61 protein-coding genes, 1 tRNA gene and 1 pseudogene (1 of these 63 only partly in view) are annotated in these 56,729 nt (G+C 33.7%); 42 read left to right on the forward strand and 21 right to left on the reverse strand.

Annotation, left to right across the window (positions count from 1 at the left end):
• From D1J36_RS09295 to D1J36_RS09330, 8 genes are all read left to right on the forward strand, one after another.
• A protein-coding gene (locus tag D1J36_RS09295; RefSeq protein WP_154136884.1) for a 2,3,4,5-tetrahydropyridine-2,6-dicarboxylate N-succinyltransferase crosses the window boundary here: on the forward strand, window positions 1-642 show its 3' portion. It extends 171 nt beyond the left edge of the window; only the last 642 of its 813 coding nucleotides appear in the window; the start codon falls outside the window, past its left edge; its stop codon occupies window positions 640-642.
• Window positions 643-647: 5 nt separating this feature from the next.
• A complete protein-coding gene (locus D1J36_RS09300) occupies window positions 648-1,823 on the forward strand; it encodes a glycosyltransferase family 87 protein (RefSeq protein ID WP_154136885.1) in 1,176 nt (391 codons plus the stop codon).
• 13 nt (window positions 1,824-1,836) lie between these two features.
• The gene (locus D1J36_RS09305; RefSeq protein WP_154136886.1) at window positions 1,837-2,766 is read left to right on the forward strand and encodes a glycosyltransferase; all 930 of its coding nucleotides are present in this window, start codon (window positions 1,837-1,839) and stop codon (window positions 2,764-2,766) included.
• A 5-nt stretch (window positions 2,767-2,771) separates the two neighbouring features.
• Complete coding sequence (locus tag D1J36_RS09310; protein WP_154136887.1) at window positions 2,772-3,545, forward strand: polysaccharide deacetylase family protein; 774 nt, start codon at window positions 2,772-2,774, stop codon at window positions 3,543-3,545.
• Window positions 3,546-3,550: 5 nt separating this feature from the next.
• A complete protein-coding gene (locus D1J36_RS09315; RefSeq protein ID WP_154136888.1) occupies window positions 3,551-4,645 on the forward strand; it encodes a glycosyltransferase family 4 protein in 1,095 nt (364 codons plus the stop codon).
• Window positions 4,646-4,737: 92 nt separating this feature from the next.
• Window positions 4,738-5,976, forward strand: a complete 1,239-nt coding sequence (purD, locus tag D1J36_RS09320) for a phosphoribosylamine--glycine ligase (RefSeq protein WP_154136889.1) — start codon at window positions 4,738-4,740, stop codon at window positions 5,974-5,976.
• Window positions 5,977-6,069: 93 nt separating this feature from the next.
• Window positions 6,070-7,599, forward strand: coding sequence for a glutamine-hydrolyzing GMP synthase (gene guaA / locus D1J36_RS09325; protein ID WP_154136890.1), 1,530 nt, complete (start codon window positions 6,070-6,072; stop codon window positions 7,597-7,599).
• 26 nt (window positions 7,600-7,625) lie between these two features.
• Window positions 7,626-8,507 (forward strand): mechanosensitive ion channel family protein, encoded by an 882-nt coding sequence (locus D1J36_RS09330; protein WP_014938775.1) that lies wholly within the window; start codon window positions 7,626-7,628, stop codon window positions 8,505-8,507.
• Between the two features lie 40 nt (window positions 8,508-8,547).
• On the opposite strand, the gene D1J36_RS09335 is transcribed toward D1J36_RS09330, so the two are convergent.
• The 4 genes from D1J36_RS09335 to D1J36_RS09350 all read right to left on the reverse strand — a co-directional run bounded on the left by D1J36_RS09335 (window position 8,548) and on the right by D1J36_RS09350 (window position 12,249).
• Window positions 8,548-9,786: a DUF1015 domain-containing protein gene (locus tag D1J36_RS09335; RefSeq protein ID WP_014938774.1), complete on the reverse strand. Its 1,239-nt coding sequence runs from the start codon at window positions 9,784-9,786 to the stop codon at window positions 8,548-8,550.
• Between the two features lies 1 nt (window position 9,787).
• Window positions 9,788-10,741 carry a D-2-hydroxyacid dehydrogenase gene (locus D1J36_RS09340; protein WP_154136891.1) on the reverse strand — a complete coding sequence of 318 codons (954 nt, stop codon included), beginning with the start codon at window positions 10,739-10,741 and terminating at the stop codon, window positions 9,788-9,790.
• Window positions 10,742-10,756: 15 nt separating this feature from the next.
• On the reverse strand, window positions 10,757-11,818 hold the full coding sequence (gene serC, locus D1J36_RS09345; RefSeq protein ID WP_154136892.1) for a 3-phosphoserine/phosphohydroxythreonine transaminase: 1,062 nt from the start codon (window positions 11,816-11,818) through the stop codon (window positions 10,757-10,759).
• 80 nt (window positions 11,819-11,898) lie between these two features.
• Entirely contained in the window at window positions 11,899-12,249 is a 351-nt protein-coding gene (locus tag D1J36_RS09350) for a 4Fe-4S binding protein (RefSeq protein ID WP_052911114.1), read from the reverse strand.
• Between the two features lie 56 nt (window positions 12,250-12,305).
• On the opposite strand from D1J36_RS09350, the gene D1J36_RS09355 reads away from it, so the two are divergent.
• Both D1J36_RS09355 and D1J36_RS09360 read left to right on the forward strand, forming a co-directional pair.
• A complete protein-coding gene (locus D1J36_RS09355) occupies window positions 12,306-13,340 on the forward strand; it encodes an acyl-CoA reductase (RefSeq protein ID WP_154136893.1) in 1,035 nt (344 codons plus the stop codon).
• Window positions 13,341-13,389: 49 nt separating this feature from the next.
• Window positions 13,390-14,082: pseudogene (locus tag D1J36_RS09360) on the forward strand (Bax inhibitor-1/YccA family protein).
• A gap of 72 nt (window positions 14,083-14,154) precedes the next feature.
• Here the strand turns inward: D1J36_RS09360 and D1J36_RS09365 are convergent.
• Together D1J36_RS09365 and blaRAD are read right to left on the reverse strand one after the other, a co-directional pair.
• Window positions 14,155-14,814, reverse strand: coding sequence for a hypothetical protein (locus D1J36_RS09365; RefSeq protein WP_154136894.1), 660 nt, complete (start codon window positions 14,812-14,814; stop codon window positions 14,155-14,157).
• A 371-nt stretch (window positions 14,815-15,185) separates the two neighbouring features.
• Window positions 15,186-15,962 (reverse strand): RAD family carbapenem-hydrolyzing class D beta-lactamase, encoded by a 777-nt coding sequence (blaRAD, locus tag D1J36_RS09370; protein WP_229578671.1) that lies wholly within the window; start codon window positions 15,960-15,962, stop codon window positions 15,186-15,188.
• Window positions 15,963-16,098: 136 nt separating this feature from the next.
• Here blaRAD and D1J36_RS09375 point away from each other — a divergent pair, with 136 nt between their 5' ends.
• Both D1J36_RS09375 and D1J36_RS09380 read left to right on the forward strand, forming a co-directional pair.
• On the forward strand, window positions 16,099-17,454 hold the full coding sequence (locus tag D1J36_RS09375) for a deoxyguanosinetriphosphate triphosphohydrolase (protein WP_154136895.1): 1,356 nt from the start codon (window positions 16,099-16,101) through the stop codon (window positions 17,452-17,454).
• Between the two features lie 56 nt (window positions 17,455-17,510).
• The gene (locus tag D1J36_RS09380) at window positions 17,511-17,810 is read left to right on the forward strand and encodes a DUF493 domain-containing protein (RefSeq protein WP_014938766.1); all 300 of its coding nucleotides are present in this window, start codon (window positions 17,511-17,513) and stop codon (window positions 17,808-17,810) included.
• 26 nt (window positions 17,811-17,836) lie between these two features.
• On the opposite strand, the gene D1J36_RS09385 is transcribed toward D1J36_RS09380, so the two are convergent.
• The gene (locus D1J36_RS09385) at window positions 17,837-18,547 is read right to left on the reverse strand and encodes a DUF4294 domain-containing protein (RefSeq protein ID WP_004919352.1); all 711 of its coding nucleotides are present in this window, start codon (window positions 18,545-18,547) and stop codon (window positions 17,837-17,839) included.
• Window positions 18,548-18,601: 54 nt separating this feature from the next.
• Here D1J36_RS09385 and D1J36_RS09390 point away from each other — a divergent pair, with 54 nt between their 5' ends.
• From D1J36_RS09390 to gcvT, 4 genes are all read left to right on the forward strand, one after another.
• Window positions 18,602-19,678 (forward strand): M42 family metallopeptidase, encoded by a 1,077-nt coding sequence (locus tag D1J36_RS09390; RefSeq protein WP_013446708.1) that lies wholly within the window; start codon window positions 18,602-18,604, stop codon window positions 19,676-19,678.
• Window positions 19,679-19,728: 50 nt separating this feature from the next.
• Window positions 19,729-20,421, forward strand: a complete 693-nt coding sequence (locus D1J36_RS09395; RefSeq protein ID WP_154136896.1) for a hypothetical protein — start codon at window positions 19,729-19,731, stop codon at window positions 20,419-20,421.
• Window positions 20,422-20,533: 112 nt separating this feature from the next.
• The gene (idi, locus tag D1J36_RS09400) at window positions 20,534-21,049 is read left to right on the forward strand and encodes an isopentenyl-diphosphate Delta-isomerase (protein ID WP_154136897.1); all 516 of its coding nucleotides are present in this window, start codon (window positions 20,534-20,536) and stop codon (window positions 21,047-21,049) included.
• Window positions 21,050-21,068: 19 nt separating this feature from the next.
• Window positions 21,069-22,148 (forward strand): glycine cleavage system aminomethyltransferase GcvT, encoded by a 1,080-nt coding sequence (gene gcvT, locus D1J36_RS09405; RefSeq protein ID WP_154136898.1) that lies wholly within the window; start codon window positions 21,069-21,071, stop codon window positions 22,146-22,148.
• 77 nt (window positions 22,149-22,225) lie between these two features.
• Here the strand turns inward: gcvT and gpmI are convergent, their stop codons facing one another.
• A complete protein-coding gene (gpmI, locus tag D1J36_RS09410) occupies window positions 22,226-23,755 on the reverse strand; it encodes a 2,3-bisphosphoglycerate-independent phosphoglycerate mutase (RefSeq protein ID WP_154136899.1) in 1,530 nt (509 codons plus the stop codon).
• A 187-nt stretch (window positions 23,756-23,942) separates the two neighbouring features.
• On the opposite strand from gpmI, the gene D1J36_RS09415 reads away from it, so the two are divergent.
• From D1J36_RS09415 to D1J36_RS09450, 8 genes are all read left to right on the forward strand, one after another.
• Window positions 23,943-26,903, forward strand: a complete 2,961-nt coding sequence (locus tag D1J36_RS09415) for a tetratricopeptide repeat protein (RefSeq protein WP_154136900.1) — start codon at window positions 23,943-23,945, stop codon at window positions 26,901-26,903.
• 30 nt (window positions 26,904-26,933) lie between these two features.
• Window positions 26,934-28,703 carry a TonB-dependent receptor gene (locus tag D1J36_RS09420; RefSeq protein WP_154136901.1) on the forward strand — a complete coding sequence of 590 codons (1,770 nt, stop codon included), beginning with the start codon at window positions 26,934-26,936 and terminating at the stop codon, window positions 28,701-28,703.
• Window positions 28,704-28,720: 17 nt separating this feature from the next.
• Window positions 28,721-28,792: transfer RNA gene (locus D1J36_RS09425), tRNA-Arg, on the forward strand.
• A 218-nt stretch (window positions 28,793-29,010) separates the two neighbouring features.
• Window positions 29,011-30,366, forward strand: a complete 1,356-nt coding sequence (locus D1J36_RS09430; RefSeq protein WP_154136902.1) for a tyrosine-type recombinase/integrase — start codon at window positions 29,011-29,013, stop codon at window positions 30,364-30,366.
• Between the two features lie 12 nt (window positions 30,367-30,378).
• Window positions 30,379-31,440: a Fic family protein gene (locus D1J36_RS09435; RefSeq protein WP_013446713.1), complete on the forward strand. Its 1,062-nt coding sequence runs from the start codon at window positions 30,379-30,381 to the stop codon at window positions 31,438-31,440.
• Window positions 31,441-31,592: 152 nt separating this feature from the next.
• Window positions 31,593-32,561, forward strand: coding sequence for a hypothetical protein (locus D1J36_RS09440; protein ID WP_154136903.1), 969 nt, complete (start codon window positions 31,593-31,595; stop codon window positions 32,559-32,561).
• A 140-nt stretch (window positions 32,562-32,701) separates the two neighbouring features.
• Window positions 32,702-32,989, forward strand: coding sequence for a helix-turn-helix domain-containing protein (locus D1J36_RS09445; RefSeq protein ID WP_013446715.1), 288 nt, complete (start codon window positions 32,702-32,704; stop codon window positions 32,987-32,989).
• Window positions 32,990-33,107: 118 nt separating this feature from the next.
• Window positions 33,108-33,725 (forward strand): antA/AntB antirepressor family protein, encoded by a 618-nt coding sequence (locus D1J36_RS09450; protein WP_154136904.1) that lies wholly within the window; start codon window positions 33,108-33,110, stop codon window positions 33,723-33,725.
• Here D1J36_RS09450 and D1J36_RS09455 read toward each other — a convergent pair.
• Window positions 33,706-33,993 (reverse strand): helix-turn-helix domain-containing protein, encoded by a 288-nt coding sequence (locus D1J36_RS09455; RefSeq protein WP_015345510.1) that lies wholly within the window; start codon window positions 33,991-33,993, stop codon window positions 33,706-33,708. The two genes, D1J36_RS09450 and D1J36_RS09455, sit on opposite strands and share 20 nt — an antisense overlap.
• Before the next feature lie 150 nt (window positions 33,994-34,143).
• Here D1J36_RS09455 and D1J36_RS09460 point away from each other — a divergent pair, with 150 nt between their 5' ends.
• The 10 genes from D1J36_RS09460 (at window position 34,144) to D1J36_RS09505 (ending at window position 40,522) form a co-directional block, all read left to right on the forward strand.
• Window positions 34,144-34,428 (forward strand): hypothetical protein, encoded by a 285-nt coding sequence (locus D1J36_RS09460; protein ID WP_252339392.1) that lies wholly within the window; start codon window positions 34,144-34,146, stop codon window positions 34,426-34,428.
• Between the two features lie 7 nt (window positions 34,429-34,435).
• Window positions 34,436-34,789, forward strand: coding sequence for a hypothetical protein (locus D1J36_RS09465; protein ID WP_154136905.1), 354 nt, complete (start codon window positions 34,436-34,438; stop codon window positions 34,787-34,789).
• 12 nt (window positions 34,790-34,801) lie between these two features.
• Window positions 34,802-35,332, forward strand: coding sequence for a hypothetical protein (locus D1J36_RS09470; protein ID WP_154136906.1), 531 nt, complete (start codon window positions 34,802-34,804; stop codon window positions 35,330-35,332).
• 133 nt (window positions 35,333-35,465) lie between these two features.
• Window positions 35,466-35,888 (forward strand): hypothetical protein, encoded by a 423-nt coding sequence (locus D1J36_RS09475; protein ID WP_013446722.1) that lies wholly within the window; start codon window positions 35,466-35,468, stop codon window positions 35,886-35,888.
• Between the two features lie 62 nt (window positions 35,889-35,950).
• Window positions 35,951-37,333: a hypothetical protein gene (locus D1J36_RS09480; RefSeq protein WP_252339393.1), complete on the forward strand. Its 1,383-nt coding sequence runs from the start codon at window positions 35,951-35,953 to the stop codon at window positions 37,331-37,333.
• A 442-nt stretch (window positions 37,334-37,775) separates the two neighbouring features.
• Complete coding sequence (locus tag D1J36_RS09485; RefSeq protein ID WP_154136908.1) at window positions 37,776-38,057, forward strand: hypothetical protein; 282 nt, start codon at window positions 37,776-37,778, stop codon at window positions 38,055-38,057.
• A 338-nt stretch (window positions 38,058-38,395) separates the two neighbouring features.
• Window positions 38,396-38,728: a type II toxin-antitoxin system RelE/ParE family toxin gene (locus tag D1J36_RS09490; RefSeq protein WP_052911093.1), complete on the forward strand. Its 333-nt coding sequence runs from the start codon at window positions 38,396-38,398 to the stop codon at window positions 38,726-38,728.
• Window positions 38,716-39,030, forward strand: a complete 315-nt coding sequence (locus tag D1J36_RS09495) for a helix-turn-helix domain-containing protein (protein WP_052911092.1) — start codon at window positions 38,716-38,718, stop codon at window positions 39,028-39,030. Before D1J36_RS09490 ends, D1J36_RS09495 begins: the two co-directional genes overlap by 13 nt.
• A gap of 311 nt (window positions 39,031-39,341) precedes the next feature.
• On the forward strand, window positions 39,342-40,166 hold the full coding sequence (locus D1J36_RS09500) for a CvfB family protein (protein WP_154136909.1): 825 nt from the start codon (window positions 39,342-39,344) through the stop codon (window positions 40,164-40,166).
• Between the two features lie 2 nt (window positions 40,167-40,168).
• Window positions 40,169-40,522 carry an arsenate reductase family protein gene (locus tag D1J36_RS09505; protein ID WP_221410652.1) on the forward strand — a complete coding sequence of 118 codons (354 nt, stop codon included), beginning with the start codon at window positions 40,169-40,171 and terminating at the stop codon, window positions 40,520-40,522.
• A 41-nt stretch (window positions 40,523-40,563) separates the two neighbouring features.
• Here D1J36_RS09505 and D1J36_RS09510 read toward each other — a convergent pair whose 3' ends face one another.
• Genes D1J36_RS09510 through D1J36_RS09520 form a run of 3 tightly spaced genes read right to left on the reverse strand, consistent with a single transcriptional unit; the run spans window position 40,564 to window position 43,512 of the window.
• Complete coding sequence (locus D1J36_RS09510; RefSeq protein WP_154136910.1) at window positions 40,564-41,169, reverse strand: hypothetical protein; 606 nt, start codon at window positions 41,167-41,169, stop codon at window positions 40,564-40,566.
• Between the two features lie 8 nt (window positions 41,170-41,177).
• On the reverse strand, window positions 41,178-41,825 hold the full coding sequence (locus D1J36_RS09515) for a lysoplasmalogenase (protein WP_154136911.1): 648 nt from the start codon (window positions 41,823-41,825) through the stop codon (window positions 41,178-41,180).
• A 10-nt stretch (window positions 41,826-41,835) separates the two neighbouring features.
• Complete coding sequence (locus tag D1J36_RS09520) at window positions 41,836-43,512, reverse strand: formate--tetrahydrofolate ligase (RefSeq protein ID WP_154136912.1); 1,677 nt, start codon at window positions 43,510-43,512, stop codon at window positions 41,836-41,838.
• A 253-nt stretch (window positions 43,513-43,765) separates the two neighbouring features.
• Here D1J36_RS09520 and rplS point away from each other — a divergent pair, with 253 nt between their 5' ends.
• Both rplS and era read left to right on the forward strand, forming a co-directional pair.
• On the forward strand, window positions 43,766-44,122 hold the full coding sequence (gene rplS, locus D1J36_RS09525; RefSeq protein ID WP_004919056.1) for a 50S ribosomal protein L19: 357 nt from the start codon (window positions 43,766-43,768) through the stop codon (window positions 44,120-44,122).
• 104 nt (window positions 44,123-44,226) lie between these two features.
• Window positions 44,227-45,102 carry a GTPase Era gene (gene era, locus D1J36_RS09530; RefSeq protein WP_154136913.1) on the forward strand — a complete coding sequence of 292 codons (876 nt, stop codon included), beginning with the start codon at window positions 44,227-44,229 and terminating at the stop codon, window positions 45,100-45,102.
• Between the two features lie 87 nt (window positions 45,103-45,189).
• On the opposite strand, the gene D1J36_RS09535 is transcribed toward era, so the two are convergent.
• From D1J36_RS09535 to D1J36_RS09550, 4 genes are all read right to left on the reverse strand, one after another.
• Window positions 45,190-45,438: a DUF6952 family protein gene (locus D1J36_RS09535; protein WP_154136914.1), complete on the reverse strand. Its 249-nt coding sequence runs from the start codon at window positions 45,436-45,438 to the stop codon at window positions 45,190-45,192.
• 3 nt (window positions 45,439-45,441) lie between these two features.
• Window positions 45,442-45,750 (reverse strand): thioredoxin family protein, encoded by a 309-nt coding sequence (locus tag D1J36_RS09540; RefSeq protein ID WP_014938864.1) that lies wholly within the window; start codon window positions 45,748-45,750, stop codon window positions 45,442-45,444.
• A 78-nt stretch (window positions 45,751-45,828) separates the two neighbouring features.
• Entirely contained in the window at window positions 45,829-46,461 is a 633-nt protein-coding gene (locus D1J36_RS09545; RefSeq protein WP_154136915.1) for a peroxiredoxin, read from the reverse strand.
• Between the two features lie 117 nt (window positions 46,462-46,578).
• Window positions 46,579-47,775 carry a pyridoxal phosphate-dependent aminotransferase gene (locus D1J36_RS09550; RefSeq protein ID WP_154136916.1) on the reverse strand — a complete coding sequence of 399 codons (1,197 nt, stop codon included), beginning with the start codon at window positions 47,773-47,775 and terminating at the stop codon, window positions 46,579-46,581.
• Window positions 47,776-47,898: 123 nt separating this feature from the next.
• Here D1J36_RS09550 and D1J36_RS09555 point away from each other — a divergent pair, with 123 nt between their 5' ends.
• From D1J36_RS09555 to rpsA, 5 genes are all read left to right on the forward strand, one after another.
• Entirely contained in the window at window positions 47,899-48,045 is a 147-nt protein-coding gene (locus D1J36_RS09555; protein WP_185147727.1) for a hypothetical protein, read from the forward strand.
• Between the two features lie 80 nt (window positions 48,046-48,125).
• A complete protein-coding gene (locus tag D1J36_RS09560) occupies window positions 48,126-48,269 on the forward strand; it encodes a hypothetical protein (protein WP_154136917.1) in 144 nt (47 codons plus the stop codon).
• A gap of 81 nt (window positions 48,270-48,350) precedes the next feature.
• The gene (locus D1J36_RS09565) at window positions 48,351-48,935 is read left to right on the forward strand and encodes a Crp/Fnr family transcriptional regulator (protein ID WP_154136918.1); all 585 of its coding nucleotides are present in this window, start codon (window positions 48,351-48,353) and stop codon (window positions 48,933-48,935) included.
• 58 nt (window positions 48,936-48,993) lie between these two features.
• A complete protein-coding gene (gene mnmE / locus D1J36_RS09570; RefSeq protein WP_154136919.1) occupies window positions 48,994-50,385 on the forward strand; it encodes a tRNA uridine-5-carboxymethylaminomethyl(34) synthesis GTPase MnmE in 1,392 nt (463 codons plus the stop codon).
• A 218-nt stretch (window positions 50,386-50,603) separates the two neighbouring features.
• Entirely contained in the window at window positions 50,604-52,385 is a 1,782-nt protein-coding gene (gene rpsA / locus D1J36_RS09575) for a 30S ribosomal protein S1 (RefSeq protein ID WP_154136920.1), read from the forward strand.
• A 269-nt stretch (window positions 52,386-52,654) separates the two neighbouring features.
• Here rpsA and D1J36_RS09580 read toward each other — a convergent pair whose 3' ends face one another.
• From D1J36_RS09580 to D1J36_RS09600, 5 genes are all read right to left on the reverse strand, one after another.
• A complete protein-coding gene (locus D1J36_RS09580; RefSeq protein ID WP_154136921.1) occupies window positions 52,655-53,851 on the reverse strand; it encodes an aminopeptidase C in 1,197 nt (398 codons plus the stop codon).
• Between the two features lie 24 nt (window positions 53,852-53,875).
• Window positions 53,876-54,727 (reverse strand): diacylglycerol/lipid kinase family protein, encoded by an 852-nt coding sequence (locus D1J36_RS09585; protein ID WP_154136922.1) that lies wholly within the window; start codon window positions 54,725-54,727, stop codon window positions 53,876-53,878.
• 34 nt (window positions 54,728-54,761) lie between these two features.
• A complete protein-coding gene (gene lipB, locus D1J36_RS09590) occupies window positions 54,762-55,484 on the reverse strand; it encodes a lipoyl(octanoyl) transferase LipB (RefSeq protein WP_154136923.1) in 723 nt (240 codons plus the stop codon).
• An 83-nt stretch (window positions 55,485-55,567) separates the two neighbouring features.
• Complete coding sequence (locus D1J36_RS09595) at window positions 55,568-55,948, reverse strand: c-type cytochrome (protein ID WP_154136924.1); 381 nt, start codon at window positions 55,946-55,948, stop codon at window positions 55,568-55,570.
• 5 nt (window positions 55,949-55,953) lie between these two features.
• Window positions 55,954-56,154, reverse strand: coding sequence for a hypothetical protein (locus tag D1J36_RS09600; protein WP_154136925.1), 201 nt, complete (start codon window positions 56,152-56,154; stop codon window positions 55,954-55,956).
• A 143-nt stretch (window positions 56,155-56,297) separates the two neighbouring features.
• Here D1J36_RS09600 and D1J36_RS09605 point away from each other — a divergent pair, with 143 nt between their 5' ends.
• Window positions 56,298-56,687 carry a hypothetical protein gene (locus D1J36_RS09605; RefSeq protein ID WP_154136926.1) on the forward strand — a complete coding sequence of 130 codons (390 nt, stop codon included), beginning with the start codon at window positions 56,298-56,300 and terminating at the stop codon, window positions 56,685-56,687.
• Window positions 56,688-56,729 lie beyond the last annotated feature (42 nt).

Here is a 56,729-nt window from a genome sequence, read left to right on the forward strand (position 1 = left end):
GTAGTAATGTATTTCCCTATTCAAAAGATGGAAACCATCGAAGTTGGACCTTTTGAGTTTCATGATAAAATGCCTTTGAAAAGAAACTACGCCGAAAAAGGGGTAAGAGTAGTGCCTCACGCGGTGGCTAGAGAAGGAGCTTATATAGCTTCTGGTGTTATTATGATGCCATCTTATGTAAATATTGGGGCGTATGTAGATAGTGGTACTATGGTAGATACTTGGGCTACAGTAGGCAGTTGTGCTCAAATAGGTAAAAATGTACATCTAAGTGGAGGAGTTGGTATTGGTGGTGTTTTAGAGCCATTACAAGCAGCACCTGTAATTATAGAAGACGATGTTTTTGTGGGATCTAGATGCATTGTAGTAGAAGGTGTACATGTGGAAAAAGAAGCGGTTTTAGGTGCTAATGTGGTACTAACAGGTTCTACTAAAATTATAGATGTAACAGGAGAGCAACCAATTGAATATAAAGGGAGAGTACCAGCTCGTTCAGTAGTAATTCCAGGAAGTCTTACTAAAAAATTCCCTGCAGGAGAGTATCAAGTACCTTGTGCTTTAATTATCGGTAAAAGAAAAGAATCAACAGATAAGAAAACCTCTCTTAATGATGCTTTGAGAGAGAATAATGTAGCGGTATAATCTTTATGTCTGTAAAAGTGAAATTGCTAAAATGGTTTTATAATCCAAAAGTGATTTTTGGGGTTTATTCCTTGGCGGCTATTTTTTCTGCACTTAGTAAATATTTTCACGGGAAAGAGGCTTATAATAATTATTTGTTATTCAAATATGTATTCTTCCATACAATAGATAAAAAGAATTTGTATGCACAATATCCTGAACTTTACTTTGATAGCAATCATTACGGAATATTCTTTAGTACGATAATAATGCCTTTTGCGTTGATGCCAGATGCATTAGGAATGGTCTTGTGGAATTTAGCAAATGTATGGCTGCTGATGTACGCATTCGCTAAGTTACCCATCTCTACTAATAAAAAAGCATTGTTAGCATGGTTGTGTTTACAGGAATATATTACAGCAGCAGTAAGTTTTCAATTTAATGTTGGGCTTACTGCCTTGCTTATATTATCAGCCATTTATGTTGATAATAAAAAGGAAATACATGCATCTGTAGCTATTTTGACTGGCTTTTTCGTGAAAATTTATGGGATTGCAGGGTTAGCGTTTTTCCCCTTTATATCAAATAAAAAGAAGTTTATCTTTTCCTCTTTAGGAATTTTTGTTCTCTTTTTAATTTTGCCTATGCTCCTATCAGATATGAACTTTGGGCTTCAATCTTACCTAGATTGGTATCAGTCTTTAAGTGAAAAAAATCTATCCAATCAGGTTTTGGGAAATAGACAAGATTTTTCTTTAATGGGAATTGTAAGGCGAGTTCTTGAAGACCCTAATATATCAAATTTGGTATTTTTGGTACCTGGAATTATTCTCTTTGCATTGCCATATATTAGATTTTCACAATACAAAGCCACGGCTTTCAGACTAATGATATTAGCTTCTACACTTTTGTTTATAGTTTTATTTAGTTCAGGTTCAGAATCACCTACTTATATTATTGCGGTCGCTGGAGTTATGATATGGTTTGTAATACAAAAAAAACAAACCTTTACCACAATAGCACTTATGCTTTTCGTAATGATACTGACTTGTTTTAGCTTTTCAGATTTATTTCCAAGGTCTATAAAAGAAGATTATGTTATTAAGTATTCTCTAAAAGCATTGCCTTGTTGTTTAGTTTGGTTTAGAATACTTTATGAATTATTGGTAAAAGATTTTAAAAAAGATTACTCATTAACTTAGATTATATCTATCTATGAAAACTATTTCTATTGTCATACCAGCACATAATGAGGAGAATAACATTAGACCTATATGTGCAGAGATAAAAAAAGTGATGGAAGGTATACCTGATTATGACTTTGAAATTATCTTTGTAAATGATGGGAGTAGAGATAGCACTCAACGAGTTCTAGAGGAAGTTTCTAAAGAAATAAAAGGAGTTAAATATATTGAATTTTCAAGGAATTTTGGACATCAATGTGCTGTAAAGGCAGGAATGGATTTTGCCAAAGGAAATGCCGTTGTTTCTATGGATGCGGATATGCAGCATCCTCCTAGATTGATTCCCGAAATGATAAAAAAATGGGAGAAAGGCTATGATATAGTTTATACCATAAGAGCCTATCCTAAAGAAATTTCTTTTTTCAAAAAAACAACTTCCAAATGGTTTTATAACTTTTTATCCAAAATATCGGATATTGATTTAACTAAAGGTGGTGGCTCTGATTTCAGATTGATGGACGCTTCCGTTATTGATATTATCCGAAATGTGAAGGAAGAAGACCTTTTCTTGAGAGGGTGGATGAATTGGGTCGGGTTTAAACAAACGGGAGTGAGTTTTGTTGCAGCTGAAAGATTATCAGGAGAGAGCAGCTACAATCTAAAGAAAATGATTAGTTTCGCATTTACAGGAATAACATCATTTAGTATAAAACCGCTTTATTTGGCGGCTTATTTAGGATTTTTCTTTTCCATATTGGCGGTATTCATTTATATACCTTATGTGGTGTATGCATTTTGGTCAGATACGGAAATTTCGGGTTGGGCATCTCTAATTATGACAATGGTCTTTTTTGGTGGAGTTCAGCTTATTATTCTTGGAATAATGGGGATTTATCTAGGGAAGATTTTTAAACAAGTTAAAGAACGCCCTAATTATATTATTAGAACAAAAAACTTTTAAACTAAATGGTTCTACTCTCGTTTGATATAGAAGAATTTGATATGCCCCTAGAATACCAAGGGGATATCCCTTTTGAGGAACAACTAAAAGTATCTCAAGAGGGACTAAAAAACATACTGGGAATATTAAGAAAACATCAAATAAAAGCGACTTTTTTTTCTACAGTAGTTTTCGCAGAAAATAGTCAGGATTTAATTCATCAGTTACTATCAGAAGGACACGAACTTGCCTCACACACTTGGTATCATTCAAAATTTGAAGATGCAGATTTAAAAAAATCAAAAGAACATCTTAGTTCTTTATTTAACACACAAGTGCTAGGACTAAGAATGCCTAGAATGCAACCTGTTAAAGAGAAAGAAGTAAGTAAAGCAGGGTATTTATACAACTCTTCTATCAATCCTACTTTTTTACCAGGGAGATACAATAATTTGCATATTTCTAAAACATACTTTAAAGAGAACAATGTTTGGCAAATACCAGCCTCTGTTTCTTTATTGAGAGTACCTTTATTTTGGCTTAGTTTTCATAATTTCCCAATATTTATATACAAACTACTGGCTAAATTTACTTTAAAAAGAGACGGCTATCTTAATATCTATTTCCATCCTTGGGAATTTTCTAATATTAGTAAAAAAAGTTACAAACTACCGTCCTATACTACCAAAAATACAGGAGAACTTATGGTAAAAAGATTTGATAATTTTGTATCTTGGCTAAAGAACAAGGGTGAAACATTTGTAACTTATAAAGAATTTTTAGCTGAAAAAACAAAATAATCATTATGAAAATAGCCTTCGATGCCAAAAGATTTTTTCATAATACCTCAGGGTTAGGGAACTACTCTAGAGATTTGGTAAGGATTTTGGCTTCAGAATTTTCGCAATATCAATACTATCTTTTAGCTGAAAAAATAAGTGAAAGAGGAAAAGATATTTTAACATTACCCAATGTTACTTTTAAAGAAATATCTAAAGGATTTTTAGCGAGGCAAAGGCAAATGGGAACTGATGCTCAGAATTTAAAAGCCGATATCTTTCACGGACTTTCTGGAGAGCTTCCTTTGATATGGAATGATAAAACAATTAAAAAAGTAGTAACTATTCATGATTTAATTTTCTTGCGTTACCCTCAATTTTATTCTTTCTTTGACAGAAAAATTCATTTTTGGAAATTTAAAAAAGCGGCTCAACAGGCAGATGTTATCATTGCCATTTCAGAGCAAACAAAAAGAGATATTATTAAATATCTAAATGTTTCGGAAAAGAAGATAAAAGTGGTTTATCAAGGCTGTCATAAAGCTTTTAAGAACCCACTAAGCCCCAGCGAACTTACTAAAATTGCTTTAAAGTATCAGTTACCAAAGCGTTTTCTACTAAATGTTGGCACGATAGAAGAACGGAAAAATTTACTTAATGTCATTAAGGCTTTAGACGGTACAGGTATCCCTTTAGTTGTAGTAGGTAGAAAAACAAAATATCAAAAAGAAGTTGATAAAGCACTAGCCCAAACCAAGGTAGAAGTCCATTTTTTAGAAAATGTATCTATGGAGGAACTAGCAGGGATTTATCAGTTGGCGGATATATTTATTTATCCCAGTTTTTTTGAAGGGTTTGGTATTCCTGTTATAGAGGCTTTATATTCAGGCACTCCTGTTATTACGAGTAATATAAGTAGTATGCCCGAAGCTGGTGGTCCAGATTCTACTTACATCAATCCGCAGAATATATCAGATATTAAATCCAAAATTCTATTTTTATGGAATAATGAAGCGGAAAGAAAACGCCGTTCAGAAAAAGGATTAGACTATGTGCAGAGGTTTAATGATAAAAATATAGCTACCGACTTAATGAAAGTCTATAAGGAGGTATTAAGTTAACTACAAGTTAAAATTAAAAAAGAATTTAAAATATTAAGTTCAAATTTGTATTTTTGTGCAAATCGTTACTTAAATAAAAAAAACAAAAAATAATGAGAATACTAATCGTTGGAAATGGAGGTAGAGAATCTGCTCTAGCTATGAAACTCAAAGATGATAAAAGAGTTACCCAAATGTATTTTGCTAAAGGCAATGCTACTACACAAGCCCTAGGTAAAACAGTACACGAGACAGATATTAAATACCTAAGAGATTTTGCTATCAAAGAAAAAATAGATTTAACCATTGTAGGACCAGAAGCTCCATTAGTAGACGGTTTAGTAGATGAGTTTAAAAAATTTGATTTAAAAGTTTTTGGTCCCAATCAAAAGGCAGCTAGTTTAGAAGGCAGTAAGGCATTTTCTAAAAAATTTATGCAAAAGCATGGAGTTAAAACAGCTGTTGCAAAAGTTTTTGATGCTTATGGAGAAGCCAAAGAATATTTGAAAAATAAAAATTATCCTTTAGTTATCAAAGCAAGTGGCTTAGCTGGAGGGAAAGGTGTAGTTATTTGTGAAGATTATGATGAAGCATTGGCTACCCTTGATGATTTTATGATTAGAAGAATCTACGGAGATGCAGGTATTAGAGTTGTGATAGAGGAGTATTTAAGAGGATTTGAGGCTTCTATTATCGCTTTCTCTAATGGTCAAGAACTTTTTCCTTGTATACCAGTGAAAGATTATAAGAAGGTAGGGAACGGAGATAAAGGAGCAAATACGGGAGGAATGGGTAGTGTGGCTCCAAGTCCAGAATTTACAGAAGCTCATATGGAAGACTTTAGGAAAAATATACTCAACCCAACTATGCAAGGGCTTAAGGCTGATGAACTTGAGTTTAAAGGGTTTATCTTCTTTGGTCTAATGGTAACAGCCGATGGTTGCTACTGTTTGGAATACAATATGAGATTAGGAGACCCTGAAACACAAGTGATTATGCCTTTATTAGAAAATAATCTTATTGATGTTATAGAAGATTGTTTAGAAGGTAAGGAAGTAGAGCTTAAATTTAAAGACGAAAAAGCCGTATGTTTGGTAATGTGTTCTGGAGGTTATCCTAGAAACATAGAAACAGGGTACGAAATTACAGGTTTAGATAAAGTGGAACACAGCCAAGTGCTATTTGCTGGAGCTACTAGACAAGGGGAAAGAGTAATTACTAACGGAGGGCGAGTGGTTAATTTTGTAGCCACAGCTCCAACTTATGAGGAAGCACGAAAGAAAGTTTATGCTGATGCCCATACAGTAAATTTTGATTATGCTTTTTATCGTGATGATATTGCTAAATTTTAATCAGATTATAATTATATAACCAAATATTAAAAAGTAATTATGTGAAATTTGTTAATAATTTCCATAGTTACTTTTTGTCTAAATAAACAATCTATGCAAAACGGAATTATCATATTAGACTTCGGTTCTCAGTACAACCAACTGATAGGAAGACGTATTAGAGAAATGGAAGTTTACTCTGAAGTGTTGCCTTACAATACACCTATTGAAGTCATATTAGAAAAGAACCCAAAAGGGATTATCTTATCTGGTGGACCTAGCTCTGTAAATGCGGAAAATGCCCATTTGGTAGACAAAGCTTTGTTTGAACAATCAATTCCTGTATTAGGAATCTGCTATGGTATGCAGTTAACGACTCATCTACTGGGAGGCACTGTTAAAAAAGGTATCAAAGGTGAATACGGCAAAGCTGAACTTAAAATACAACAATCGTCTAAATTATTTCAAGGAGTTTCGGAAGAATCTATCGTTTGGATGAGCCATTTTGATGAAGTAGAAGTCGTACCAGAAGGTTTTACCATTAACGCTAAAACAGAGGTAATTTCAGCTATTTCTAACGAAGATAAAGCCATTTATTGCGTTCAATTTCACCCAGAGGTTTCTCATACAGAAGAAGGTGTTAAAATGTTGGAAAACTTTGTCTTTAATATTTGTAAGGCAGAGAAAAACTGGAAACTTACTAGCTATATAGACCGTACTGTAGAAGAAATTAGACAAAAAGTTGGTAATCAAAAGGTGATATTAGGGTTATCTGGAGGTGTAGACTCTTCTGTAGCAGCGGTTTTAATCCATAAAGCTATTGGCTCTCAACTGACTTGTATTTTTGTAGATACAGGGCTTTTAAGAAAAAATGAAGCACAAAAAGTAATGGAGAATTATGGTTCTCATTTCAATCTTAACATTAAGCTGGTAGATGCTTCGGAGAGATTTTTATCAAAATTAAAAGGTGTTTCAGAGCCCGAACAAAAACGAAAAATCATCGGAAATGAGTTTGTAGCTGTTTTTGATGAAGAATCTCATAAAATAGAAGGTGCTAAGTTCTTAGCACAAGGAACGATTTATCCAGATGTGATAGAATCTCAATCGGTTAAAGGTCCATCTGCGGTTATAAAATCTCATCACAATGTAGGTGGTTTACCCGAAGATATGGAGTTTGAACTTTTAGAACCTTTGAGAGAGCTTTTCAAAGATGAAGTAAGAAAAGTAGGAGAGGAGTTAGGTATTCCGCATCATTTAGTCTATAGACATCCGTTCCCAGGACCAGGGCTAGGTATTAGGATTTTAGGTGAAGTAGATGCTGAAAAAGCTAAAATATTACAAGAGGCTGATGATATTTTTATAGAAGAACTTTATAAAAATGATTTATACGATAAAGTTTCTCAAGCATTTGTAGTATTACTTCCTGTGAAATCGGTAGGGGTAATGGGAGACGAAAGAACTTACGAATATACGGCTGTACTACGTTCTGCTAATACCATAGATTTTATGACGGCAACTTTTAGTAAATTCCCTTGGGAATTTTTGGAAAAGGTGTCTAATAGGATTATCAATGAAGTTAAAGGCATCAATAGAGTAGCTTATGATATCTCTAGTAAACCACCTGCAACCATAGAGTGGGAGTAAAATTTAAGTAAAAAAAAATAGATTATATGTTTTTAAATATTTTAGAACATTCATTCACTAAGAGTGTAGGTTCTGCGTGGGATAAAACTTATGAGAAATTAGAAGATTGGCAGTTGGCTATATTTTCTAATATCCCAAATTTTATTGTAGCTATTCTTGTTTTTACGGTATCTTTGTTTTTATCTAGGCTTATTTATAAACTCGTTATAAGTTTGCTTTACAAAACATCTCTGCAGGATTCTGCTAAGAATGTAATCGCTAGAATAGTTTCCGTAGGTGTTATTATGCTAGGTCTTATACTCGTTTTAGTTGTTCTCAACCTTAATGGAGTATTAAATACCATCTTAGCTGGTGCTGGAGTAATGGGATTAGCCGTTGGTTTAGCATTACAAGGTACATTATCTAATACTTTTTCTGGGATTGTACTTTCTTTAGTTAAAAATATTAGGATTGGAGATTGGGTGTCCTCAAATAATTTCTCTGGTCAAATTGTAGATATAGATTTTAGAATGACGACCATAAAAGATATAGATAATAATATTGTGTTGATACCTAATAAATTAGTGTTAGACTCTCCACTAAAAAATGCTTCTTTGACGTCTCAAAGAAGACTTATCCTAACCTGCGGTGTGGGGTATGAATCTGATTTAGATAAAGTTAAAGAAATTACTCTAGAAACAGTAAAAAAAACGGTTGAACACTTAGTAGAGGAAGAGGAAGTTGTTTTTCTCTATACATCGTTTGGAGATAGTGCCATCGATTTTGAATTGAGGTGTATGCTCAATGTTAGCTCTGGTTTGTTGGTAGCACAACAAAAAAGTAATCTTATTACTGCCCTAAAGAAAAGATTTGATGAGGAAGGCATCAATATACCTTTTCCTATTAGAACTTTCAAATTTGAACAATAAAGAAAAAAGCCTTACTTTTTAGAAAGTAAGGCTTCTTTTTTTATTTCATATCATACATCACCATTGCAGTCATCAGCTTAGGAGATATTAGAGTAGATTTTGGTGGCATTTTTTGATTTAAGTCGGAGATTTTAACTAAATCATTAAAACTCACAGGATAAACTCCAAAAGCAATTTGATACTCGTTTGAATCAACTTTATCTTTTAACTTTAATATCCCGTTAATATCAGAAGTTCCCTTTAGAAACTTAACTCTATCAGAAGTTTTAGAGTTTTCTATACCTAAAATTGGCTTTAGAATAAACTTTTCTAAAAGATAATGATCCATACTATCTAAGCCTTCTTCGGTAGGACGAAGTTCGTGCTTGATATGTAAACTATAAAACTTTCCATCTAAATACATACTGATATGGAATTTTTTAGAAGGAAAATACGGTACTTCTCCCTTTTCATAGATAAGGAAATCTTGCTCCAATCGTTCTAAAAAATCCTCCTTAGAAAATCCATTAAGGTCTTTTACCAATCTATTGTAATCGTGTATTTTTATAGATTGATTAGATACAATGAAACTATAAACGAAATTATACCCTTCTGTACCCAAGCTCTTTTTGTTTTTTTCTCTTTGTAATTTTGCATTCAATGCAGCAGAGCCAATTCTATGGTGTCCGTCGGCTATGTAGAAAGAATCTATTTGATCTATAACTTCTTTAAACTGTTGGAGTTTTAGACGATTATCTATTTTCCAAACTTTATGACAAATATTTTGGTCATCTTTGAAGTTTATAATAGGAATGTTTTTCTCCTCAAGGTTCATCAACATTTCTACCTTTGAATTCGCTGGATAAGTAAGGAGCACAGGTTCTGCTTGTAGTTCTACTTTACCAAGATATTCGGCTAACCTTTCTTTTTTATGTGTAATGGTAGCCTCGTGCTTTTTTATTTTACCATTCCAAAAATCCTCCACAGAAACCAATCCCAACAAACCTCTGAAAACAGTTTTATTAGGCATTATTTGCTCATATAAGTAGTAAGAAGCAGCATCTTGCATAAGATTATTCTTTGCTATTTCTTCGTAGTTATTTCTTACCTTTCTCAAATTCCTGTTCACATCTTTGGATTTACTGCATATATAGGGCTTTACCATATTGATGTAACTTCCCTCTACATTAGATTTTTCGGCTATTACATCGTCAGTATAGTTATCCAACGGGCGAGTGGGGAATATGTTGATGTACTCACTTCTTGGTCTTACTCCTTTAAATGGTTTGAATGTAGGCATTTTACGAATTAAAGTTTATAATTTGTTGGGCAAGTTCTGTTCCTATTCTTTCTTGAGCTTCAAGAGTGTTGCCTCCTAAATGAGGACTTAATGAAAGGCTAGGATTCATAAGTAAAGATAAAGAAGGCTCTGGTTCGTTCTCAAAAACATCTAGAGCAGCACCTGCTATTTTACCGTTTTCAATAAATTCTAGTAATGCTTCCTCATTAAGGACGCCACCTCTAGCCGTATTTACAATAAATACACCGTCTTTCATACGTTCATACTCAGCAGAATCTAGTATATATCCTTCTGTTTTAGGTGTGTTTATTGTAATGAAGTCAGACGAGGACAGTAACTTAGACAAATCGTTTGTAGTTTCTATTTCAAAATCAAGATTCCTCCCATCAAAAAAGTTGAGAGAAATAGTTTCTTTTCTAGCTTTTCTAGTGTAGGCTACGATATTCATTCCTAGGGCAATGCCTATTTTAGCCACTTCTTTACCAATACTTCCTAAACCGATAATTCCTAACGTTTTTCCTGAAAGCTCCACCGCTTTAGTGTAGGCTTTTTTCAAATCTTTAAACTTGGTATCTCCTTCTAGAGGCATCATTCGGTTAGATTCGTGTAAAAATCTCGCCAAAGAGAAGAAATGAGCAAATACCATCTCTGCCACAGATTTAGACGAAGCTAAAGGGGTATTGATGACTTTAATACCTTTGGATAAAGCATAATCTACATCTATATTATCCATTCCTACACCACCTCTACCTATTATTTTGAGGTTAGGGCAGGCATCTATTAAGTCTTTTCTTACTTTGGTGGCACTTCTTACAAGAAGTACATCTATATTATTTTCATTTATAAAGTTGGCTAATTGTTCTTGAGCCACACGATGCTCAACAAACTCTATCCCTGCATTTTTTAACATGGCAATCCCTGCATTGGACATACCATCGTTAGCTAATACTTTCATATTACTCATTTACTATTAGTCTAAAGATTTCATAACATCTACCAACACTTGTACACTTTCTAGCGGAAGTGCATTGTAAAGGCTGGCTCTATAACCACCAATGCTTCTATGTCCATTAAGTCCATTGATGCCTGCTTCTTTCCATAGAGCATCAAACTTTTCTTTTTTAGACTCATCAGTCAATTTAAAGCTTACATTCATCATAGAACGGTCTTCTGTAGAAGCAAAACCTTCAAACAGAGGGTTTCTATCTATTTCGTTATAGATAAGTTCGGCTTTAGCTTTATTTTTAGTTTCGGCAGCTGCAATTCCTCCGTTTTGTTCTAAATGTTGTAGCGTAAGCAATGAGGCATAAACGGCAAAAACAGGAGGTGTATTGAACATAGACTCCTTTTTGATGTGCAGAGAATAATCCAAATAAGAAGGAATATCTCTTTGTGTTCTTCCTAAAACATCTTTCTTTACAACCACTAATACTGTCCCCGCTGGTCCCATATTTTTTTGTGCTCCAGCATAGATTAAATCAAACTTAGAAAAGTCTAGTTGTCTAGAGAAAATATCCGAACTCATATCACACACCATTGGAACTTCCACTTGAGGAAACTCTTTCATTTGAGTACCATAAATGGTATTATTAGAAGTACAATGGAAATAATCAAAATCTTTTCCCACAGTATAGTTTTTAGGAATATAGCTGTATTGGTCGGCTTTTGATGAGGCTACAATTTCTATATTTCCTAATTTTTGTGCTTCTTTTATTGCCCCTGCAGCCCAGGTCCCCGTATCTAGGTAAGCGGCTTTACCAGTAGTGGTAAGCAAATTAAAAGGAACCATAACAAACTGCAAACTAGCACCTCCTTGTAAAAATAAGACTTCATAATCATCATTAAGATTCATTAGTCTTTTTACAATAGCTCTAGCTTCATCCATCACCGCTACAAAATCTTTGGAACGGTGAGAGATTTCTAATAAAGATAAGCCTAATCCGTTAAAATCAAGCACGGCTTCCGCTGATTTTTGAAAAACCTCTTGCGGGAGTATGCACGGACCAGCACTAAAATTATGTTTTTTATTCATTTTTATTTTCTATTAGATTATTTCTATTTAAAACTAAAACGCCCGCTATTTAGAGTTAATAGCGAGCGATATTGGGGTGTCTATTCACCGTGTAGAAATGCTTTCTTAGATAATAATTGTTCTTCTGTTTCTACATTATCTTCATCTGGGATACAACAATCTACAGGACATACAGCAGCACATTGTGGTTCTTCGTGGAAGCCTTTACATTCTGTACATTTGTCCGAAACTATAAAATAGACATCATCATTTACTGGCTCTTGTGGAGCATCTGCATCTATCGTAAGCCCAGAAGGCAATGTTACCATTCCTTTTAGTTCTGTTCCGTCAGAAGCACGCCAATCTACAGCTCCTTCATATATTGCATTATTAGGACATTCTGGCTCACAAGCCCCACAGTTAATGCATTCGTCAGTGATTATGATTGCCATTCTTAATAAATTTTTAAATTTGCACAAAGTTATCATATTTTTATACAAAATACCAAATGAATATCAGTATTAAAATTTCAGGTTTAGCTCAACTAGGACTTTTCATAAATCAATTTTTAGAAAAAACAGAAGAGTGTTATTCACAAGAAGAAGCTCTGTTTTCAGCGAAACTAAGCCGTGCAGAAATAGAAAATCCTTGGTTTACTCAAGACAGTTTACGGTTTGCATTAAAGCAATGGGCAGATTTATTAACCGAAGAAAACCTTAATAATTGGGTAAATAGCTATCCCGGAACCAAAGGCGGTAAAAAAGTAGGGTTGATTTTAGCAGGAAATATTCCTTTAGTTGGATTTCACGATGTTATCACAGTTGTACTTAGTGGGCATACCCCTGTTATTAAAATGTCTTCTAAGGATAAACAAATTTTACCTTTTCTTTTGGAAAAATGGGCTTCACTTTCTGAAGGTATAGAATATCAGTTGGTAGAAAAACTAGAGAATTACGACGCTGTAATTGCCACAGGAAGTAATAACACAGCGAGGTATCTAGAATATTACTTTAAAAGCAAACCAAATATTATTCGTAAAAATAGAACTTCGGTGGCGGTTCTTTCGGGGAAAGAAACAGATAAAGAATTACAACTTTTAGCCGAAGATATTTTTAGATATTTTGGTCTAGGTTGTCGCAATGTTACAAGGCTTTTCATTCCTCAAGATTTTAAATTAGAGCGTTTGTTTGAAAACTTTGTAGGGTTTCAGGATATTATCAATCATCACAAATACGCCAACAATTACGACTATAACCGAGCGGTTTATCTCCTAAATCAAGAAAATTTTTGGGATAATAATTTTGTGATGCTTAAAGAAGATACTCAACTTTTCAGTCCGCTTTCGGTAATTAACTTTAGCCGTTATGATAATCTTGCAGAGGTTGAGGCTTTCCTAAATGAAAACCACGAAAATATACAGTGCATTGTAAGTCATCTCTGTTTGAATAGAGGAGAAGTAGGCTTTGGTGAGGCTCAAACTCCTAGTTTGAATACTTATGCAGATGATATAGATACTATGGCTTTTCTAAGTGCCATAGACTAATGGGAATGAATTAAATTTGTTATATTTGTCAAAATTAAAAAACAATCTTATGGAATATTCTAATGATTTACTAGTGGCACAGGCTACAGATGTTGAAAAAGCAACATTCTACAAGAAAACTTATACTCACTTAGCATTAGCGGTATTGGCTTTTGTGGTGGTAGAGAGTCTTCTTATTAGTGTAGTCCCTGAAGAAACCATCATTTCTATGATTTCTCAGAAGTATATTTGGCTTTTGATATTAGGAGGCTTTTGGTTAGCTTCTATTTTGGCGAACAAATGGACGCTTTCGCAAGATAAGGGTACGTAGTATATGGGCTTAGGGGTCTATGTATTGCTAGAGGCAGTTATTTTCTTACCGATGATTTACATTGCAATGTTTTATAGCGACCCAACTCTAATACCGCAAGCGGCTATTATTACTTTAGCTTTGTTTGGTGGACTTACAGGAGTAGCGTTTACCAGCAAAAGAGATTTTTCGTTCCTAAGAAATATCATTGTAGTGGGTGGTTTTGTAGCTTTAGGACTTATTGTAGCTGGAGCTCTTTTCGGGTTTAACCTTGGGCTTTGGTTCTCTGTAGGTATGGTACTTTTGGCATCAGCAAGTATCTTATACGAAACACAAAAACTACAATTTACTTATACCAAAGAGCAGTATGTAGGAGCTTCTCTACAACTGTTTGCCTCTGTAATGCTTCTGTTCTGGTATGTATTAAGAATTTTAATGTCTAGAAGAGATTAAAAGTATTTTGCTTAAAAAAGATAAAAAATCCTGAACCAAACAGTTCAGGATTTTTTTTAGACTTCTTCAATTTTAACTTCTGACGAACTTGCCGATGCTTTCCAGCAGTTGTGGACGGTCGTCTAAGGCGATTTGGGCTACGGCGTAAAACTCCCGAACCCAATCAGAAAGGGTGGCAAAGGCTTTGTTTTTCTGTTGGGTGGCATCTTGGCTTTCGCCTTTTTCTTTTTCGTAAGCCGCACGGAGGGTTTCTACTTGTTGGATTTGTGCGATTTGAGCATCGACCACCGCTTTATTGATTTTGAATTTTTCTAACAGTGGTTGGGCTTCGCTGTGGCTTTGGGCTTGTTCGTAAAAGGTTTTGATTTCTTGCATTGCTTTGAGATAAGCGGCGGACAAACTGCCATCGAGGGCGAGGGTTTTCCAAAGTTCGTTTTTTTTCATTAGGGCGACTTTGGCTATTTTGCGGTGCTTGCTGTAGGTTTTCTTTAGAACATCAAAGGCGTCTGAAAACCGGGCATAGGCTTCTTTTTCTTCGGCGGTTTCTTGTTGGTTTTGGTTGTAGAGTTGCTGGGTTTGGTCGAATAGGGCTTTGCCTTCGGCGATTTTGGTATCATCGTAGCCATAGTCTGCCAGTTCGGTTTTTAAATCTTGTACCTCGTCTAAATTGGCGAATAATACGCGGTAGTTTTCGAGGTACTGGAGTTCGGAAATTCTTTTTGCTCTGTTCATAGTAGTAAGATTTAGTGATTAATATTTAGTTTATTAAATTATTTTTAATTTTTCGCTCAAAAACCACTCATTCTTCTATCGCCCCGAGCCGTTTTCGTATTTTTCACCAACAATTTAGGTCGCCCATTATCATTCTTCTATCGCCCCGCGTCATTCTTGTATCGCCCACCAACTTTTTGGGTCGCCCCACGCCGTTGGTCTATTGCCCCGAGCCTTTCTTGTTCTGCCCTTGCTTATTTTCGTATTGCCCACACCTATTTTTGAGTTGCCCTAAGTGGTTTTGATGGTTTGCGGGTTAAAGGTAATAATTTTTTTGGAAAGTTATAGCAATTAGTGTATTCTATATCTAGATTGAGTATCTGTTGGTTATTCTATTGAATTATTTTTTGATCTTTTAAAATGCTATAAGTTATTTTTTTTCTTATATCTGCCATTTTTATGTCATTCATATCCATATTCAATGCAAAAATCCAAATATTATTTTTTGTTTCTATATAACCTATATTCCAGCCTATATTGTTTCCCCAGCCTGTTTTTGAATGAATGATATAATGTTCTGTAGAGTCTGTAATCATTATTTTTTTTACGCTCTCTTGAATGTTTTTATCAAATGGTAATTTATTATTTATGAGTTTTTCAAGAAAAACAATTTGTTCATTTGCCGAAATAGCAAGAGTACCATCAAGCCAAAATTTGTCAATTTTACTCCCAATTTTCTTATTCCCATAGTTTGATTTTGTAAGCCATTTTTGCATTTCTTTTTGTCCCGTTCTACGAGCCAATTCTTGGTAAAACCATACACATGAAATAGGCAATGCGGATTTCATGGTTTGATCTTTATTCCAAGATTCATATCCTCGGTCTATTCCGTCCCATTGAATTGTGTCATTTACATCTGTAACAGACAATACCTGTAATGCAATCATAGAGTTTAGAATTTTAAAGGTGGAAGCAGGTGTATATTTTTTATCACTTCTCTCTTGATTGTAAATTAGAGTTTCATTTGAATTTAACTTTTTTAGTACAAATGTCCCGTTTACATTATTATCTTTAAAAAAAGACTTCCAATTATTTTTACTCTTATTGTGATGGCAACTAATGAATTCTATAAAAATCAAAATAACTGTGCCTACTATTTTTGTTTTCATATTAAAGTCTATTTTTGAGAATACCAAGGACTTGTTTTTCTCTTATTGAGAAAAGCAAATATACAACTTTTTTTGTAAGTAAGAGTATATTATTATTTACTTATTTTTGCTTCCTAAATTATTTGCGTGTCTTAATATGGATTTAAACCAACTTTTCACCAATCAAAGAACAGGTAACGACCCTAATACCAAAGTTTCTCGAAACGATTTCCAAAGGGATTATGATAGAATTATATTCTCTTCGGCTTTCAGAAGGTTGCAAAATAAAACGCAAGTGTTCCCATTGCCAGGGAGTGTTTTCGTGCATAATAGGCTTACGCATTCGTTGGAGGTTTCTTCTGTTGGGCGGAGTTTAGGAAGTCTAGCGGGAGCTTTCTTGGTGGAAACTTATAAGAACGATTTATCCGAAACAGCAAAACACTTCTATACTTATCAGCTAGGAGAGGTTATCGCAGCGGCTTGTCTTTGCCACGATATAGGTAACCCTGCTTTTGGACATTCGGGAGAAGATGCCATCGCAAGTTATTTCGCTAGAAATGAAAGTGAACTCAAACCTAAATTCGCACCGAATGAATGGGCAGATTTTATCAATTTTGAAGGAAATGCCAATGCGATAAGAGTGCTTACCAATAAGCAAGTAGGAAAGGAAAAAGGAGGCATTCAACTTACCCATACTACTTTAGCGAGTATCGCAAAGTATCCTTGTGAGGCGATAGCTAAAGATAAAAGTGTTCTGCACCGAAAGAAGTTTGGATTCTTCCAAAGCGAAAAAGAAACTTTTAAGCACATTGCCGAAAATACAGCGATGATACAGGAAACTCAAAATCCGTTAGGCTACAAAAGACACCCTTTTGTGTGGTTGGTAGAAGCGGCAGATGATATTTGCTACAATATCATAGATATGGAAGATGCCCATAGATTGGGGATTGTAAATACTTCGGATTGTAAAAATTTGTTTTATGATTTAATAAAATCCATAGAGATTGACACTAAAAAGATAGACCAAAAACTAAGTGTAATTACGGATAGTAACGAGCAAATTTCTTATTTAAGAGCTAAAGTCATCAACTCTTTAATTAACAAGTCTATTGAAATATTTAAAGATAATGCGGTAGATTTATTAGAAGGGAATTTTGCTAGTTCGTTGCTTGGCATTTACCAAAAAGAAAATGATGCCCTCCAAAAGATAGAGAAATTTTCCGTTGAAAAAATATATAATCATAAGGCGGTAGTAGAGATTGAAAACGCGGGTTATAATGTAATGTATGAGTTGCTAAATCACTTTATTCCTTCGGCGGTTCTAGCCCCTTCGGAGCGAAAAGGTTATGATAAAAAGGCTCTTCAGCTAATTCCTAATCAGTTTAGGGTAGAGGAGGGAAGTGTGTATCAAAAAGTATTGGGCGTACTAGATTTTGTAAGCGGTATGACGGATAACTACGCCACCGACCTTTACCGAAAAATTAAAGGGATTGATATTGGTATGACGATGTAGTACGGTAATAATCCTAAAACTTATTTTGTATCTTTGCTTGGCAAAATAATAAAAGTATGGTAGAAACATTTGAAGACGACGCAACTAAAGACCCTTATCATTCGTTTAGAGAGAAACTAAATGAAGCCCACGATTTTCCTTCGGATTATCTTTTTAAATTTATTTTCCCTAATGATAAGGCTAAACTTACAGAAATTTATCAGATTTTTGATAATACTCAAAACTCCATATCTACCAAGGAAAGCAAGAACGGTAAATATATCTCTGCCAGTATCCAAGCGTTTGTTCTAGATGCAAATCAGGTGATTAACCTTTATAAAGAAGTTCATAAGATAGAAGGCGTAATAATGCTATAAATCACGTTTAAAGTAAGAAAGGAATATTACTCCTTTCTTACTTTAAAATTTTTATGCCCTTCATAAGGTGCAAAATAACCTAGATTCCAATAAGATTGTAGTAGAGACTCTACAAATTCATCGTGTCTATTTCTGTATGGGTCGTAAGGTTCTTTTATATCTACATCAGCAATATTCCCCTTTACATTCCACCAGAAAGCACTCCAGCCTCCTCTTAATTCTTTTATAATATCGTACACGCTCTTGCCTGTGGCTCTGTACATTAGTTTGGCAAAAATACGACCTTCGGAGGTGGTTAAATCTCTTAGTTTTTTTTCGTAGGCTTGTGCAAGTTCTTCTTGTTTAGCTTTTATGTATTTTCTTTTTTCAGATTTATCATCAAGACGAGAGGTGTAGTTATTTATTTCGTTATATTGTTCTAAAGCAGTGATAAATAAAGGGTAAACTCGGTTCAATTTTTTACTTAAAAAGAAATAATAATTTTTATCTAACTGATTATTAAATCTAGGCTTGTTTGGAATAACTACTTCATCTAAAACGATTACTGTTTCGCCCTCAATTTCGTAGATTTTAGCTTGTTGTTTCGCATCGTAATAATAGTAATTTCCGTAGTCATCTTTCTTGAGTAATTCCTTTGGATATTGTGATAGCGCCTTTACAACAAGGGTATCCTTTTGTGCTTTAGACATAAAACCGATACACAAAAAAATAATCAGTAGATTTATTTTAAAATTCATTACTTTTACCTTCTCAAAATAAAAACTGTTTAATATCAAAAATTATTCCTTTTTATGAAATTTGAAAAGAAATCTTTAAAATTTTTAGAACAATACCTTAATACAGCTTCTCCTACTGGATATGAACACGCTGGACAGAAACTATGGATGGATTACATCAAGCCCTATGTAGATGAAGTAAGAACAGACCATTATGGGACAGCTTACGGAATCATCAATCCTGATGCATCGTTTAAAGTAGTTATAGAAGCTCACGCTGATGAAATTTCTTGGTATGTTAATTATATTACTGAAGATGGACTTATCTATGTAATTAGAAATGGTGGTTCAGACCAAAGTATTGCTCCATCTAAAGTAGTGAATATACACGGAGAAAAAGGCATTGTAAAAGGTGTTTTTGGGTGGCCCGCAATACATACTAGAGCTAAACAGGAAGAGCCTGTACCTAAAATAGAAAATATCTTTATAGATTGTGGAGCTAAGTCTAAAGAGGAGGTAGAAAAAATGGGCATCTATGTTGGTTGTATGATTACTTACCCTGATACCTTTTTTGAACTTAACGACCGCTATTTTGTCTGTCGTGCTTTGGATAATAGAATAGGCGGTTTTATGATAGCCGAAGTAGCTAGACTACTAAAAGAAAATAAAAATAAACTGCCATTTGGATTGTATATTACCAATTCTGTACAGGAGGAAGTTGGGCTTTACGGTGCCGAAATGATAGCCAATACCATTAAACCTAATATCGCTATCGTAACCGATGTTACCCACGATACTACGACGCCTTTTATTGATAAGAAAAAAGAAGGAGAGCAAAAATGTGGCGATGGACCAGTGGTTTTCTTCGCTCCTAGTGTACATCATAACATTAGAACTCTAATTACAGATACCGCTAAAGCTAAAAAAATTCCTTTCCAAAGAGCAGCTTCTAGCCGTGTTACAGGGACAGATACTGATGCTTTTGCTCATTCTAATGGTGGTGTACCGTCTGCACTTATTTCGCTTCCGTTAAGATATATGCATACTACGGTAGAGATGGTGGATAAAACTGATGTGCAAAATGTAATTAAACTCATTTATGAAACACTTCTTAAAATAACTCCTGAAATGGAACTGAAGTATCATAAGTAAATTTATTATTTATCATACATATGTAGTTTATCTGAAAAAATACCTAAATTATGAATAATTTACAGCTATTAGAAAAATCGTGTTCTGAAATAACGGAACAGATAAAAAAAATAGGACAGGATAGAAATAGTAATTATGTAATAGATGGTATTATAAATCCCAAAAAATATATTAGCGCAAAATATAGATTACTGTGGATTTTAAAAGAAGCTAACTCCGAAATGGACTCGTGGAGTTATATAAAAAAATTTAAAGATAAAGATTGGTTATATCTTTGTGGTAAAAGTATCCCTACACTAAGGAGAATCATTTATGCTAGCTATGGAATATTGAGAGCTTGTGAATGGGGAGATATACCAGATGCAGGTAATGAAAAGGCTTTTGAACCACTAGAAGAAATAGCTTTGATAAATATAAAAAAAATACCAGGGCATGGTACATCTACTAGTAGCGAAATACAACAAGCATACTATGACTATAGAAGTATTTTAAAACAACAAATAGATTTATATGACGCAGATATTGTGATATTTGGAAATACAATGAACTACTTTTATAAGGAGGATTTTGAAGGTTTAGTACAAGCAGAAAAACAAATTACAGACTATAGAACTCATTTTTATGATACAGGCAAAAAATTATATATACATGCTTGGCATCCAGCGGCAAGAGGCAGAGGATTTACTGACAAATCTTATGTGACAGATTTATTAGGAATTGTTAAAAACTGGAAAAAAGAATAACCAAAACCAATTATCTCATTCAAATTTGTAACAGATAATATAATAAAATAGGAGAGAATTATTGTTTCCTGTGAGGAAAGATATAAAAATAATATCTTAAATTTGCGACTATATGCATGAACAAGTAGTTTTAGTAAATCCTAAAGATGAGGTTTTAGGTGTGATGGAAAAACTCCAAGCGCATAGAGGTGGCTTTTTGCATCGTGCTTTTTCGGTTTTCTTATTCAATACCAAAGGAGAAATGCTGCTCCAGAGGAGGGCGGGGGTTAAGTATCATTCACCTAAACTTTGGACTAACGCGGTTTGTTCTCACCCAAGATTAGGAGAAAGTTACAAGGCTGGAGCTCAGAGAAGGCTCATTGAAGAGTTGGGTATTGATGCTGATATTTCCGAAAAATTCAGTTTCATTTATAAAGCCGAGGTTGGTGATAATCTTTGGGAACACGAGCTAGACTATGTGTTTACAGGGATTTACGAAGGTGATTTTAATCTTAATCCTGAAGAAGTTTCGGAGGTAAGATATATCTCTATGGAAACTTTAGACAAAGAGTTAGAGAATAATCCAAAACAATTTACAGAATGGTTTAAAATCATTCTCAAAGAGTATAAACAAAAAATGTTGAAATAATTTAATAATAAAAGTAATAATGAACAAAACAGCTTTATTTAACAAACATGTTTCGCTAGGCGCAAAAATGGTTCCTTTCGCTGGGTTTGAAATGCCTGTGCAATATTCTGGAGTAACAGAAGAACACTTTGCCGTAAGAGAAAAAGTAGGAATTTTTGATGTTTCTCATATGGGGCAATTCTTCATAGAAGGTGCTGGTGCTAAAGAACTTCTACAATATGTTACCTCTAATAATGTAGAGGTTTTAGAGAATGGCAAGGCACAATACTCTTGTCTTCCTAACGGAAAAGGTGGAATTGTAGACGACTTAATTGTTTACAAAATGGAAAACCAAAAGTATTTTGTAGTAGTAAATGCGTCTAACATAGATAAAGATTGGCAACATATCTCTAAATACAACGAGAAATTTGGAGCTAAAATGACTAATGCTTCAGATGAAATTTCTCTTATTGCAATACAAGGTCCTAAAGCATTAGATACTTTACAAAAACTAACAAATACTCAACTTGCGGATATTCCTTACTATCATTTTACCGTAGGAAGTGTAGATGGTGTGGCTGATGTTATTATTTCTAATACAGGCTATACCGGAAGTGGCGGCTTTGAAATTTATTTCAAAAATGAGTACGCTGAGCAAATTTGGGACGCTCTGACTAAGGCAGGAGAAGAGTTTGGACTTATTCCTTGTGGGTTGGCGGCTAGAGATACCCTTCGTTTAGAAAAAGGATTCTGTCTATATGGAAACGATATAGATGATACTACTTCTCCGTTAGAAGCAGGGCTAGGCTGGATTACCAAGCTAGATACAGAATTTGTAGATAGAGATTTTCTGGCTCAACAAAAAGAACAGGGGATTACGAGAAAATTAGTAGGTTTTGAAATGCAAGAAAAAGCCATTCCAAGACACGACTATCCTGTTGTAGATTCAGAAGGGAATATAATTGGTAAGGTAACATCGGGAACAATGAGTCCTATGAAAAAAATCGGTTTAGGATTGGCTTATGTTGACCAACCTCATTTTAAATTAGGTAGTGAGATTTTTATTCAGATTAGAAATAAAAATGTACCTGCAAAAGTGGTTAAAATACCTTTTGTTTAATGAGTTATTTACCCTAAATAAAAGCTTCGCCTCGAATAAAATTCGAGGCGAAGCTTTTTTATAATTAAAGTATTCTTTTAAGAAAGAATAACATTACCTGTCATTGCTTCAGGTTTTTCTATATTCATTACTTTTAAGATACTTGGTGCAATATCTCCCAATTTACCTGGAGTTAAATTCCATACTTTGTCTTTATCCATAACAATAAGAGGAACTAAATTCGTAGAGTGTTGTGTATTAGGACTACCGTCAGGATTTATCATAACATCAGAGTTTCCGTGGTCAGCTAGTATAAATACGGTATAACCATTTTCGTAAGCCGTAGTAGCTACTCTTTCTATACATTTATCTACGGTTTCGGCTGCTTTTACAGCTGCTTCAAAAACGCCAGTATGCCCTACCATATCAGTATTAGCAAAGTTAAGACAAACGAAATCTGCCGTTTTATTCTCTAGTTCAGGTACAATTTTGTTGGTAATATCATAAGCAGACATTTCTGGTTTAAGGTCGTAGGTAGCCACCTCTTTAGGACTTGGGCATAAGATTCTTTTTTCAGCATTAAATTCTTTCTCTCTACCGCCTGAAAAAAAGAAAGTTACATGAGGATATTTCTCTGTTTCCGCGACTCTTATCTGTGATTTCCTGTTTCGTTCTAATACCTCTCCTAAAGTATCATTTAAAACTTCTTCATCAAAGACTACCTTTACCTCTTTAAAATCTTTATCATAATTGGTAAGTGTGATGTAATGGAGTTTTAGTGGTGTCATACCAAAATCAGGAAATGCTTTCTGAGAAAGAACTTCAGTAATTTCTCTACCTCTATCGGTTCTAAAATTAAAACAGAATACCACATCATCATTTTCTATCTTTGAAATCGGATTTCCGAGTTCATCTACACAAAGAATAGGTTTCAAAAATTCATCAGAAATGCCTTCTTGATAAGATTTTTCTATGCTCTCTACTACATTTCTGCTAGGTTCTCCTACAGCGTTTACCATCACATCATAAGCCAATTTCACCCTTTCCCATCTGCGGTCTCTATCCATTGCGTAGTATCGCCCCACAACACTAGCAAGCTTTCCTGTGGTACTTTGCATATGCTCTGTAAGCTCTTTTATGAAACCTTTTCCTGAGTGAGGGTCGCAGTCCCTACCGTCTGTAAAGGCGTGTACAAAAACATTATCTTTTAATCCAAAATCACTTGCTGCAGACAATAATCCTTTTAAATGGTTGATGTGAGAGTGAACTCCACCATTGGATACTAAACCAATAAAATGAACTTTTTTACCATTTTCTTTGGCATAACTAAAGGCTTCTAAAATAGCCTTTTCTTGACCTAAGGTTTTATTTTCCACCGCCATATTGAGTTTTACCAAATTCTGATAAACCACTCTTCCTGCTCCTAAATTCATGTGTCCTACCTCAGAATTTCCCATTTGTCCGTCTGGTAACCCTACGGCTAAGCCACTAGCTTCTAATGTGGTATTAGGAAATTTACTGTAACAGCTATCCATAAATGGTGTGTGTGCTTGGGCAATTGCAGAAACTTTATCATCTGTACCTAACCCCCAACCGTCTAATATTGCTAAAAGTACTTTTTTTGACATAATATGTTGTATTTTCCTACAAAATTACAAATTAAAACTTTTATGATAAGATATGTTTAATATCATATTTACACATAATTCTACTGAAGCATATGGTTCTCTTAGACTTCGCAAGTTGTTTAAATAATAAGTTTTGCTTATTTTCGTTCCTTTAAATAAATACTAAAAATCTCATTTTAAAATCAAGATGAATAAAAATAAAATATGGATAGCTACGGCTGTGCTTTTTTTCGGACTTTCGGAAGGACAACAGTCGGCTATTTTTAGTCAAAAAAATGCTTTTTCTTCGGATTTAGCGAGCCAGCTCTACACAACTAAAGTTTTTGCGGCTTCTCAATATCAATACACTCAGCAATATCTTTATCATCAGTCTTTAACTCAATCTCAAAAAGAAATAGCTGGGTTTTACACTCATTTGATTGATGTTATTTTACAAAATCCTTATGCGGAAAAAGGGTTAGATACCTTTATTGCAAACCACCCTAATACAGAACATTTTGCAGAGGGACAAGCTCCTTTAGCCGATTTCTATTTAATAAAAAAAGACTTTCCAAAAGCATTAGAAATACTTAATAAATTAAATGTTAATCATTTATCATCTTCGGAACAGACCCAACATTCTTTAAAGCTGGGGTATGCTAAGTTTATGTCTGGCGATTCAAAAGCCGCTATTAAGGATTTGGAGAACGCTTACACTTCTTCTGAAGATTCAGAAAAAGGAGATATAGCCTATATGCTGGGGCATCTGTACTACACAGAAGGGCAAATAGGAAAGGCTTTTGAATACTTTAACGAGATTAAAGACAAGGAAAAATACAGCAAAATAGTAAAGCCTTATTTTGTTCAGATGTATTTCAATGATAAAAACTATGATTTAGCAATAGCTGAAGGAGAAACGCTTTTAAAAGAAAATTTAAGTAGTTCTTACAAATCTGAAGTTCATAAAATAATAGGAGAAAGCTATTTTATGAAAGGAGAATACAGAGCCGCATACCCTCACCTAAAAATATTTTTGGATTCTAAAGAAGCTCCTAGCGAGTCCGATTTATACGAAATGGGGTTTGTAGCAGCACAAATGGGTTTGTATGATGAAGCGGTATCCTATTATAATCAGTTAGTTAATAGTCAGTCTGCTTTATCTCAAAATGCTTATTATCAATTGGGAAATGCTTATTTAGAAACCAATAAAAAGCAGGAAGCTCTGTCTGCCTTCCGTTCTGCTTATCAGATGTCCTATGATGCTAAAGTTAAAAAGTTGGCTCATCTACAATATGCTAAATTAAGTTACGATATAGGAAATCCTTATGAATCTTCGTCTTCGGTAATACAATCTTATATCCACGGCTATAAAGATAGTTCTCCAGAGATGCAGACTTTATTGGTGAAATCTTATCTTTATTCGGGTAATTATAAAGAGACTTTAAATGCTTTAAATCAGCTCAATGCCAAAACTACTGAAACAGATAAAATAGAGCAAGAGGTAGCCTATCTATTAGGGACGGAAGAATTTAATAAAGGAAATTACAAAGAAGCCGAACTATATTTTAAAAAGAGTTTGAAGTTTAACCATAATCAAGAGTTTTATCTAAAGGCTCAATATTGGTTGGCACAGACTTATTATCAGTTGGAAGATTACCCTTCGGCTATTAGTTATTTTGAAAAACTACAAAAGACAGAAGGTAGCTTTGATGAACGCTCGCAAATCAATTATGATTTAGGATATGCTTACTTTAAGAATAAAGATTTCGGTAAAGCTAAGGAGTGTTTTAAACTTTACCTTAAAAATCCTAAAGCAGAGTTCAAAGCTGATGTGGAACTAAGACTAGCCGACACACACTATGCTGATAACGAACTAAACGATGCTATCGCTATTTATAACAATGCCGAAACAACCGATGAATACACTCTGTTCCAAAAGGCAATGGCGTTAGGTTTTAAAGGTGATACTGAAGCTAAAATTTCAGAAATGAAAAAGCTAGCTGCTCAGTATCCTAACTCGGAGTATAAAGATGATGCTTTGTACGAAATAGGCACTGCTTATGCCGCTAATGATGAGTTTGCTCTTTCTAGCGAATACTTTGATAAAGTGGTTAAAACCAGTACAGATACTCATTTGGTAGCCAATGCAGAAATTTATATGGTACAAAATGATATCGAACAAAACCAAGAAGCCAAAGCGTTTTCTGGAATAAAAGCGTTAGCTAAAAAATACCAAAATACCGTTTATGCAGATAAGGTGTTAGTGGTGGCTCGTCCTCTTTATTTAAAAATAGGAGATACGGCAGGTTATCAAGATTTTGCTAAGAATTTAGGAGTTAGTCTAGACAAATCTGAAATAGACGAAATTAACCTATCTGCCGCAAGACAGCTTTACGCCAAAAAGCAGTACGAAAAAGCAATCCCTTACTATGAGAAATATTTAGCACAAAATGTTTCTAGCAATACAGCCTTCCAAGCTCAATACGAACTGGGAGAATCTTATTATCAAAATGGAGATGATGCCAAAGCACTTAAATCATTCAATTTTGTAACGGCTTACCCTAATGATTATCAGGAGGAAGCAAGACTTCGTTCTGCTCAAATTCTTTTATCTAAAAATAAAGGAGAAGAAGCTGCAGGACATTTAGCCAAGTTAGTAGATTCTAATAACCCAAAAATAAAATCTTTTGCTCAACAAGAGTTGATGAAATATTATGCTGATAAAAAAGACTTCGCTAAAGCAGAAACTTATGCAGGTTTAATTTTAAGTAATACCAAAAACTCGCCTGCAGTGTTAGAACAAGCTAAAGTCATTAAAGCTAGAAGTCTTATGAACCAAGGAAAAGACAAAGAGGCTCAAAAATCTTATACAGATTTAGAAAAATCATCTAACCCTAGCGTAGCGGCGGAAGCCCTTTATGCTAAGGCTTATTATCAAAATAAAACTAAAGCCTTTAAAAATAGTAATGAAAGTATCTTTAAACTCGCTAATAATTATGCTTCGGAGGAATATTGGGGAGCTAAATCTTTGGTATTGATGGCTAGAAACTATTTGGCGTTAAAGGACAAATATCAAGCGAGTTATACCTGTGACCAAGTGATAGCTAACTATCAAGACTTCCCTGATGTAGTGGCAGAAGCTAAGGAAGTTAAAAAAATGATTAAATAATTTTTAGCGATTAAAAAACTAGAATTGAAAATGAACAAACATAAAATAATAGCACTAATATTGTTAGGTTGGGGAGGTATTTCGTTGGCTCAGATTAAAGAGGAAAAGCTTATCCTAGACCGCAAAAGAGAGCCTGAAGTTAAGCGTATAGAAAAAAAGAAAACTTCTGTAGCTATAGAAAAAAATTATCCACCTGAAGAAAAACAGCAAGAGCCTATAAATTACGAAGTGGTGAATGTACCTGTATTGTCGGATTTCAAAACTTCGGCAATACAAGGTGAAGATATTTCGCCAGAATTCAATAGAAATTATCTAAGAAACTACTTTAGAATAGGTTATGGTAATTACAATCAATTTTTAGCCGATGCTAATGTTTCTGGTAAAATGCAAGATAATTTAGAGGTAGGTGCAAATGTGCATTATCTATCTAATGAAGGTTTAAAGAAGCAATACACTTGGAATTCCTCACAGAAACAAGCGGAAATTTCAGGATTTCTTAATCATTTTGGAGAAAAAGGCAAGGCTAATCTTACCACTTCCGTAGGTCTTAATGATTATAATTATTATGGCATCTATGCCTTGGTGCCTAGTGCTGATACTGATTTAGGACAAAAATACAGTCGTTTTCAGATAAGTGGTAATTATGATTTTTACTCTAACGAAGTTCTTAATGATATTACTGTAAAAACTTCGGCTATTAGAGATAGATTTAAAGCTAATGAAAGCCAAATAGACGCTCTTGTAAATCTGTCTAAACATCATTTAAAATTAGGTCAAGATTTAGATGTTAATTTGGATTTGGGTGTAAAAATGGATATGGTAAACACTCAGTTTAATATTTTAAATCAACATAATTCTCGTTATTTTGGTGGTGGATTATCGCCCAAAATCACTTTTAAAAAAGGGCAATCTTACTTAAAAATTGGTTCTGGATTTAATTTGTTAAGTTCTAGTTTAACAAAACTGAATGAAACTCAACAAAAATCTAATCGTTTTTATTGGTTCCCTCAAGCGGAACTATTCGTAGCGACAACTCCAGAAGTTAATTTATATGGTGGGGTAGAGAGTGGGCTTCAATTCAATACTTATTCGGAATTATTGGAACAGAATCCGTTTTTGGTATCTGATTTAGAATTAAAACCTACACATACTAAATATCAGTTTTATTTTGGTGTTAAAGGAATAATTTCTGAACAAATTAAGTACGATGTTAAAGCTAGTTACGGTAAATTGGACAATATGATGTTCTTTAGAGGTAACTCTTTGTTTTCTAATCTAATGGACGACAACTCAAGGCTAGGATATGATTATGCTAATACTTTTTCTACTACTTATCACAACGGTACTCTTAGTCAAATTAAAGGTGAAGTAGAGTATAAACCTCTAGCCTCTCTAGTTTTAGATGGAAATATTCAGTTCCAAAAATATAATTTAGAAAACAATACCAATGTTTATTATAGACCATTGTTACAAGCATCAATAGGAGCAAAATATCAAACACTTAAAGATAAATTATTGTTAGGGTTTAGAGGCTTTTTTGTAAGTGATAGAACGGCTAATCGTTTTTCTATTAACCCTTCAAGTATCCTGATTTCTACTCCTATATATGCAGAAGAAGAGATTGATAACCCAAAAGTAGGTGGTTATGCAGACCTTAATATTTCAGCGGAATATCAGATTAACAAGAATTTCAGTATTTTTGCATTCGGTAATAATCTTTTAGGGGCTAATTACCAAAATTATTATGGTTACAAAGTTTTAGGTACGCAAATTATGGGTGGACTTAAAATTAAGTTTTAAATAAAAATAAAATAAGGGGCCCTATAGTTTAATGGATAGAATTAAAGATTCCGGTTCTTTAGGTTGAGGTTCGATTCCTCATAGGGCTACAAACTACGCTTTTAGGCACTTTTCACGAAGTGCCTTTTTTAGTGCCTTTTTGTTTACAAACCCTCTGTTTATGGTATGTTTCAAAAATTAACCTCATTGCAACAGATTGCAATAGATTTTAGTAAAATGCACTTCGGTGGTAACAACGGTGGTAACAAATTTGGAATTGTTACCACCAACCTATATATTTGCCTCGTTGAATTGTAATATCCCTATAATGGCAAATATCATTTTTTACCTAAGAGGCACTAAAGAGCCTAAAAAAGTTTATCTAAGGTACAGACCTAACAGGGATTTTGATTTACATATAAATACCCCCTTTGTTATCCATTCTGAAAATTGGGACGATACAACCAAGCAATGGGACGCCTCCCAAATTGTTAAAGGAGCAAAAACCGTAGAGACCAAAAAACAAAACGCAGAAATTTTAGATTTCAACAAGCGTATAGAGACCTTTAAGCTAGATATAGCTAATCAGATAGATAATAACCTCAACCTAACTGCTCCACAACTTAAAGAGCATCTAAAGGACTTTATTTTAAAACACTACTTTGCTCACAAGCTGGAGACAAAGAAGAAATACACTATCCCTGATAAACTAGACGCACTTATAGACTACTACATACAATTTAGAAGCGTAGAGGATAAAACGCAGGGTAAAAAACCAATATCAGCAAACACCATTAAAAAATACAGAGGGCTAAAAAGTACCCTGATGAAGTTTAATAAGAACCTCATCGTAACGGATATAAATAATATCTTCCGTAACAAACTAGTAAAATGGTTTAATGAGCAAGGGTACACGGCACAAACCCAAACTAAGTATTTGAAAGATATAAAAATGTTGTGCAAGTTTGCGGAAACAGAGCATAACATTAGCAAAGATGTTTTAGCGTGGAAGATAGACCGCAACCCTGATAATGTAACTAAGGGGCTTTACCTCAACTTTGATAAACTAGCTATCCTAGAAACGCTAGACCTTACAGGCAGTTTAGATGAGGTTAGAGATTGGCTTTTGATTTCGTGTTATACAGCGTTAAGGGTTTCAGAACTTTTCAGCTTAGATACTGCTAATATAGTAGAAGACCCCAACGGTCGCAAGTTTATAAAGGTTATAGAGAAGAAAAACCGCAACACAAAAGATAAGGGTATAAAGTACACGGCATTACTCCCTAAAGTAGTGGATATAATGAGCAAAAGAGGCGGTAAATTCCCTAAAGTGATAAGCGAACCATATTATAACCGTCAATTAAAAAAACTCTGCAAAATCGCAGGATTTGATGAGGTGGTACAAAGTGCAAAGATAGAAGCCACCGAGAACGGAAACAGAAGAATAGAGGGCGAATATCCTTTTTATGAATTAGTAACCTCGCATATAGGGAGACAAACCTCAGTTACTCTATTTGGGCAGTTTATGGATACCGAAACTATGCAGATGATGACTAACCACCACGACAAAACCCTCTTAGAGCATTACAACAAAATAGATATAGACACCAAACAGCTACAAAAGGCAAAAAAGGTTTACGAAGCCTTTAAAAATATGAATATTACCCCTGAACAACTAAACTAATACTTTAAGACAATGGATTTTAATTTACCTCATCTACCGCCTACCGCAGAAATAGAGACCACCGCAGTATTAAAACAACTGACAAAGTCTCATAGATACCTAGCTGAACTCAAAGGGACGGTAAAGACGATACCCAACGAGCATATTTTAATCAATACCCTGGCGTTGCAAGAGGCTAAAGATAGTAGCGAGATAGAAAATATAGTAACCACCCACGACGAACTATATAAAGAAAACATTTTAATAGAAACTAAAAACCCTGCAACAAAAGAAGTATATAACTATGCCCAAAGTTTAAAGTTAGGCTTTGAAATAGTGCGTAAAGAGGGTTTATTATTAAACAAACATATCATAGCTATACAGCAAGAATTAGAGCGAAATAATGCAGGATTTAGGACACAAGCAGGAACTAAATTAGTTAATTCTCTGGGCGAGGTAGTTTATACCCCACCGCAAGAGACTAAGGCTATTTTAGACCTAATGGCAAACCTAGAAAGGTTCATCAATGACAATAGTTTCTCAGACTTAGACCCTTTGACTAAAATGGCGATTATACACTATCAGTTTGAGAGCATACACCCATTTTATGACGGTAACGGTAGAACAGGCAGGATTATAAATATTCTATACTTGGTATTGCAGGGACTTTTAGATTTACCTGTATTGTATTTGAGCCGTTATATCACGCAGAACAAACAGAAATATTATCAAGTATTGCAAGGGGTAAGAAGTGAGAACGATTGGGAAAGTCTTATTTTATACCTCATCAAAGGCGTTGAGGTTACAGCAATACAGACCATTGATTTAGTTCAAAATATAAAAACACTAATGCAGGAGACTAAATATAAACTTCGTAACGATTTACCGAAGCTGTATAGTCAGGACTTGCTGAATAACCTATTTAAAAATCCTTACACTAAAATAGAGTTTTTGGAGAAAGATTTAGGGGTATCATACCAAACCGCAAGAAAGTATTTAGAACTACTATCAGAACATAAGTATCTAAATAAAATACAGGTAGGTAAGTACAGCTACTATATCAATGAGCCACTACTAAATTTATTTATACAGTAGTCCACCTTTATACAAAAACGCTGTTTTGCATAAACGAACCTCCTAACCTTTATGTAAAAACGCTGTTTTGTATAAACGAAAATAAGATAACGGTAAATAACCGCCCTTTTTTACCATATAAAAAAAATTGTTGAATTGTAAACTTGAACACTATGGAAATACCCTTTTACACCTCTTTTAAAGAGTTTAAGGATAATTACGAAACTGATTTAGAGAAGTGGCTAAGTATATACCCTGACGGTAGCGAAAAGGATTATTTAGACTATGTATATAATACATATTTTGATTATGCAGAAATTGGTGTATTTGGAGAAAACGCAGACGAACCATATTTTAAAGAGAAAAACTTTATCATAAAAGTAAAACCTGAATATCTACCTAAATTATATTGGAGAGATACAAGTTATTCAGAGGACGGAGATGGAAATATTTATAAATCGTTATATATTGATGATATAGTAGATATTATAAGAGGGAGACTGATTAAATATCGTATTGTTAACAGTGGCTGTGATAATCCTAATGAAATTATAAAAACCTATCTTTTAGATAAAGAGGAAGAGGTTAGCGAATATGGAGGAGAAGACAGTTTTTACATAGAAAGGTGGGCGTTAAAAGAAATATATCGGTTTATATATAAGGATTTTAAAACTATAGATGATGCTATTTTAAAATTAAAAATAGACAATATTAGATATAATAATTTCAAGTTATCAATCCCTAAAATATATAAATTCATAAGCGACCGTAAAAAAGAAATAAACGGAGTACAAACAACAGATGAGGTAACGCCAACCGCAGACAACAAGGAGTATAAGCCAAAGGCTGACGAGGCGACAGAGTGCGAAAAAATAACTATAAACGGGTCTATACAGCTACTAGGGTACATATTTACTGAATTGATAGAAAAGGGCTACATTGAACCTAAACGAAAGAGTGGTAAAACCAATGCAAGTGCAACGGCAGAAATGTTATTAAACCACTTTAATTTTACTTATAACGCAAACGGAGAGCAACCCTCAAAAGAATATCTAAAAAAAGCCCTATCTGAACAAAACCAATTAAGTCCAGATAAGGCAACCCTTATTAAAATACCTCATCTTAAAAAACTAATAGACTGATGAGGTAAAAAAAACAACCATTGTAACCACTTAAATATTAGGTGGTTATTTTATTTTTAGGATAAACTGGATACAACTTAGGATAACCACCGCATAAACCACCGATATACTTTTGTCCCATAATTCTAAACCAAAAAATTATGGAGGCAATACAATTTATAGGGACAAACCCTAACGAACTAATCAAAGCGATTTCTAACGCTATTGTTCCTGAATTGGAACAAAGACTATCAAAACAATTTCAACCCAAAGAACCCACAACCTACCTCACACGGAAAGAGGTATGCGAATTACTGCATATAGATTACTCCACTCTTAACCGTTGGGCAAAGGGCGGTAAGCTAACGGCGTACGGTATAGGTAATAGGGTGTATTACAAACGCAAAGAAGTAGAGGCATTAGTAGATAAAGGTAAAATCAAATACTAATAAAAAAAGGAAGCCCAAAAGCCCCCTTTAATTGTTGAATTGTAACACCAATAAACGGCATTTACATAGGGCAAATATAGGTAAAAAAGTTATAAATCATAAACACTAAAATATAAAAATGAACGAGTTAATCAAAATTACAGAACAGAATGGCAAACAAGTCGTGTCAGCTAGAGAGTTGTATGAGTTTTTAGGGTACAATAAAGCCGTTTGGTCTCGCTGGTATGCTAAAAATATAGAAAATAATGAGTTTGCAATAGAAAATATTGATTATCAAACCTTCAACATTATGTTGAACGGTAACGAAACTAAAGATTTTGCCCTTACCATAGACTTTGCTAAGCGTTTAGCAATGATGGCGAGAACCGAAAAAGGCGAACAAGCGAGGCAGTATTTTATAGAGTGTGAAAAACGCCTGAAAAAACCACTTTCGCAGGTGGAGATAGTGGCACAATCCGCTCAATTATTACTGCAACAATCACAGCAACTAGAAACGCTACAAAAAGAAGTTAATCATATCAAGGCGAGGATAACCACAAGCGAGGAAAGTTTTATCACAATAGCAGGTTACGCCACACTAGAGAAAAAACGAATTGATAATAAAAGAGCCTCTATCATAGGGCGTAAGGTAGCGAAATACTGCCGTGATAATGATATTATCATAGGGCAAATATTTGACCCTCGTTTTGGCTATGTTAATACTTACCCTAGAGATATTATTCAGATATTTTTTTAGGTTTAAGAGCGTCTATTTTAAGACTACCTACCTCTACATAATCCCCTTGCTCGTTTTGGATATATAAAGGTGTTTCGTTATCAGAATGAGCGAATAAGTCTCTAACAGGAATATTTAAGGCGTTAGAAATATCCTTTAAAGTCTTAGCATTTGGGAATTGTTCATTTTTTACAATCCTTGATATACTAGTTTCGGTTAATCCTATTTTGTTAGCTAATTCTTTACCTGTAACGCCTTTGTCTTTTAAAATTTCTTTAAGCCTTAACATTGGTTACTTTAATTATACTGCAAATATACACCAAATGTAAATAACAAGGTATATATTTTACATTTAATTTGCATATAATCATACTAAGATGTAAATTTGCAATTATAAAATATACATTAAAAGTAAATAAAAGATATATAAAATAACGCTATGACAAATCAGCACAACAATGGGCAGGTAAGCCCCAAAAGAACCTATTTAGAGCCTTATATGGTAAAACACCTAGAGCAGTTACTCAACAGCGAAGAGGCTTATAATAACCTACTAGCTAACCTTTGGCGAGTGCGTTCAGGACTGCACGAGGTAGCCTCTAATAATCCACAAGTAAAGGAGATGACGAACTCTATAAATGAGATTATGGGGTGTTTATTACCCCTAGAACCTCAACGGATACAAGCTATATCAGACCGAGCAAAAGACGTTATCAAAAATTAAAATAACAATGAACACAACTAACGCAGTAAACAGGCTTATAGAATTATTAAGCCCTTACACGGACGAGAAAGTAAAAAGTTATAGGGTAGCATTGCAGAATTGGAAACTATCCGAAGAACTACCGCCCTTAGACTTTGGCGAAAAGTTACATAAGATATTCCCTATTCAGATTACAGGTTTAATATCAGAAATATACTATCCACTCAAAGAGACCATACTTTACGCCAACGGTAATAAGTATAGGGTAAAACTAAAGCCCATTGATAATTTACAAGAGGGGTCAGATATTATAATGGTAGAGGGTAAACCTTACGAGGTACTAGAGCGTGAAAAACTTAATCAAATAACAGTAACTAACTAAAAAACAAATAAAATGAGAATAATAAACAGCATCAGCAATATTTATGAAAACGAATTGAAAGAAGCAGAAAACAAAAGACCAACCTTAGTATATGATGAGGATTTTGGAACAAATACAGACTATTTCAACAGCTTTGAGTTGTCTTTGTACTTGTTAGAGACAATGGATAACACCCATAACCTAAACCTATTCTTAGAGGGGTTGGGTATGCCCAAAGTAAATGCAGATATATTTTACACTTTGCTGAGGTGTATCATAGAAAACAAAGAAATTACAGAAGAACACAAACAAACCTATTTCAATACCACAAAGGAGTTGTACAGGATAAGTAATGTATTTTGGTATGTATCGCAAACTGTATCTTTTGTACCTGATTGGGATATAGACTGTTTCATTTTTGGTGTAAGAAATGACCTTAACGATGATTACCCTGATATTTACGAAAGGGCAATGAAAGGGGATATAACCTATGACGAGTTTTTAGATGAGATTAAGACACTCAACAACCGAGTATTTGAGAAATTAAACCAAGATACCGCCTAAAACAAACCACTAAAAACGCAATAAAATATAGGAGTGCAGGTTGTCAGCAAACCGCTGACGAACCGCCGACAAACCAAAGGCAAACCAACGAATAACCTAACCATAACCAAGGGATAACCAAAATAATAAAATTATGAACGCACAAAAGGAGGGCTACAAAGCCATAATAAAAGAACTACCTGAGAGAATGACAACGGTATTAAAACAGATAGAGCAATTAGGAGAGTGTACCTATACGGAACTCGCAAACGCCTACAATATAAACACCAATCTAGTAACCAACCGTATTAGCGACCTGCAAAAAGTGGGGCTAATCCGAAAGATAGGCACGAAAGAATGCAACGGCAGACAGCAAACCATATTTAAGGTATGCAGTTTAGACGAGGCTAAAGAAATACAAAAACAGTTATACATAGAGTACCGCACCAAGCGAGAGGATTTGGAAACGGACTTTATAACCTTAGCTAATAAGACCGAAACGACAAAAGACCTCATCAGAGGCAAAATAGAATACTATAAAACTAAAATAGATTTACTGATGAGGTTTGCGGTATAACCTCATCAGATAAACCAAATAAGACGCTAATTGTCGCTAATCATCACTTAATAAAATGTAATATGATAGATTATATCCGTGCGAAGTACGAAGCCCCTTATCAACTTAGAACCGAGTTAATGGATTTTATCACAGAGGTAAACACCACAACAGGCGAAACGAGTGGTAAAATGGTAGGGTTATACAACCAAATGAAGATAATACAATACCCCTCTAGGAGTGTATATATAGAGGGCAGCTTGCATAAGTTTTTTAATAAGGCAGATTTTAACGGTAACGATTTTAATAGTCAGGATTTATCCGTAACCCTTTACGAGATAGAAAGGGTACTAGGTCTAACACCTCAACACCTAAAGCTGACTAACTTAGAATTTGGGGTAAATGTTACGCTCCCTTTTGACCCTCAAAAGGTACTCAATAACCTACTATTTTACCAAGATAAAGAGTTTACCAAGAGCATAACGGCAGGTAATTTTAGAGAGGTGGAAAAAACGCAGTATTTCGTAAAGATATACGACAAGTACAGGCAGTATAATGATGACGATATAGAGGTAACCATAGTTAAGAACATACAGCCGAATACTTTTCGTTTTGAAATGAAGTACAGGAAAATGGAAAAACTCAACGATATAGGTATAACTTACCTTACGGACTTATTGGATACTGAAAAAGTGGAGCAATTAAAATACAGGCTACTAGAGTGTTTTAACGAGGTCTATTTTTACGATTTTACAATGCGTACCGATAAGATGAACAAGAGGGAGAAAGAAGCCATAAAAGACTACTGTAACCCTAATTTTTGGAGTAATATAGATGACAAGCGTAAAAAACATAAACATAAGCAGGATTATAATAAAATCGTTGTGAAACATAGCCAAAATATCAAGGCTAAAATATCCAATTTAATAGCTGAAAAATGGGACGAACTTTTGGCAAAAAGTAGCGACCAAATGACCGATATTTTAAATCAAAAGTGGCGACCAAATGACCTATATTTAAGCAGTAAAAGTAGCGACCAAATGACCTATATTTTGAAACCCCAAAAAGCGACCAAATGCCAACTAGTATATAGTGTCATTCGGTCGCCTTTTACCCCTCTTGAAAAAACGGCTAAAAACGGAATAAAAAAAGAGGGTAAAAATGGGGCGACTGAACACGAAAAAAAAGAGAGGGTTTGCGAGGTTACGAAATTGGATATTTCAATGCAGAAAAAAGGGAGCAAATTTTTATGTTTCACGGGGCTAAAATATTATTGGAAAAATGAGCGTGAAATATTCAACGATTTAGAGAAAAAATATCTGCCGAGAAATAAGAGGGGTGTAAATTTGGAAGACAAGATTTATTTCATCGCTCACAATATCCGAAACGCTAAGTTTAACAAGAAACACAACAGGGCAAAGTTTGAGGCTAGGCATTACCCTGAATGGCAAATGCGGTTATTTTAACCAAAAACACCTCAAAAATCAATTTAAAAACATTTCTAATGTTAGGATATTACTTAGTAAAATATAATTGATTTCTGATACCTTAAAATCATTTTTAAAGATAAGGGTAAAATATGAACCCAATGGGCACGGTTTAATTTACTTTTAGTTTAATCCTCTCCATATTACGAATTATTTACATTTACACTATCACTTACACTATCGGCATTTTTAGCATTGTTTGGTATGCGATTTATGCGAGTGGTATTTTTCGGTTACGCTCAATATACTAAGAAGATTTCAACCTATCTAAATACTCAAAATACAGAAAAGTAAACTAATGGTTTACTTTTAATCCGCTTAAACTTACCGTTTGCGTCCGTATTATGGGCACTGTCTAAAATAACATCTATTTGATACAGTTTCTGACACGGTTCTTGATACAGTTGTTTATATTTGTAATATGGAAGACACAAAGGGACTAGGATATATGAGTGCAGATAATAAACCTTTATTTAAACTAATGGAGACGGTGTGTATCACTCGTAAGAGTAGAAACCCCTTTATAAACTTTGAATGCTTCGCTAGTGCCTTACAAGTAAACACAAAGAAGTTACATAGTATACTAAAAGATAGGCAAATTCCTGATGAGGTTATCGTTGGAGGTTATGAGGCTTTAAATCCAAAGAAACGCCCTTTATTCTACCGAGATAAGGCACTAGAGTATATAAAACAGTTGGGGTAAATATGGGGTAAAATGGGGTAAGTTAGAAAAGCGGTAATGTTCGGTAAATATTCGGTAAACTTCGGTAAAAGAGAAAGGAAAAAGGTTTACTAAATATTGCCTAAAATGGTCTAAAACGAAATGTTCAGTAAATATTCAGTAAACTTCACTAAAAATAACCTCATCAAATATTTAATGTTTTTAATATCCTCCAGGGGGAATTTTTGGAGTCCATAAAAAAGGGTAACATTTATTACATTCTGACACTATAAAAAGGGATTAGATGAGGTTATAAAATTACTTTACACTTTTGTATATATGTAACAAATTCATTACATTTGCAATATCATAACAACAAGATGAGGAAAATATATAGGACTGATGAATTTAATCTTTTCTTTGAAACAGCAGACCAAAGGTTAAGAGAGAAGATTGTTTATATATCAGAAATAATAGCAACGCAAACGATAATAAACACCAAAATAGCGAAAAGATTAGTAAATACCGACTTATATGAGATAAGGATAAAAACAGATAATGAGTATAGGATATTAACCTTTACAATGGATAACAAGGATATAAACCAATGCAAAAAGTTGATATTTATAAACGCATTCAAAAAGAAAGACACAAAGGACTATAATAAACATATTAAGGTAGCAATAAAAATATTAGAACAATGGGGGCAATAAAAATAAATTGGGATAAAGTAGAAAAAGAACTACCTACAATGAACGAGTATATAGATACTACTCACGGAAAAGTAGGAACACCACAAAGAGAAGAGTTCCAAGCAAAGGCACTAGCTTACTATTATGGGGAATTGATAAGAGAAGCTAGAAAAGAAAGAGACCTAACGCAGGAAGAACTAGCAAAAAAGGTAGGCAAAAACAGGGCGTATATCGCAAAAATTGAACAGGGTAAAACAGATTTGCAGTTATCTAATTTTTTAGCCTTATTGAGAGCGTTGGGTTTGTCTATGAATATCGGTTAAATATTAACTACGGTAACGAGTAAAAAAACAGGGGCAAAAACGCCCCTTTTTCATCTAATCAAAATGAGGGTAAAAATGAGTAAAACGCACTTCGGTGGTAACAACGGTGGTAACAAATTTTCAAAAAATAAGTTAAAATATTGATTATCAGTATATGGTTGTAGTCCTCATAGGGCTACAAATTATGCTTTTAGGCACTTTGTAAAAAGTGCCTTTTATTTTTTCTATAAATAATCAAAAATAGAATTAAGTAAAAACAAAGAATTTTCTAAATAGAAAGCCCTAACTTTGCAAAATATAATATTTTTGAAATGCAAATCGGAATTACTCAAACACTCGAAATAAAAGAAAAAACAGATAATGGTTGGTTACTAACATCAACTAGCGATGAACAGTGCCTACTCCCTAATATTTTCACTTTATCCAATATGGAGGTAGGGGAAAGCTTAGAGGTATTCGTTTATCAAGATGAAGGAATCCTCAAAGCAACTACGGAAATACCTCTTTGCCAAGTTAATGAATTCGCCGTTCTCAACTGTGTGCAAGTGTTACCTAGCGGTGCTTTTATGGACTTAGGGATTATCAAAGATTTATTTGTTCCTTATAAACAACAAAAGGGTAAAATGCTGGAGGGAAAACGCTATCTTATCCATGTTTATGTAGATGAAGAAACAGGGTTACTTACAGGAACCACCAAATTTAAAAGAAATCCTCAATATCAAAATTTATCATTAAAGAAAGGGGATAAGGTAAACCTTATTCTCATGAATGAAACAGAATTAGGGTGGAATGTTATTATTAACCAAAAGTATATTGGTTTGGTTTATAGCTCCGATGTTTACCAAAAACTTTATCCATTAAATGAAATAGAGGGCTATATTAAAAACATTAGAGAAGATGGTAAAATAGATGTAAGTCTGCAACCTGAAGGTTATACTAATATAGATGAATTCAAACAAAAAATATTAGATAAACTAGATGAAAATTATGGATTACTCTATCTATCTGACCAATCTTCTCCAGAAGAAATAAAGACTGAACTCCAGATGAGCAAAAAGAACTTTAAAAAAGCCATTGGAGGTCTTTATAAAGATAAAATAATAGAAATATTAGACGATAAAATTAAACTTCTATAAAAATGACTAAGACTGTTTTTTATCTAAAAACCTGTAGCACTTGCAAAAGAATTATGCAAGATTTAGATTTATCAGATTGGAATCTAAGAGAAATCAAAAGTGAGCCTATAAATGAAGAAGAACTTTCCCAGATGTATGCTATTACAAAGTCTTATGAAGAGCTTTTTAGTAAGCGTTCTACTCAAATTAAAGCAAATAATATAGATGTAAAAAAGTTGAAAGAAGAAGATTTCAAAACACTTTTATTACAGCATTATAGCTTCTTAAAACGACCTGTATTTCTTATAGGGAAAGAAGATATCTATATAGGCAATAGCTCTAAAACTATAGAGGCATTAAAACAAAAATATTTTTAAATAAACAACCGTTTCAGTGCAATTTGAAACGGTTATTTATCCTACCCTCTAAGTCTTTCTAATAGAACCATCATGAGGAAAGACAAAACAACCAAAGTTTCCTCTTCATCGTCTATGTCTAACATTCGGTTAAGTTGAAATTTTCTACCAAAAAAAGAAGGCATTTTTTTCAACTGAAAATAAGTTTTACCCGAAGCATCTTTAACAGAATAGCTAGGATTAAACAAATAACCCGTAAAAAAACCTAAAATAGGGATTTCACCTACAAAACTATCCAAAATCTTAACGAAAGCATTATCCTCCGAAATACTATACTTTAATTGGTTATTTTCGTCTATTATGTCATAATGAGCCTTCCATATAGAACGCATACCTTTTCTAGCCAATCTTCCATAAAGTTTATTATTAACGACATCTAACATAGAATAAGACGCATTAAAGTCCAGCCATCTATCTGCCTTTATACGAAATAATTCTTGCTCTTTTTTCTCATTATTATAAACCACTACATCTTCTTTTAGTTTAAACATTTTCTGTCTTACATAGGCTACATAATTGCCATTTTTATCCGTGATATTAAAATCACTAGCAAGGGTAGTTAGTTTAAACTTAAAGTCTAACGGATAATTTAAATTTTTAAGTACCATATTTAAAATTATTTAGGTTGAATTTCTCCTTGATATTTTGCAATTTTATAAATACCATAAGCTAAACATACTTGAGCTATAATATAAGTTATCATTACCGCAAGACCTTTGTATACATTATATTCAAAGAAAATAGAATGAGCAAGAATCGTATCTGATATTACAAAAAATAAAGCTCCAAATTTAATGTATTTATTTTTTACGCCTAACGAAAAATAAAGCATTACCGATATAGCAGAAGCATACACAATTACAGGGATTTTCATATCACCTAAATGACTCCAAGACATGCTAATAAAAGCAACTAAATAAATAGCTATCGGTAACAATTTTACTAAAGAAAATCGAGGCGGCTTTATTCTGTAAAAACAGATAATGTAAAAAATATGAGCTAATAAAAAACTAGCTAACCCATACAAAAAACCAGAGTCTTTTAGTAAAAAAACATCTCCTAAAAAACTAAAAAACAACCCTGTTAAAAAAAGTTTATTATTACTCAGCGATTCGGTTTTATTAAGTTGATAATAAATTAAAGCTATTATGGGAATTAGTAATGGCTTACTATATATTCTTACCCCTATTTTATCAAAATAGATTCCTAGTAAATCTACAATAAAAACAATACTCAATAGTGTGATGTAGCCTATCTTTTTCATTTCTTAATTATTAGCTAAGCCCTGTAATTACGCCATTATCATCTATATCCATTCCTTCGGCAGCTGGGATACTAGGCAACCCTGGCATACGCATAGTAGTCCCAAGCAACGGAATTACAAATCCTGCACCAGCGGCAAATTCAAACTCTCTTACTGTAACTTCAAAATTTTCGGGTCTGCCAATTTTAGAATCGGTATCACTAAGAGATTTCGGTGTTTTTACCATACAAACAGGAAGTCCTGAAAGTCCTAAAGATTCTATCTTTTTCAATTGAGTTTTAGCTTTGGAAGTATAGGCAACAGATGATGCACCGTAGATTTCTTTAGCTATTTTTTCTATTTTTTCCGGTATAGTTTCTGTGTAAGCATAAAGTGGCTTGAAATGACTACTATTACTTTCCGCTAATCCAGCAACTACTTTAGCTAATTCTTTCGTACCTTCTCCACCTTGTGTAAATCCATAGGAAACCACGGCTTCTATGCCTTTCTCTTTACATTTTTCTTTAATGAAATCTATTTCCTCCTCACTATCTGTATCAAAATGATTGATAGCTACCACAGGCTTCAATCCAAATTTCATTACATTTTCTAGATGTTTTTCTAAATTACCTATCCCTTTTTTTACAAAATCTAGATTAGGTGTACCATACTCCTCCTTTTTAGCTCCTCCGTGATGCCTCAAAGCCCTTACTGTAGCCACTACAACCACCGCATCTGGTTTTAGCCCTGCAGAAACACATTTAATATTAAGAAACTTTTCCGCTCCCAAATCTGCACCAAATCCTGCTTCAGTTACGGTGTAATCAGCTAAAGATAGTCCCATTTTAGTTGCCAAAACAGAATTAGTACCTTGTGCTATACTTGCAAACGGTCCGCCATGTAAAATAGCAGGATTGCCTTCTAGAGTTTGTACAAGATTAGGTTTTATAGCGTCTTTTAGAAGGATAGCCATTGCCCCTACAACATTTAAATCTCTAGCATAGATTGGCTTTTTATCGTAAGTACTCCCTACATAGATGTTTCCTAAACGCTTTTTGAGATCCGAAAAATTTTCAGCTAAACAAAGAATAGCCATAACTTCAGAGGCAGGTGTGATATTGAAACCGTCTTCTCTAGGAATACCATTTGCAGAGCCTCCAAGTCCAATTACTATTTGTCTTAAAGCCCTATCATTCATATCCATTACTCTTTTCCAAACCACCGTTCTAGGGTCTATGTTAAGCGAACGAGATGCATTTTGAATATTATTATCAATAGCTGCTGCCAATAGATTATTCGCCTTTTCTATGGCAGAAAAATCACCCGTAAAATGTAGGTTAATGTCCTCCATTGGAATCACTTGGGAATAACCACCACCCGCAGCTCCACCTTTAATTCCAAAAACAGGACCTAAAGACGGCTCTCTTAATACAGCGATGGCTTTTTTTCCAATTTTATTAAGTCCTTCGGTAAGCCCTATACTTACGGTAGTTTTACCTTCCCCTGCTGGTGTAGGTGTAATTGCTGTAACAAGAATAAGTTTAGATGTTCCTATTTTACTTTCGTCAATTAGCGACAACGGAAGCTTAGCTTTATATTTTCCATATAATTCTAAGTCATCTTCTGGAATGTTAACCTTTGCTGCAATTTCTTTTATCGGTAATATTTTTGCACCTTGTGCAATTTCTAAATCTGATGGAAAACTCATAGTACCTATTTTTAATAATTTAACTAAGCCCAAATTTACTAAAACCTAAGGCAATTGAAAAGCTATTAAACCTTTATTTTGTCATTGTTCTTTGCATACAGAGGCAAAATTTTCTCTATTGAATCTGACATGTAAATTTTCTCATAAAAATTAGGCTGATTAAAAAAAATATTTTAATTTTGCCGACTGTTAATCAACCTCTGACGAGAGCCGTGTATGTTGTTTGGCATAAACTTATTTTATTTATTAAAAAATGGATTTAATTAAGTACGTACAAGACAAGTACATTACAAAAAAAGAATTCCCTGAATTCAAAGCTGGTGATACCATCACTGTTTACTACGAAATTAAAGAAGGTCAAAAAACAAGAACTCAGTTCTTTAAAGGAGTGGTTATCCAACTAAGAGGAACTGGAGCTACTAAGACTTTCACTATCAGAAAAATGAGTGGCGATGTGGGTGTAGAAAGAGTATTCCCTATCAATATGCCTGCTCTACAAAAAATCACAGTAGACAGAAGAGGTAGCGTAAGAAGAGCTAGAATCTACTACTTCCGTGACCTTAGAGGTAAAAAAGCTAGAATTAAAGATAAGCCTTATATTGCTAAATAATTTAGGCTTTACTAGAAGAACTAAACCAAAATCCCTCTTAATCATTAGAGGGATTTTTTTATTTATAGACCATTTCATAACTTTGTAGAATATAAAATAATATAATGCACAAAGCTGGATTCGTAAATATCGTAGGAAAACCAAATGCTGGTAAATCAACTCTTCTTAATCAATTGATGGGTGAAAAACTAGCCATAGTAACTAAAAAAGCACAAACTACAAGACATAGAATATTCGGGATTTATAATGAGCCTGATTTGCAAATCGTTTTTTCTGACACCCCAGGAGTGTTAGACCCAAAATATGGACTTCAGGAAAAGATGATGGATTTTGTAAAAGATTCTCTACAAGATGCAGATGTCTTTCTTTTTATAGTAGATGTGACTGATAAAGATGCTCCTTCTGAATTTCTTATAGAAAAATTAAATAAAATTCCTGTTCCTGTACTTATCCTTATCAATAAGATAGACCAAACCAATCAAGAGGAATTAGAAAAATCAATGCATTTTTGGCATGATCAAATCCCTAAGGCGGAAATATTGCCTATATCTGCACTAGAAGGATTTAATACAGATGTTATTTTACCGAAACTAAAATCTTTACTTCCTGAAAATCCGCCATATTACGATAAGGAACAATTTACGGATAAATCTGAACGCTTTTTTGTAAATGAAGCCATCAGAGAAAAAATCTTGCTTAATTATGAAAAAGAAATTCCGTACTCAGTAGAGGTGGTTACAGAAATGTTTAAAGAAAAAGAAGGCATTATTTTTATAGACTCTATCATCTATGTGGAAAGAGATAGCCAAAAAGGTATTTTAATAGGACACAAAGGCGAAGCTATAAAAAAGGTAGGTACACAAGCGAGACTTGATTTGGAAAAGTTTTTTGATAAGAAAATCCATCTTAATCTTTTTGTAAAAGTTAGAAAAGATTGGCGTAAAAACGAAAGAGATTTGAAAAGTTTTGGTTATAGATAAAGCCAATTATTTACGAGTACAAAAAAAAGACTATCTTAAATACTTAAAGATAGTCTTTTTTTATATATTCTTTAGAACCAAATCTTTTTATCTATCTATTGATCCCATTACTTTTTGGGCAAAGCTATTGAGGGCGTCTTTTTCAGTCATACCTTCTTGTACACTATGATGTACTTCCATAGCTCCACAGATATTGGTTATCATTTCACCGATTAAGTTCATTTCTTCCTCGGATACGCCTCTAAACTCGGTATAAGATTCTAAAACCTCTAGCGTTGCTGCTAAATTTTCAGCTGTATTATTTTGATAGAATTGTCTTATAATTGGTAATTTCATAGCTTATTTAATTTCGTTGAACAAATTATTAAGGCTTTCTGCTTGGTTGGTTTGCACTTGGTTTACCAATGCTCCATTTTTAAAAGCAGCAAAAGTAGGTAGGTTATCCACTTTAGCAAGCTTACGGCTCTCAGGCAGTTTTTCAGCATCTACATAGTAAAATGGTATATCTTCGTTTTCCGAAGCTAATTTTTTAAATTTAGGTTTCATTATACGGCAATTACCACACCATGAAGCACCGTATTGCACCATTACTTTTTCATTCTCGTTTACTATTTGTTGAAGTTGGTCTTCTGTTAATTCTTGATACATTGTATTATATTTTTAAGTTAAAAGTATTAAAAAAGAGGTCTGAGAAAAATCAAACCTCTTTTTATTAAATTACTATTTTTAGTGTTTTGCTAAATATTCTGCGGTTGATTTTCTATCAGCATGCATAGCCTCTTTACCTTCTTCCCAGTTAGCAGGGCAAACTTCACCGTGCTTCTGTACATGAGTATAGGCATCTATAAGTCTTAAAAACTCTTTTACATTTCTACCTAGAGGCATATCGTTTACTGCTTCGTGGAAAATTTTTCCTGTTTCATCTATCAGATAAGTAGCTCTGTAAGTTACATTTGAACCTGAAAGAATTTCATTTCCTTCTTCATCATAATCAAAATCTTGCTCTACAATTCCTAAAGCATTAGCTAGTTGTCTGTGAGTATCTGCTAAGATTGGGTAAGTAACGCCCTCAATACCACCATTATCTTTAGGTGTGTTTAACCAAGCAAAGTGTACTTCGTTAGTATCACAAGAAGCACCAATTACCTTAGTATTTCTCTTTTCAAACTCACCTAGAGCCTCTTGAAAAGCGTGTAATTCTGTTGGACAAACAAAAGTAAAATCTTTTGGATACCAAAATAATAATACTTTTTGTTGGTTTTTTGTTGCTTCTTCTAGAACGTTAATTCTTAAATTATCTCCCATTTCAGATATTGCATCTACTGTAATGTTTGGGAAAGGTCTTCCTACTAATGACATATTTTTATATTTTTTGAGTTATTTTAATAATTTTCTTTTACAAAGATAAAAAGATTTAGTTAATGAATTACATTATTGTTGATAGTTAATATCTATCAATTAAAAAGAATCTATGAGTTAAATATTATATTTAGCTAAAGTTTCTTTGATACGCTTCATCGCTTCAATTATCTGTTCATCGGAAGTGGCGTAAGATAAACGAATACAATTGGTATCTCCAAATGATACACCTCCAACAGTAGCCACATGAGCTTTCTCTAAAAGGAACATCGCAAAATCATCAGAGTTATTGATGGTGGTATCTCCTAAAGTTTTTCCAAAATAATAAGAAACATCAGGGAAAAGATAGAATGCCCCTTTAGGCAGATTACATTTAAAACCTGGTATTTCGGATATAAGTTGATGAGCTAGGTTTCTTCTTTCTTTAAACTTATCTATCATAGGTTGTAGTTCTAATGGCTGCATTTCTAATGCCGTAATAGAAGCAATTTGTGCAATGGTATTAGCCCCAGAAGTTACTTGCCCTTGTATTTTATCGCAAGCAGATGCCAACCACTGTGGAGCAGCAGAGTAGCCTATTCTCCAGCCCGTCATAGCATAAGCCTTAGAAACACCATTGATGACTACCGTCTGATTGAACACTTGTGGAAACTGGGCTATAGAAGTATGTTTACCTTCGTAATTTAAAAACTCATAAATTTCGTCGGAAATTATCACAATCTCTGGATATTTGGCTAAAGTATTAGCGATAGCTTCCAATTCTTCATAGGTATAAAAACTTCCAGAAGGATTACAAGGCGAACTAAATAAAATCGCTTTAGTCTTTGGAGTAATGGCAGCTTCTATTTGTTTAGGAGTCACCTTAAAATCAGTTTCTATAGAAGTCTCTATAAAAACAGAATTTCCGCCCATCATTCTTACCATTTCGTCGTAGCTTACCCAATATGGCGAAGGCAAAATGACTTCATCTTCGTCGTCTATAAGCGCTGCTAATACATTAGAAATGGACTGTTTAGCTCCCGTAGAAACACAAATTTGACTTGGAGAGTACTCCAAATTATTATCTCTTTTTAACTTATTACAAATAGCTTGTCTAAGTTCAAGAAATCCTGTTATAGGAGAGTAATGACTATAATTATCATCAATAGCTTTTTTAGCAGCTAATTTTATTTTTTCAGGAACATCAAAATCGGGTTCACCCAAAGTCATACTAATAACATCTATACCTTCCGCTTTCATAGCACGGGCTTTATTAGACATTACAAAGGTTTGGGAATAGCTCAGTCTCTCAACGCGTTTAGATAATTTGCTCATAGTATATTTTTATTAGCAACAAAATTACGGATTTTGATTAAACATTTCATCATATTTATGGCTTAAATGTAAAGCGAAATAAAATCAAAATAAATAATTATTTTTGCTAAAAATATCATTACAATGAACAACACTTCTGATTCTAAATTAAAAAAATGGCTTAAACGAGTGGGTTGGGGAGGACTAATCTTCTTTACTGTAAAAGGCTTAGTTTGGTTGGCTATATTTTATTTTGGTGCAGATGCTTTAAAGGGCTGTGTGAATAATTAAATTCTGTATAAGGCTTCTTTAAACTAAGTTATACTGCAAAACAGCTGTGAATTTTGAAATAAATTTAAATTATAAATAAAATGAAAATTACTAAAAGAGAAATTATGTTTTTCATAGCGGGAATTTTAACTATGTTAATAGTTGAAACTGTTTGCGATTGGAATGGAAGCAAAACGGCATTTCAAAATGGTTTGGAAGATGGAGGTAAAATTTTAAAGCCATAAAAATCACAATGAAACAAAAAAGCAGTTGAATAGTTTTAAAGTTTAAAATTATTTAACTACCCGTTATTGTAAATATTAAATATGATAAACTTTGAAAACCATTTATCAGAAATTTTAGACTTACCAGATACTTGCCTTGATTTTTGTAAGGATGAATACGAAATAAAAAATATTAAAAAAAACACCTTTTTATTAAGAGAAGGCGAGGTGGCTAAATGGGCTGTTTTTGTAGAAAACGGACTTTTAAGAATGTATTCTATAGACACCCAAGGTAAAGAACATATTATTCAGTTTGCTCCAGAAAAATGGTTGCTTTCAGACAGAAATAGTTTATTCTTTGATGAAAAATCTAAATTCTATATAGAAGCAGTGGAAGATAGTCAAGTCTTATTACTAAAACCTTCATTTTTTGCTCAAATAATAGAAAAGTTTCCACAAACAGCAGCATCACAAGAGATGTTGTTACAAAAACACATCAGAAATTTACAAAACAGAGTTAATTCCTTATTGGGTGCAACAGCCGAAGAAAGATACTTAGATTTCATAAAAATGTATCCCGATATTTTGCAACGAGTACCACAATGGATGGTGGCTTCCTATTTAGGGATTACCCCAGAAAGTTTAAGCAGAGTTAGAAAGAATATTGCAGAAAAAGGGAAACTTTAATCTAAAGATAACTTTCTTTAGAAAACCAAATTATTTTTCTAAGTCTTATATTTGCGGAATGAATCAGCAAGATACCATTTGTGCATTAGCTACTGCCAATGGAGTAGGAGCCATAGGCATTATTAGAGTTTCGGGAGATAACTCTATTAACATTACAAATACTATTTTCAAAGGGAAAGATTTAACTAAAGTTGACTCTCACACTCTCCATTACGGATTTATCGTCCAAGGCGAGGAAGTGATAGATGAAGTCATGATAAGTATTTTTAAAGCCCCAAAAAGCTTTACTACAGAAGATTCCGTAGAGATTTCGTTTCATGGGTCGCCTTTCATTGGTAAAAGAATTTTAGATTTATTGATAGCAAACGGTTGCAGAATGGCTAAGGCTGGAGAGTTTAGTATGAGAGCCTTTATGAATGGTAGAATAGACCTTTCTCAGGCGGAATCTATAGCAGACCTTATAGCTTCTGAAAGTGAAGCAGCAAGAAAAGTAGCTCTTAACCAACTAAAAGGTGGTATATCTAATGAAATTTCTATTTTACGGAACGATTTACTTAATTTCACTTCTCTTATAGAACTTGAGCTTGATTTTGCTGAAGAAGATGTAGAATTTGCTGACCGAACTGAATTGACTCAATTATTACAAAAACTAAAGTCTAAACTTGGTGGCTTATTAGAAAGTTTCCAATACGGAAATGCCGTTAAAAATGGAGTTCAAGTAGCTATCATTGGTAAGCCTAACGCAGGGAAATCTACTTTGCTAAACTCTTTACTAAAAGAGGAAAGAGCCATCGTTTCTGATATTGCAGGAACTACTAGAGACACCATAGAAGAAGTACTGCATATTGGTGGACACGCTTTTAGATTTATAGATACTGCAGGAATTAGAGATACCGCCGATAGAGTAGAGAGCATAGGTGTAGAAAAGGCTAAAGAAAAAATAAATACAGCAGATATTCTATTGTATTTATTTGATATAAAAGACAGTTCTCCTGACGAAATTATAAACTTTATTACCTCTTTGGAGCGTCCTGACCTTAAGGTTGTTTTACTCCAAAACAAAATAGATTCCAGTAACGAGGCAGAAATTAATGATTTTTGGAAACAGTTAAAAGAGGCTCTCGTTCCTGATTTTACCCAAACCATTTTGGGTATTTCGGCTAAGGAAGGAAAGAATATAGAAATTTTAAAAAATGAACTGGTAGCTTATATAGAAGAGTTAAAAACTTCTGAAAGCACCATTATTACCAATCAGCGTCATCAAGAAGCGTTACAAAAATCGCTTCTTTCAGTACAAAAAGTGGAAGACGCCATCACAAATAGAATTTCCACCGAACTTTTAGCCTACGAACTTCGTGCTGCTATGGAGCATCTAGGTGAAATTTCAGGGGAGTTTACCAATGACGAAGTGCTAGGTAATATCTTTGGTAAGTTTTGTATTGGAAAGTAAAATTTATAAAACTTACTCTAAATATTATACCTGATAATAATTTTGATTTAAAAGTCTAAAAATCATATTGTCAGATAATAAATTTTACATATATTTGCACCACTTTTTACGGACTTTTTTGAGCGAAAAGTAAAAAACTGTAATATTTAACCAACTTCAAAGCCCATTTATCCGTTTTAGCTCAAAGAATGGTAGTTTTGGATACAAATTATTTTATTATGTCAGAACAGACAAAACAACAAGAAGAGGTTCTTATGAACCAAAATGTAGCACCTGAAAATTTCGATTGGGATTCTTTTGAATCTGGTCTTAATGCTGAGGACAGAAACGAGAAAAAAGAACTTGAAGAAATCTACAAAGGTTCTTTAAGCGATTTAGCAGAAGATGATGTTATCGTAGGTAAAGTAGTAAGACTTACAGACAAAGAAGCTATCGTTGACATTGATTTCAAATCAGAAGGTGTTATTTCTCTTAACGAATTCCGTTACAACCCTAACTTAAAAGTAGGTGATGAGGTAGAAGTAATGGTAGACAGAAGAGAGGACAAAACAGGACAATTACAACTTTCTCATAAAAAAGCAAGAACGCTTAAGGCTTGGGATAAAGTAAACCAATATCACGAAAGTGGTGAGGTAGTAAACGGTTTCGTTAAGTCTAGAACAAAAGGTGGTATGATTGTAGATGTATTTGGTATCGAAGCATTCTTACCTGGTTCTCAGATAGATGTTAAGCCTATTAAAGATTACGACCAATATGTAGGTAAAACTATGGAGTTCAAAGTGGTTAAAATTAACCCTGAATTCAAAAATGTGGTGGTATCTCACAAAGCTCTTATCGAGGCTGATATTGAAGATCAGAAAAAAGAAATCATCGCTCAGCTTGAAAAAGGTCAAGTTCTTGAAGGAACAGTTAAAAACATCACTTCTTACGGTGTGTTTATCGACCTAGGAGGCGTTGATGGTCTAGTACACATTACAGACCTTTCTTGGTCTAGAGTAAACCACCCAACAGAAATCTTAGAAGATGGACAAACTGTGAAAGTGGTTATCCTTGACTTTGATGAGGATAAAACAAGAATCCAACTAGGTATGAAGCAGTTAGAAGCTCATCCTTGGGACGCTCTTGATGAAAACCTAAAAGTAGGAGATAAAGTAAAAGGTAAAGTAGTGGTATTGGCTGACTATGGTGCTTTCGTAGAAGTAGCTCCAGGTGTAGAAGGTCTTATCCACGTTTCTGAAATGTCTTGGAGCACACACCTTAGAAGTGCTGGAGATTTCGTAAAAGTAGGAGACGAGGTAGAGGCTCAAGTACTTACTTTGGATAAAGAAGAAAGAAAAATATCTTTAGGTATGAAGCAACTTTCTGAAGATCCATGGGCTAATATCCAAGATAAATATCCATTAGGCTCTAAGCACTCTGGTACTGTAAGAAACTTTACTAACTTTGGTGTATTCTTAGAATTAGAAGAAGGAATTGATGGACTTATCTATATTTCTGACCTTTCTTGGACTAAGAAAATCAAACATCCATCTGAATTCTGCAGCGTAGGAGATAAGTTAGATGTTGTAGTTCTAGAACTAGACGTAGATGCTAGAAGACTTTCTTTAGGTCATAAGCAACTTACAGAAAACCCTTGGGATAAATTCGAAACTAAATATGCTGAAGGTACTGTACACACAGGAGTAGCATCTGATGTTTTTGATAAAGGAGCGCAAGTTAAATTTGAAGATGTAGAAGTAGAAGCTTTCTGTCCTGCTAGATTACTTGAAAAAGAAGATGGTTCTAAAATCAAGAAAGGAGATGAAGCTGAGTTCAAAGTAATTGAATTCAATAAAGAATTCAAGAGAGTGGTAGTGTCTCACACAGGTCTTTTCCGTGAAGAAGAAAAGAAAAATGTAAAAGAAGCTGCTGCTAAAAGCTCTGCATCTGAAGAAAAAACAACTTTAGGAGATATTGATGCTCTTGCAGAACTTAAAAAGAAAATGGAAGAAGGTAAATAATCTAAATAATTAGATTAAATACTTTTCTAAAATATCTTTAAACCGTCTCAAAATTGAGGCGGTTTTTTAGTTTGCCATTATTTTGACGCCAAAACAAAAGAAATAAGTGTATAAAAAATGAAGTTTAATGTTATAAAAGAACTTTCTATATGTATATATGTCATTTTATTTAAATTTGACATACAGCAAATATCTATTTAACATAATATAAATTATAGGAAAACTCTAAACTAAAAAGAGACCGAATAATATCGGTCTCTTCGAGTATTTTATAAACCTATATTAGTGTTTATTTTAAACTTCTTAGTTATATTCTTAGGAATACCATCTTTGTGAAGTAAAATACCTGTTGTTTTATACAACACATACGGCTTAGTTACATAAAGATAACCTTCATAATCGTTGGTTGTTCCCCAAGAGTTTTTCACCATATAATACTCTTTACCTGTTTGGTCCTTAGCAATACCTACAATGTGCATACCGTGGTCGTCTGTTGTAGTAAGATTGTTAAGAGCTTCCTGACGCATTTCTTCCGTAATTTTTTTATCAGGTTTTGGACCTTTAAATAAATCTTTTTTAGTAGCTGCGTTAAGATTATCCAAATCTAAATTTGGTACATAAGCCACTCCATTTTTGTACGAGAAATAAGGTTCAGATACATCTGTTGCCCAGCCTACTGTATGGCCGTTTTTTATAGCATAATCTATAATAGTCGTAAGGTCTTCCATTGGGACATTCCACATAGTTTCGTGGCTCCAGTTGTCTGGAATAGGCACTACAAATCTCTCATAATAAGCATAATCTTTATATGATGATATACCTACATAATCTTCAGGAACAATCCCAACTACCTCTTTAGCAAAGGTTTGAGGCGTGTATTGTTTACCTTTATAAGTAAACTGAGTTGGATACTTACCTAAATAACTATCCAAAATAGCATCTATATTAGACAACCAGTTAGACGATAATTTCCCTGATGGATTTTTAACATAAGCATCTAGCATTGATTTTATAATTGCTTGCATTTCAGAGAAATTATTTCTCGTTTGCCCTTCCTTTAAACCTGAATATACTTCTTGTGGAACTGCACCATATTTGCGATACATATTGATAACATCGTGTAATTCGCCACCATCTCCCCAAGAAATAGCTCCACCATTAAGTACATAAAGTTTGGCTTTATCGTGATAAGAATTTCTAGCAGTAAATATTTCTGCTAAATCTACAGGAGCTTTCCCCATTCTTATCATTTCAGATTCTAAGAAAGAGTTTCCTGAGTAGCTCCAACAAGTTCCTGAAGAACCTTGGTCTTTTACAGCCGTAACACCGTTCTCTTTAATTACCGTAAATTTAAAATCAGGATTTTCGGATTGATTGTTTTTCAAGCTATTCACTAAGCCATCTTGAGCAAACGCAAAAGTTGCACAAGATACCATTGCTAAAGCTGTTAGTTTCGTTTTTATCATAATATATAGTATAAAAGGTTAATTTTAGTATAAAATTTTTAGTTTTTCAGTTGAAACCTTTACCGATATGGGTGAAGATATTTCGTGATACTCACCATCTAGATGCCAATCTTTAGCACTCGCCTCAAAAGAGAAACTCTCTTTTTTCAAAAAGGTTACAAATTGGTCATTTTTCAGTTGTTTTTTAAACATTCTCGTTGCAAATATTGAAGCATACCAAAGTGGAAATTTTTTAACCAAAACTAAATCCAAAAGTCCATCGTTAGCCAATGCCTTCGGAGCTATGTAAGCGTGATTTCCAAACTGCCTAGTATTTGCAATATTGAACATCAAATATTTGCCATTATATTTTTTTAGTTCTTCTTCTTTAAAGTTAATCTGAATGGGACGATATTTAAAAAAAGTTTTAATACTCGTTTTAATATAATTGGCAAATCCTCTATTTGTATTTTCAAATGCTTTGGTAACGGCACCATCAAAACCAATACCTGAAACATTGATGGAAAGCTGACCATTCACTGTAAAAGTATCAACCTCTCTACTTTTAGGATTTTTTATTTTATTGATTAAAGAAGTTATATCTTTAGTAAAACCCATTTCGTAAGCAAAACCATTACCCGACCCCGCTGGATAAATTCCTAAAATTTTATCTGTACCTATCAGTTTTTTAGCAATACTAGAAATAGTTCCATCGCCCCCTACGGCAACAAACATATCAACTTTTGAGAAATTATTTTCTATAAAAGCCTCCGTCCCTTTTACCGAATCTGAAATATAGTACAATGCCTGAGGAAACTCCTTTTCCATTTTTTCTAGAAAAGATTGATATTTCCCCTTTGCTGAAAAAGGATTGATGATAAACGCTAAATTCTGCATAATCTAACCAATATAACACTTTTACCTTTAGTTTCTATATAAATTCTGAACCAAATATTTGTGTAAAGTGTTTTTTTATTTTTTCCTTTAAATCTACTATTTCTTTATCAGTAAATTTTCGTTCTAGCTCTCGCTCCATAGAGGTTACGGATTTATCTTTTATCCCACACGGAATAATATATTCAAAATACCTTAAATCTGTATTTACATTTAGTGCAAAACCATGCATAGTAACCCATTTAGAAGTTTTAACCCCCATGGCACATATCTTTCTAGCATAAGGTTTACCTACATCTAGCCAAACCCCTGTTTCTCCTTCGGAACGCTCTCCTTTCAAGCCATATTCTGCAATTACTCTTATGATAACTTCCTCTAAACTACGCATATAAGCGTGTATGTCTGTTTTAAAATTATCCAAATCTAAAATAGGATAACCTACAATCTGTCCAAAGCCATGATAAGTGATATCTCCACCTCTATTAGTTTTTATAAATGTGGCGTTAATTTCTTTTAACTTATCTGTATTTGCCAACATATTGTTTTCATTACCACTTTTTCCTAAAGTGTATACATGAGGGTGTTCCACAAATAAAAAATAATTTGGCGTTAATTCCTGTACCCCATCTACCCTATCTCTATTTTTGAGTTTTAGTTCTATAATTTCTTTCATGAGATTTTCTTGATACTCAAACGCATCAGGATAATCCATCAAACCTAAATCTCTAAACTTTAGCTGTTTATTATATTTTTTATCCATGAATTCTTTTTATAAACTAAATTAAAAAATAAAAGAAGACCTCTTTTACAGTAGGGTCTTCTTATTTATAATTAAAGTACTATCTATTTTTTAAGACTCATGATGAATTCTACCATTTTATCCGACTCTTCTTTAGATAGTTGAGGATGTGGTTGCATCGGTATTTCGCCCCAATTACCACTACCGCCCTCAATAATATTTTTCGATAGTGTTCCTAAATCTTCTTGAGTATATCTATCTGCAATCTCTTTAAAAGAAGGACCTGCCATTTTCTTATCAATACTATGACAACTCAAACAGTCTGACCCCTTTATTAACTGATATCCTTGATGCTCTAGGTTAGGCTCTACAGCACTTTCTGATACCACTCGTGGCTTCTCCTCCACTGTCTCTACTTGAGAGGTTTCTTTCTGAGTACAAGAAAATAGAACCAAAGTTAATATTCCGAAATAAGTATACTTCATACGGTTTATTTTGTAGCTGTAGAATCAGTTGCAGGAGTTGTTGTTCCAGCAGCAGGTGTACTTACTGTAGTCTTAGTAGTATCAACAGCTACAGCAACCTCAGGCTCTGGAAGCATAATATTACTCTCTGCATTTACATTTTCCTTTTTAGAACACGCTACTGAAGTTAAACCTAAAACTAAGGCTATCACAAATATTTTTTTCATAAGGTTAAATATTATTTACATTATTTCTACAAAAGTAATAATTTTTGATAAATATTAAATCTCAGCTACATTAAATTAAACTCATTCTAAATTTATACCCAATAGAAAATCTATTGTTTTAATGCTTACCTTTGTCGCAAGATATGTTCAGAAAGTTTATTATATACGGTTTTATCACATGCTATCTCATTTCGTTTTCAGAGGTGAGAGAGGTTTTGAAATTGCCTGTATTGATAGAACATTTTATAGAACATAGAAGCAGTAATCCAGAAATGTCTTTTGGACAATTTATTACACTCCACTACCTCAGTGGAGATGTACACGATGACGATTATAACGAGGATATGAAACTTCCGTTTAAATCTCAAAATCAAACTATTGCGGTTATGCTATTAGCCATACCCCCTGCCAGTTTTGATTTTAATATAAAATCGTCAAAAATACACAAAGAAAAATCACAAAATTTTGGCTACTCCGAAGGTTTTACTATGGGAAGTAGTGTTTCTGTATTTCGCCCTCCTAGGTCTATTTAGTTTTATACTTAAACCCTTTATTTTTTCTTTATTAAAGGTGTT

Source organism: Riemerella anatipestifer (assembly GCF_009670965.2).
GTDB classification, from domain to species: Bacteria; Bacteroidota; Bacteroidia; order Flavobacteriales; family Weeksellaceae; genus Riemerella; species Riemerella anatipestifer_B.

Bases quoted from the DNA above. Each gene is read 5' to 3' on its own strand.
- D1J36_RS09300 (WP_154136885.1), top strand. From the start codon at position 648: ATGTCTGTAAAAGTGAAATTGCTAAAATGGTTTTATAATCCAAAAGTG.
- D1J36_RS09305 (WP_154136886.1), top strand. From the start codon at position 1,837: ATGAAAACTATTTCTATTGTCATACCAGCACATAATGAGGAGAATAAC.
- D1J36_RS09310 (WP_154136887.1), top strand. From the start codon at position 2,772: ATGGTTCTACTCTCGTTTGATATAGAAGAATTTGATATGCCCCTAGAA.
- D1J36_RS09315 (WP_154136888.1), top strand. From the start codon at position 3,551: ATGAAAATAGCCTTCGATGCCAAAAGATTTTTTCATAATACCTCAGGG.
- purD (WP_154136889.1), top strand. From the start codon at position 4,738: ATGAGAATACTAATCGTTGGAAATGGAGGTAGAGAATCTGCTCTAGCT.
- guaA (WP_154136890.1), top strand. From the start codon at position 6,070: ATGCAAAACGGAATTATCATATTAGACTTCGGTTCTCAGTACAACCAA.
- D1J36_RS09330 (WP_014938775.1), top strand. From the start codon at position 7,626: ATGTTTTTAAATATTTTAGAACATTCATTCACTAAGAGTGTAGGTTCT.
- D1J36_RS09335 (WP_014938774.1), bottom strand. From the start codon at position 9,786: ATGCCTACATTCAAACCATTTAAAGGAGTAAGACCAAGAAGTGAGTAC.
- D1J36_RS09340 (WP_154136891.1), bottom strand. From the start codon at position 10,741: ATGAAAGTATTAGCTAACGATGGTATGTCCAATGCAGGGATTGCCATG.
- serC (WP_154136892.1), bottom strand. From the start codon at position 11,818: ATGAATAAAAAACATAATTTTAGTGCTGGTCCGTGCATACTCCCGCAA.
- D1J36_RS09350 (WP_052911114.1), bottom strand. From the start codon at position 12,249: ATGGCAATCATAATCACTGACGAATGCATTAACTGTGGGGCTTGTGAG.
- D1J36_RS09355 (WP_154136893.1), top strand. From the start codon at position 12,306: ATGAATATCAGTATTAAAATTTCAGGTTTAGCTCAACTAGGACTTTTC.
- D1J36_RS09365 (WP_154136894.1), bottom strand. From the start codon at position 14,814: ATGAACAGAGCAAAAAGAATTTCCGAACTCCAGTACCTCGAAAACTAC.
- blaRAD (WP_229578671.1), bottom strand. From the start codon at position 15,962: ATGAAAACAAAAATAGTAGGCACAGTTATTTTGATTTTTATAGAATTC.
- D1J36_RS09375 (WP_154136895.1), top strand. From the start codon at position 16,099: ATGGATTTAAACCAACTTTTCACCAATCAAAGAACAGGTAACGACCCT.
- D1J36_RS09380 (WP_014938766.1), top strand. From the start codon at position 17,511: ATGGTAGAAACATTTGAAGACGACGCAACTAAAGACCCTTATCATTCG.
- D1J36_RS09385 (WP_004919352.1), bottom strand. From the start codon at position 18,547: ATGAATTTTAAAATAAATCTACTGATTATTTTTTTGTGTATCGGTTTT.
- D1J36_RS09390 (WP_013446708.1), top strand. From the start codon at position 18,602: ATGAAATTTGAAAAGAAATCTTTAAAATTTTTAGAACAATACCTTAAT.
- D1J36_RS09395 (WP_154136896.1), top strand. From the start codon at position 19,729: ATGAATAATTTACAGCTATTAGAAAAATCGTGTTCTGAAATAACGGAA.
- idi (WP_154136897.1), top strand. From the start codon at position 20,534: ATGCATGAACAAGTAGTTTTAGTAAATCCTAAAGATGAGGTTTTAGGT.
- gcvT (WP_154136898.1), top strand. From the start codon at position 21,069: ATGAACAAAACAGCTTTATTTAACAAACATGTTTCGCTAGGCGCAAAA.
- gpmI (WP_154136899.1), bottom strand. From the start codon at position 23,755: ATGTCAAAAAAAGTACTTTTAGCAATATTAGACGGTTGGGGGTTAGGT.
- D1J36_RS09415 (WP_154136900.1), top strand. From the start codon at position 23,943: ATGAATAAAAATAAAATATGGATAGCTACGGCTGTGCTTTTTTTCGGA.
- D1J36_RS09420 (WP_154136901.1), top strand. From the start codon at position 26,934: ATGAACAAACATAAAATAATAGCACTAATATTGTTAGGTTGGGGAGGT.
- D1J36_RS09430 (WP_154136902.1), top strand. From the start codon at position 29,011: ATGGCAAATATCATTTTTTACCTAAGAGGCACTAAAGAGCCTAAAAAA.
- D1J36_RS09435 (WP_013446713.1), top strand. From the start codon at position 30,379: ATGGATTTTAATTTACCTCATCTACCGCCTACCGCAGAAATAGAGACC.
- D1J36_RS09440 (WP_154136903.1), top strand. From the start codon at position 31,593: ATGGAAATACCCTTTTACACCTCTTTTAAAGAGTTTAAGGATAATTAC.
- D1J36_RS09445 (WP_013446715.1), top strand. From the start codon at position 32,702: ATGGAGGCAATACAATTTATAGGGACAAACCCTAACGAACTAATCAAA.
- D1J36_RS09450 (WP_154136904.1), top strand. From the start codon at position 33,108: ATGAACGAGTTAATCAAAATTACAGAACAGAATGGCAAACAAGTCGTG.
- D1J36_RS09455 (WP_015345510.1), bottom strand. From the start codon at position 33,993: ATGTTAAGGCTTAAAGAAATTTTAAAAGACAAAGGCGTTACAGGTAAA.
- D1J36_RS09460 (WP_252339392.1), top strand. From the start codon at position 34,144: ATGACAAATCAGCACAACAATGGGCAGGTAAGCCCCAAAAGAACCTAT.
- D1J36_RS09465 (WP_154136905.1), top strand. From the start codon at position 34,436: ATGAACACAACTAACGCAGTAAACAGGCTTATAGAATTATTAAGCCCT.
- D1J36_RS09470 (WP_154136906.1), top strand. From the start codon at position 34,802: ATGAGAATAATAAACAGCATCAGCAATATTTATGAAAACGAATTGAAA.
- D1J36_RS09475 (WP_013446722.1), top strand. From the start codon at position 35,466: ATGAACGCACAAAAGGAGGGCTACAAAGCCATAATAAAAGAACTACCT.
- D1J36_RS09480 (WP_252339393.1), top strand. From the start codon at position 35,951: ATGATAGATTATATCCGTGCGAAGTACGAAGCCCCTTATCAACTTAGA.
- D1J36_RS09485 (WP_154136908.1), top strand. From the start codon at position 37,776: ATGGAAGACACAAAGGGACTAGGATATATGAGTGCAGATAATAAACCT.
- D1J36_RS09490 (WP_052911093.1), top strand. From the start codon at position 38,396: ATGAGGAAAATATATAGGACTGATGAATTTAATCTTTTCTTTGAAACA.
- D1J36_RS09495 (WP_052911092.1), top strand. From the start codon at position 38,716: ATGGGGGCAATAAAAATAAATTGGGATAAAGTAGAAAAAGAACTACCT.
- D1J36_RS09500 (WP_154136909.1), top strand. From the start codon at position 39,342: ATGCAAATCGGAATTACTCAAACACTCGAAATAAAAGAAAAAACAGAT.
- D1J36_RS09505 (WP_221410652.1), top strand. From the start codon at position 40,169: ATGACTAAGACTGTTTTTTATCTAAAAACCTGTAGCACTTGCAAAAGA.
- D1J36_RS09510 (WP_154136910.1), bottom strand. From the start codon at position 41,169: ATGGTACTTAAAAATTTAAATTATCCGTTAGACTTTAAGTTTAAACTA.
- D1J36_RS09515 (WP_154136911.1), bottom strand. From the start codon at position 41,825: ATGAAAAAGATAGGCTACATCACACTATTGAGTATTGTTTTTATTGTA.
- D1J36_RS09520 (WP_154136912.1), bottom strand. From the start codon at position 43,512: ATGAGTTTTCCATCAGATTTAGAAATTGCACAAGGTGCAAAAATATTA.
- rplS (WP_004919056.1), top strand. From the start codon at position 43,766: ATGGATTTAATTAAGTACGTACAAGACAAGTACATTACAAAAAAAGAA.
- era (WP_154136913.1), top strand. From the start codon at position 44,227: ATGCACAAAGCTGGATTCGTAAATATCGTAGGAAAACCAAATGCTGGT.
- D1J36_RS09535 (WP_154136914.1), bottom strand. From the start codon at position 45,438: ATGAAATTACCAATTATAAGACAATTCTATCAAAATAATACAGCTGAA.
- D1J36_RS09540 (WP_014938864.1), bottom strand. From the start codon at position 45,750: ATGTATCAAGAATTAACAGAAGACCAACTTCAACAAATAGTAAACGAG.
- D1J36_RS09545 (WP_154136915.1), bottom strand. From the start codon at position 46,461: ATGTCATTAGTAGGAAGACCTTTCCCAAACATTACAGTAGATGCAATA.
- D1J36_RS09550 (WP_154136916.1), bottom strand. From the start codon at position 47,775: ATGAGCAAATTATCTAAACGCGTTGAGAGACTGAGCTATTCCCAAACC.
- D1J36_RS09555 (WP_185147727.1), top strand. From the start codon at position 47,899: ATGAACAACACTTCTGATTCTAAATTAAAAAAATGGCTTAAACGAGTG.
- D1J36_RS09560 (WP_154136917.1), top strand. From the start codon at position 48,126: ATGAAAATTACTAAAAGAGAAATTATGTTTTTCATAGCGGGAATTTTA.
- D1J36_RS09565 (WP_154136918.1), top strand. From the start codon at position 48,351: ATGATAAACTTTGAAAACCATTTATCAGAAATTTTAGACTTACCAGAT.
- mnmE (WP_154136919.1), top strand. From the start codon at position 48,994: ATGAATCAGCAAGATACCATTTGTGCATTAGCTACTGCCAATGGAGTA.
- rpsA (WP_154136920.1), top strand. From the start codon at position 50,604: ATGTCAGAACAGACAAAACAACAAGAAGAGGTTCTTATGAACCAAAAT.
- D1J36_RS09580 (WP_154136921.1), bottom strand. From the start codon at position 53,851: ATGATAAAAACGAAACTAACAGCTTTAGCAATGGTATCTTGTGCAACT.
- D1J36_RS09585 (WP_154136922.1), bottom strand. From the start codon at position 54,727: ATGCAGAATTTAGCGTTTATCATCAATCCTTTTTCAGCAAAGGGGAAA.
- lipB (WP_154136923.1), bottom strand. From the start codon at position 55,484: ATGGATAAAAAATATAATAAACAGCTAAAGTTTAGAGATTTAGGTTTG.
- D1J36_RS09595 (WP_154136924.1), bottom strand. From the start codon at position 55,948: ATGAAGTATACTTATTTCGGAATATTAACTTTGGTTCTATTTTCTTGT.
- D1J36_RS09600 (WP_154136925.1), bottom strand. From the start codon at position 56,154: ATGAAAAAAATATTTGTGATAGCCTTAGTTTTAGGTTTAACTTCAGTA.
- D1J36_RS09605 (WP_154136926.1), top strand. From the start codon at position 56,298: ATGTTCAGAAAGTTTATTATATACGGTTTTATCACATGCTATCTCATT.